Below are 50,136 nucleotides of genomic sequence, written 5' to 3' on the forward strand. Positions count from 1 at the left end.
GGCAGCAGGACGTGGGCGTGCACGTCGACGGTCGGGGCGGCGGGCGAGGTCACGGCAGCTCCCGGAGCATGGTCATGGTGCGGCCCATCAGCCCGGGCACGTCCGCGTCGCGCACCATGGGCCCGCTGACGGTCAGGGCGGCGGGGCCGTTGCGCCGGGCGTCCAGTTCCCGGGCCTCGGCGTGACCGGGCAGGCCCGTGACGAGCGCGTCGACCTCGGGCAGCAGGACGTGGGCGTGCACGTCGACGGTCGGGGCGGCGGGCGAGGTCACGGCAGCTCCCGGAGCATGGTCATGGTGCGGCCCATCAGCCCGAGCACGTCCGCGTCGCGCACCCCGTCGAGCTGCCACCGGCCGATCTGCACGGACGCCTCGACCACGGGCCGGACACGGGCGACGCGCCGCTCGTAGTACGCCTGGAACAGCGCGTCGTCCCAGGTCTCGGCGGCGGTCAGCATCTCGGCGAGGACGAGCGCGTCCTCCAGCGACAGGGCGGCGCCCTGGGCGAGGGTGGGCGGGCAGCAGTGCGCGGCGTCGCCGACGAGCACGACCCGGCCGCGGTGCCAGGAGCCCTCGACCAGCAGCCGGTCGAACCAGGTGTAGTTGACCTTCGCCGGGTCGGTGATGTGCTCGGTGATCTCCGGCCAGTGGCCCCCGTAGGCGGAGGCGAGGCGGCGCATCTCGTCGGCGTACGTCTCCGGCGGGATGGAGGCGCGGTCGCGGTTGGCCTCGACGACGTACGCGTAGAGCGTGGTGTCGCTGGTGGGACAGTACCCGGCGATGTAGGCCGGACCGCCGTAGGCGAGGTCGGTGCGGACGACTCCCGCCGGGCGCGGGGCGGCGACGCGCCAGATCGCCATGCCGGTCGGCTCCGGCTCGTCCGCGATGCCGATCGCGGCGCGGGTGCGGGAACCGAGCCCGTCGGCGGCGACGACCAGGTCGTAGCGGCGCTCGGAGCCGTCGGAGAGACGGACGGAGACACCCTCGGCGTCCTGGTCCAGGATCTCGGCGGTGGTGCCGAGGCGCACGGTCGCGCCGCCGGCCCGGACGGCCTCGATCAGGATCTGCTGGAGCCTGGGGCGCTGCATGCCGACGGTGGCGGGCAGGTCGTCGCCGCCGGTGCGCAGGTCGTCCTGGACGTGCAGGACGGTGCCGTCGGGGGTGGTGATGCCGACCGAGCCGAAACCGAAGCCGGACGCCTCCACCCGCTCCTGGACACCGAGTTCGCGCAGCACGCGCAGGGCGTTGCCCTGGAGGGTGATGCCGGAGCCGGCGGTGGCGTTCCAGTCGTCCCTGGCCTCGATCAGGTCCACGGAGAGACCGGCGCGGCGCAGCAGGATCGTCACGGCGTTGCCGGCCGCGCCGCCCCCGACGACGAGAACCGTGCGGGGCTGGGTCATGAAGAACTCCTTCGCTCCTCGGTCTACTTGACCGCGATCGGGTTGACGGGCGAGCCGACCGCGCCGGTGACGGGCAGCGGCGCCGCGGTGAGCCAGAAGGCGTACTCCCCGTCGGCCGCGCAGTCCTCGGCGAGGGCCTCCAGGTCCCACATCTCGCCGATCAGCAGGCCGATGTGGGGGATGGCGACCTGGTGCAGCGGCTGGAAGGCGTGCTCGAACTCGTTCGGGCGGACCTCGAAGCCCCAGGTGTCGGTGGCGATCGCGGCGATCTCGGTGCCGTGCAGCCAGCCCGCCGTGGTGAACGACAGCCCGGGCGCGGGCCCGCCGGCGTAGTCGCCCCAGCCGTCGCGGCGGGCCCGGGCCAGCTGCCCGGTGCGCACCAGCACGATGTCGCCGCGCCCCACGGTCACGCCCTGGGCCTCGGCGGTCGCCGTCAGGTGCTCCTCGGTGATCGCGAAACCGTCCGGCAGCTCGCCGTCCTCGCCGACCGCGCGGCCGGCGTCCAGCAGGACCCCGCGTCCGGCGACGTGCGGGGCCATGTGCTCGATGCCGGTGACCAGGTCGCCGTCGGAGGTGACGACCTTCTCCGCCGGGCGTCCGTTCCACGCCGTGCCGTGGTCGAAGATGTGGCCGAGCCCGTCCCACTGGGTGGAGCACTGCAGCGGCATCGTGATGACGTCGTCGGCGCCGCCGATGCCGTGCGGGAAGCCCTGGTTGCCGAGGGCGGCGTCGGTGCCGGTGTCCAGCATGGTGTGCACCGGGTTGGTGCGCCGGCGCCAGCCCTTCTGCGGGCCGTTCATGTCGAACCGCTGCGAGAGGGAGAAGCTGACGCCCCGCCGGATCAGCGCGGCGGCCTCGCGACGCCCCGCCTCGTCCAGGAAGTTGAGGGTGCCGAGGACGTCGTCCTCGCCCCAGCGGCCCCAGTTGGAGCACGCCTTCGCGGCCCGGGCTATCGAGCCCTCGGGGTCGGTGCGGTCCAGGGTCACCGGGACACCTCCGCCACGCAGCGGGTGCGCTGGGCGCCGAGCCCGGTGATCGAGGCGTCCATGACGTCGCCGTCGCGCAGCAGCCGTCCCCAGTGCATGCCGTTGCCGGCCGGGGAGCCGGTGAGCACCAGGTCGCCGGGGAGCAGCCGGGCGGTCTGCGAGGCGTAGGACACCATCCGCGCCACGTCGAAGATCATGTCCTTGGTGGACTCGTCCTGCACGGTCTCGCCGTTCAGCTTCAGCGTCAGACGCAGGTCGCCAGGGTCGGCGATCGACTCGGCGGGCACGATCCACGGGCCGAGTGGTGTGAAACCGGGCGCGTTCTTGCTGCGCAGCCAGTCGGTGCCGATCTGCGGCATGTCCCGGCGGAAGACCGTGGCGCGGTCGGTCAGGTCGTTGGCGATCGTGTAGCCGGCGACGTGGCCGAGGGCCTCCTCGACGGACACCCGGTGGGCGGGCCGGCCGATGACGGCCGCCAACTCCAGTTCCCAGTCGGGCTTCTCGGCCCAGGCGGGCAGCACGACGTCGTCGTGGGGACCGGTGATCGCGCTCGGCAGGCCGACGAAGACGTACGGCAGGTCCTCGGCCGCCCGCCGGTCCATGATCTCCGCCGCCTCGGCGCGCCGCTCCTCCTCCGGCCGGTCGTCCCCCGGGGCCCGGTGCGCGACGTGCAGGTCGATCACGTGCTGCCGGTAGTTGGCCCCCGACTGGAACACCTGCCGAGGTTCCACCGGCGCGTGCACGCGGAACCCCGTCAGCGGCTCACGGGGGAGTCCGTCGTCGGCGGCGAGCGTCCGCAGCCGCGGCAGGACCGTCTCCCAGTCCTCCAGCAGGTCCCGGACGGCGAGTCGTGCGTCGCCGGAGGCGGTGCGCAGGTCGAGCACCGCGGAGTCGGGGGTGACGAGGGCGGGGAAGGCCGGCCCGTCCGGGGCCGAGAGCGTGGCGAGGGCGAACGGCCCGGCGAAGAGCACGGACGCGGGTTCGGGTTTCACGGACATGTCCTCCTGGTTGCGGTGGGACTAATCTGGACCCGCCCCCGGTGATCAGGGAAATCGATTCTGTGGATGATGTGCATCCATGGTGTCGATGAGCGCTGGTCGGAGCCTTACCGCATGAGGAAGCCCCGTGAATCTGAGCCGCCTGGACCTCAACCTCGTCGTCGCCCTGCGGGCCCTGCTGGAGGAACGCAACGTCACCCGCGCCGGTCAGCGCGTCGGCCTCAGCCAGCCCGCGATGAGCGCGGCCCTGGCCCGGCTGCGCCGCCACTTCGACGACGACCTGCTCGCCCGTGTCGGCGGGCACTACGAACTCACCGCCCTCGGCCAGGTCCTGCTCGACCGCACCTCCACCGCGTACGCCGTGCTCGAACGCCTCTTCGCGAGCCAGGCGGACTTCGATCCGGCCAGGGAGAGCCGCGAGTTCAAGCTGGTCGCCTCCGACTACGCCGTAGCCGTCTTCGGCACCGAACTCGCCCGGGCCGTGCACGACGAGGCCCCCGGCATCCGGCTGCGCTTCGCGCAGACCCCGCCCACCGTGGTCGATGACACCGCCACGCTGCTGAGCGCGACCGACGGGCTGCTCATGCCGCACGGCGTCATCAGCGACTTCCCCGCCACCGACCTCTACCAGGACCGCTGGGTGTTCCTCGTCGCCGACGACCACCCGAGCGTCGAGGAGCGCCTCACCCGCCAGGACCTGGCCCGGCTGCCCTGGGTCACCTACCAGCGCACCTACGACGCCCCGGCCGTACGCCAGCTCGGCATGCTGGGCGTCGAGCCCCGGGTGGAGGTCTCCGTGGACAGCTTCCAGCTGCTGCCCCTGCTGGTGGCCGGCACCCGGCGCATCGCCCTGGTGCAGGCGCGCCTGGCCCGTCTTCTCGCGCCGATCGCCGCCGTCCGGGTGCTGGAACCGCCGTACGAGGCGGTGCCGCTGCGGGAGGCGATGTGGTGGCACCCGGTGCACACGCACGACGCGGCCCACATCTGGCTGCGGGAGACCGCCGCGCGCGTCGGCAGGCGCATGGCCGGCGTGCCGGAGCGGAACGGCGGGTCATGAACGGGACGCGTCCCTACGGCGGACCGGCCGGGCGGCCGGAGGCGGGGGCGCCTGCCGCGGCGGGGACGGCCCCGGGGTCCGGTCAGCCACCGGGGCGTATGAGGAGCAGGGCGATGTCGTCGCCCGGCGTGGGCGCGTGCCGGATGAGGGTGTCGGCCATGGCGTCGAGATCGGCCGGATCCGCGTGCTCGAGCAGTCCGGCGAGGGCGGCGGTCGCGTCGTCGGGGTCCACCCCCGGGGCCTCGACGAGCCCGTCCGTGTAGAGGACGAGCACGGACCCGTGCGGCAGCGGGATCTCCAGGGCCGGGTAGGCGGTGTCCGGCTCGATGCCCAGCAGCAGGCCGGGAGGGACCCGGAGGAGTTCGGTGCGCCCGTCGGCGTGGCGCAGCAGCGGTGGCGGGTGGCCGGCGGTGGCCACGCACGCGCGGCGCCCGGCGAGGTCGAGGTGGACGTAGACGCAGCTGGTGAACAGGCCGGGGTCGAGGTCGGTGAGCAGCCGGTTGGTGCGGGCCAGGACGTCGGCGGGGGACGCGCCCACGGTGGCGTGGGCGTGCACGGCGGTGCGGACCTGCCCCATGAGGGCCGCGGCGTCCACGTTGTGTCCCTGCACGTCGCCGATGGCGGCGCCGGCTGTGTGCGCGTCGAGGCGGATGAGGTCGTAGAAGTCGCCGCCGATGCCCAGGCCCCGGGCGGCCGGCAGGTAGCGGGCGGCGACCCTCAGCCCGGGGATCCGGGGCAGCGTGTGCGGCAGGAGAGCGGACTGCAGGCGGTGGGCGAGGTGATCCTTGGCGTCGTAGAGGCGGGCGCGGTCCAGGGCCTGTCCGACCAGACCGGCCATGGAGGTGAGCACGGCGCGCTCGCCGGGCGGGAAGACCCGGTGGCGGTCGTAGGCGAGCAGGAGCGAGCCGATGGGGCGGCCGGACGCGATCAGCGGCAGAACGGCCCATGACGCCATGCCGTCCTCGTGGACGGTGGCCGGGTAGGCGCGCCGGAAGTCGGCGAAGGTCGGGAAGAAGTCCGGGACGCCGGTGGTCAGGACCTCGCTGCCGGGAACGTCCGAGTTCAGGGGGATCCCGTCGTAACGGCTCATCAGCTCGGCGGAGTAGCCCCGGTGGCCGAGGACCCTCAGGCAGCCGTCCTGGGACGACATCACCGCCATGGCCTGTGCGCCGAGGGCGGGCAGCAGCTGGTCCGCGGTCTGCTCGACCACGTCCTGGACACCGACGGCCTCGGTGAGGGTGGCGGCCAGGTGCATCAGGTGGTAGAGCAGGGTGGCGCGGCTGGGACCGGCGGCCGGGACGGACGGGGCCGCGGGTGCCTCCTCGGCGGGGTCGCTCCGCCGGATGCGGACGCTGATGCCGGACGGGTCCGGATACAGCTCGAAGGACAGCCACACGTCCGGGGGGCGCAGCACGGTGAAGGCCTGCGGCCGCCGGCTGACCAGCGCGGCCCGGTAGCGGTCCTCGACCTGGGGGACGTCCATCCACGGCAGCGACTCCCAGGGCAGCGTGCCCAGCAGGTCGGCCGCGTCACGGCCGAGGAGGCCGGCGGCGGCCGGGGTGACGAAGGCGATGCGGCCGTTCGTGTCCAGCGCGCAGGACCCTCCGGGCAGCCGGTCGACGAACGCCGAGACCACCGTCGCCTCGTCGGGGGAGAGGAGGCGGCCGGCCGGCGGCGGCAGCATCCGCGGCCGGTCGGCGTCCGCCACCGGGTCGCCGCGGTCCGCCGCTCGTTGCAGGAGGCCGCCCAGCCGGCGGCAGCCGCTCTCGATCACCTCGCGCTCGCCCCGGTCCAGCCGGTCCGGACGGCCCCCGGGCCACAGCAGCACCAGCCCGCCCCGCAGCGCGGTGTCCGAAGCGACCGGGGCGGCCGCCAGCGCGAACTCGTACGGCAGGACGAGCGCCGGCCGCGGGTACTGGCGCGCCATCTCCTCCTGGCCGCCGACCCAGACCGTGCGCCGCTCGCGCACGGCGTCCGCCACCGGCATGGGATCGGTCAGCGCGACCCGCCGCCACGGGGCCGCGATCTCCTCCGGCACCCCCGCGACCAGGACCAGCCGCAGCGCGTCACCACCGGGCGGCATCACGTACAGCAGCCCGCCGAACGCCCCGCTCTCCCGCACCACGGCGGCCATGGCGGCGTCCATCAGCCGCCCGCCCCGGCCCGCGGCCGGGCAGGACCCGCCGCACCGCTCGGAGGCCTTCGTCTCCCGGCCCCCGGCCCGCTCACCCCGGCCCGCCGGCCGGACCGGACATCACCCATACGCGGACACTACGCCCCGCCCGCCGCCCTGGCATCCGGTCACCGGGGGCGGGTCCGTCCCGCGGTTCCGGTGCCACACCGCCGGCACACCGTGCCGTCGGGGCGGGGCCCGGCCGCCCGGTCCGCCGCGGCCGGCGAAGGCGGACCCGGTGCGGCGCGGCGGCACCGGGGCCTGCCCGCCGGTGGCACCGGGTTCATGATCGGGTGGTACGGCGTCGCCGCCCCCCGACGCCCCGAGCCCAGGAGGAACCATGTCCGTCAGCGCAGTCCCCGACGTGATGCGGGCCGCCTGCATCGACGCCGTCGGCCCGGCCGACGCCATCCGGTACGGGACGCTCCCCGTGCCGCCCGTCGGGCCCACGGACGTGCTCGTCCGCGTCGGGGCCGTCGCAGTCGACCCCGTGGACACCTTCGTACGGTCCGGGGCCTACGCCACCCCGCTCCCGTTCCCCTTCGTCGTCGGGCGTGACCTGGTGGGCGAGGTCGCCGGGACCGGGAGCGGAGCGGTGGGCTTCACGCCCGGACAGCGGGTGTGGTGCAACAGCCTGGGACACGCGGGCCGGCAGGGGGCCTGCGCCGAGTACGCGACGGTCGCCGCCGAGCGGCTCTACGCGGCACCGGACGGCATCGCCGGGGAGCACCTCGTCGCGGCCGCCCACCCGGCGGCGTCGGCCTGGCTCGCGCTGTTCCGGCACGGGAGGCTGAGGCCGGGCGAGACCGTGTACGTCGGCGGCGGGGCCGGCAACGTGGGCGGCGCCGCCGTCGCGCTGGCCGCCCGGGCCGGCGCACGCGTGATCGCGACCGCGCGTGCCGGGGACGCCCCGGCGGTCCGCGCCCTGGGCGCCGCGGAGGTCGTCGACTACCGGGCGCCCGGTCTGGGCGAGCGACTGCGCCGGGCCGCGCCCCGCGGATACGACCTGCACCTCGACACCTCCGGGCACGGCGTGCTGGCCGACTCCGTCGACCTGCTGGCGCACGGCGGGCGCCTGGTCGCCATGGTCGGACTGGGCGGCGGCCCCTCCACGCTGCCGTTGGGCCGCCTGTACACCAAGGACGCGAGCATCGTGGGCTTCGCCATCAGCAACGCCACGACCGCCGACCTCGCCGAGGCGGCCGAAGGAGTCGTGAGCGTCCTGCGCGACACCCCGTGGCGCCCGCGCATCGCCGACCGCCTGCCGTTGTCGATGACCGCGGAGGCGCACCGGAGGCTGGAGGCGGGCACGGTGAGCGGCCGGCTGGTCCTCGTACCGGACGGCCGGGTGAGCGCGTGAGTCCGGCGGCCCGTCCTGCGCGGCCGGGCGACACCGCCCGACCGCACGGCGACCGCCGGACGCCGTCGAACCGGCCCCGGCCGAAGGCCCGTCACGCGGAGGCGGCGACGGAGTCGTCCGCCGGGCGGGCGCCGGGCAGCCGGCGGCGGGCGGCCGCCAGGGCGGAATCGACGTCCCGCGTCCCGGTGGCGACGCACAGGGTGTACGACACGTCCTCCAGCCGCTGACGGACCTCGGGCGTGCCGTGCTCGGCCTGCAGGGCCTGCAGGGACGCGTACTGCTCGAGCAGGTCGGTCAGAACGGCGGGGTGGGCCATGAGCATGGGACTTCTCCCTTGTGCGAGGGTCGGGCGGGGCCGGTCGGGGTCGGTCGGCACCGGGCGGGGAGGAGGCCGTCCGACGACGCGGCGGTGCCGTGTGCGGTCGCTCCGGCTGCTCATCGCGTGTGCTTCCTCCCGCCTCACCTGGTCGAACAGTCGCGGGAGGACCTTTGGGGGTGCTCGGGGAGCGAACGACGGCCGCCGCGACGGGCCTGTGGTCCCAAGCACCTGGCACGCCGAATGCCCCCCGGTGAGGGGCCCAAACCATTACCGCCGGAACCGGCCCGCGGGGCTCGCTCCCCGAGGGTCCGGGTGAAGCGCGGCAGGCAGCCGGTGGGGTCGCGGAACGCGCGGGCGCGGACGCCGCCGAGCCGTTCCGTGCCGGCGGTGCGCGACGAGCGGACATACTGCTCGCAGACCGAGCCCCTGGACGCCGACGACGGGCCGCGCAGCCGGCCCCGCCCGACAGATGGAGACACCATGAGCAAGGCCACGCGGACCGACACCCGCCCGCCTGCGCCGCACCCCGCCGACGGCCACGACCTGATCCGCGTGCACGGCGCGCGGGAGAACAACCTCAAGGACGTCAGCATCGAGATCCCCAAGCGCCGGCTGACGGTGTTCACCGGGGTCTCCGGGTCCGGCAAGAGCTCCCTGGTGTTCGACACGATCGCCGCCGAGTCGCAGCGGCTGATCAACGAGACCTACAGCGCCTTCGTGCAGGGCTTCATGCCGGCCCTGGCCCGGCCCGAGGTCGACGTCCTCGACGGCCTGACGACCGTGATCAGCGTCGACCAGCAGCGGATGGGCGGCGACCCCCGCTCCACCGTCGGCACCGCCACCGACGCCAACGCGATGCTGCGCATCCTGTTCAGCCGGCTCGGCGAACCCCGCATCGGCCCGCCCAGCGCGTACTCCTTCAACACCGCCTCGGTCCGGGCCAGCGGCGCCATCACCGTCGAGCGCGGCGACAAGAAGGCGGTGAAGGCCACCTACGAGCGCACCGGCGGCATGTGCACCCGCTGCGAGGGCCGGGGCACGGTCTCCGACATCGACCTCACCCAGCTCTACGACGACTCCAGGTCGCTGAACGAGGGCGCGTTCACCATCCCCGGCTGGAAGTCGGACAGCCAGTGGACCGTGCAGGTCTACGCCCAGTCCGGCTTCGTCGACCCGGACAAGCCGATCCGCGACTACACCGAGGAGGAACTGCGCGCCTTCCTCCACGGCGAGCCGGTCAAGGTGAAGGTCAACGGCGTCAACCTCACGTACGAGGGCCTGATCCCCAAGATCCAGAAAACGTTCCTGTCCAAGGACAAGGAGGCGATGCAGCCGCACGTGCGGGCCTTCGTGGAGCGGGCCGTCACCTTCACCACGTGTCCCGGGTGCGACGGCACCCGGCTCAGCGAGGGCGCCCGGTCGTCGAGGATCGGGAAGGTCAGCATCGCCGACGCCTGCGCGATGGAGATCCGCGACCTGGCCGAGTGGGTCCGCACCCTCGACGAGCCGTCGGTGGCCCCGCTGCTCACCGCGTTGCGGGGCACGCTGGACTCGTTCGTGGAGATAGGCCTCGGCTACCTCTCCCTCGACCGGCCCGCCGGCACGCTGTCGGGCGGCGAGGCGCAGCGCGTCAAGATGGTCCGCCACCTCGGCTCCTCGCTCACCGACGTCACCTACGTCTTCGACGAGCCCACGATCGGCCTGCACCCCCACGACATCCAGCGGATGAACGACCTGCTGCTGAGGCTGCGGGACAAGGGCAACACGGTGCTCGTCGTGGAGCACAAACCGGAGACCATCGCCATCGCCGACCACGTCGTCGACCTCGGTCCCGGCGCCGGCACGGCCGGCGGCACCGTCTGCTTCGAGGGCACCGTCGAGGGACTGCGGGCCGGCCACACGATCACCGGCCGCCACCTCGACGACCGGGCCGCCCTCAAGAAAAGCGTGCGCGAGCCGACCGGCGCGCTGGAGATCCGCGGCGCCACCACGCACAACCTGCGGGGCGTCGACGTCGACATCCCGCTCGGCGTCCTCTGCGTGGTCACCGGCGTGGCGGGCTCCGGCAAGAGCTCGCTGATCCACGGATCGCTTCCCGCCACAGCGGACGTCGTCTCGGTCGACCAGAGTCCCGTCAAGGGCTCGCGGCGGAGCAACCCGGCGACCTACACCGGACTGCTCGACCCCGTCCGCAAGGCGTTCGCCAAGGCCAACGGCGTCAAGCCCGCCCTGTTCAGCGCCAACTCCGAGGGCGCCTGCCCCACGTGCAACGGCGCCGGCGTCGTCTACACCGACCTGGCGATGATGGCCGGCGTCGCCTCCCCCTGCGAGGACTGCGAGGGCAAGCGGTTCCAGCCCTCGGTGCTGGAGTACCGCCTCGGCGGCCGGGACATCAGCGAGGTGCTCGCCATGCCGGTGACCGAGGCCGCGGAGTTCTTCGGCGCCGGCGAGGCACGCACGCCCGCCGCGCACCGCGTCCTCGAGCGGCTCGCCGACGTCGGCCTCGGCTACCTGACCCTCGGTCAGCCGCTCACCACGCTGTCCGGCGGCGAGCGGCAGCGGCTCAAGCTGGCCACCCACATGGCCGACAAGGGCGGCGTCTACGTACTCGACGAACCGACCACCGGTCTCCACCTCGCCGACGTCGAGCACCTGCTCGGCCTGCTGGACCGGCTCGTCGACTCCGGCAAGTCCGTCGTCGTCGTCGAGCACCACCAGGCGGTCATGGCCCACGCCGACTGGATCATCGACCTGGGCCCGGGGGCCGGCCACGACGGGGGCCGGATCGTCTTCGAGGGCACCCCCGCCGATCTCGTCGCCGCCCGCTCCACCCTCACCGGCGAACACCTCGCGGCCTACGTCGGCGCCTGACGCGGTCGTGCCCGGACGCCTTCCCGTCCGGGCACCCCCGAGTGGTGGCGCGGCGGTCCGCGGCCCACGCTGGTCGGGGACCGTGAGGAGCGCACATGGGCAACGGCCGGCACCACCGGACACCGCGCGTCGTCGTCGCCGGCGGCGGGCTCGCGGGCCTGGCCTGCGCGTTCGACCTCAGCCGCGCCGGTGTGGACGTGGAGCTGCACGAGGCCTCGGACGCGGTCGGCGGCCGCGTCCGCACCGACCACCGCGACGGCTTCCTCCTGGACCGGGGCTTCCAGGTCTTCAACACCGCGTACCCGCAGGTCCGCCGCCTGCTGCCGCTGCGCGACCTGCGACTGCGGCCGTTCACCCCCGGGGTGCTGGCCCACACGCCGTCCGGCACCCTCCGGCTCACCGACCCCACGAGGCGCCCCCGCGAGGCCGGCTCCCTCCTGCCGGGCCGCGCCCTCGGGGCCCGGGACCTGGCGGCGCTGGCCGGTCTCACCGCCCGGGACGCACTGGCCCCCGCCGCTCTGCTCAGACGCGGCCGGGACAGGACGACCGAGGCGGCACTGGCCCGCAGCGGCCTGTCCCGGGACGCGGTGGACCACGTACTGCGGCCCTTCCTGGCCGGGGTGTTCCTGGAGCCGGACCTGGAGACGTCCGCCCGCTTCTTCCACCTCGTGTGGCGCAGCATGGCCCGGGGCACGCTCTGCCTCCCGGCCGGCGGGATCGGCAGCGTGCCGCGCCTGCTCGCCGCCCGCCTGCCCGAGGGCACCGTCCGGACCGGCTCGCCCGTCCGGTCCCTCACCGGCTCCGGGATCCTGTTGCGGGACGGCACCGAACGCCCGGCGGAGGCGGTGGTGGTGGCCACCGACGCCGTCACGGCGTCCCGCCTGCTGCCGGGCACGCCCGTACCGCCCGGCCGGACCGTCACCACCTACTACCACGCGGCCGGGACGTCACCGCTGCCCGAACCGACCCTCGTGGTCGACGGCACCCTCACGGTCCTCAACACGTGCGTGCTCTCCGAGGTCAGCGGCACCTACGCACCGCCGGGCACCTCGCTGGTGTCCACGTCCGTGCTGGGCGGCGGACCGCCGGGCGGAGAGGCCGCCGTCCGCCGACGGGCGGCGGAACTCTACGGGGCGGACACCGCCGACTGGCAGCACGTCGCCACGTACACGGTCGAGAACGCGCTCCCGGCGATGCGGCCTCCCTGGCCGCTGTCGCGCCGCACCCGCGTCACGCCGGGCCGCTACGTCTGCGGGGACCACCGGGCCACCGGGTCGGTCCAGGGGGCCCTGGCCTCCGGCAGCCGGGCCGCCCGGGAGGTCCTCGCGGACCTGCGGGACGGCCCGCGCGCCCGGCAGGCCCCACCGGGCCCGACGAGTTGAACCGAGAAGACGGAAGACACAGAAGACAGGGAGTACCGAAATGGCGAAGAACCGCGGCGGGAACAGCCGGCCGGAGAAGGGCGACGAGGTCGCCTGGAGCAGTCACGGCAGCGAGACGGAGGGAACGGTCGAGAAGGAGATCACCGAACGGACCGAGGCCGCCGGCCGCACGGTGGACGCCTCGCCCGACGACCCGCAGTACCAGGTCCGCAGCGACAAGTCCGGCAGGTCCGCCGTCCACAAGCCGTCCGCGCTCAGGAAGAAGTGACCGGCAGATGGACGACAAGGAGCGGAAGGACACCTGGGACGATTTCCGCGAGCTGGTGAACATGACCCCGGCCGGACTGGAGAAGTGGCTCGCCACCGACGCCTCCCGCGACGCCGGACAGCACAAGGACGGCGGGGAGTCCGCGGGGCACGCCTCCGGCCGCCGCATCGTGGAGATCCTGCGGGCCAAGAAGGGCGACCTCTCGGACGACGACTACCGGCACATGCGCAAGGTCGTCGGCTACGTCCGCCGGCACCTGGCCCAGCGCCCCTCGGGCGACGTCCGCGACACCCGCTGGCGGCACTCGCTCATGAACTGGGGCCACGACCCGTTGGCCTGACGCCCCGTGGCACCGCACCGGAGGGACACCCCATGACTGACATGCACCGGCGCCCCGAGGGCGTCGGGGACGAGACGGTGGAGGCCCTCGGGTCCCTGTCCAAGGCGCTGGAGACGGTCGAGCGCGCCCGAGGGCACCTGTACTCCTTCCACCAGCTCACCGGCACCGCCGATCTGGAACTGGACCGCGCGGTGGAACTGCTGCGCGAGGCCGGCCACCCGGAGTGGGCGCGGCGCGTCGAGACGGAGGTCCTCGGGCGCAACGTCATCCCCGGCCACTGGACCTTCCAGATCGTCGAGGCGTACGACCAGACGTACTACCGGGCGTTCAAGGACCTGGAGGGCCAGGTGGTGGCGCAACTGGCCGAGGGCCGGCCCCATCTGTACGAGGCGGAGATGAAGGAAGCCCGCCGCACCCGGAACCACGCCGATCACACGGCCCGGCCCGACAGCCCCGGCACCCGCTCGCCGGACGCCCCTTTCACCTGACGACCGGCCCCCGGCCCGGTCGCGGCCGCGCGCCCGCCGGAAGCGGGCCAGGCCCTCGGCCAGGTCCACGACGGGGCCGGGGTGCGCGTCGCAGGCGGCGGCGCGGGGCCGCGCGGCCTCCGGTGTTCGTGCACGGCCGCCCCGGCCGGTCCGGGCACCCCGACGGCGCACGTACGCGCCGTCGGGGCCGAACCGCCTGGCCCGGGCGACGGGACCGGGGACGCGGTGGGGGCGGGTGCCGGTGCCCGCCGTCCACTGCCGGTCGAGCCGGTTGCCGGCCACGTCGCCGTCCACCGGCAGATCCGGGAAGTGCCGGGCGCCCACGCGCCGGTCCACGTGGAGCGTCCTGGCCGGGAAGGAGGCGGCCGGCAGCCGGCCGCGGTCGTGCATCCGGCCCTCGTGGCGCAGCCGGCGCACGGCCGCGTCGACGATCGGACAGCCGGGTCCGGGCAGGGGCGTGCGGGCGGCGGCCCGGGCGATGCGGCGGGCCACGCCGCCGGACACCACGGCGTGGAAGGGCCGCACGCTCCACCGGTGGGCGTGGCCCGCCGGCCCGTGCGGAGGCGCCCCGTGGCGCCGGTGCCGGGCGACGGCTCCCCGCCGCGCCGTCACCGTCCGTGCCGTCGCGTCCTTCGTGTCCCTCGTCCACGGGTTCCGTCTCTCGTGGGACATCCGCCGTGCCGGCCTCCTCCCCGGACGGACCGCCATGGGCGCGCCGTGGGCGGATGCGGCCTTTCTATACGCTGATCGCGTGGCGACAGCGAACCAGCGCGGACGGCGCGCGCACGAACGGGAGAGCACGGCCGGGGCCGAGGCGGGCGACCTCCACGTCCTCGCCGCCGGCCTGCGGCGGATGAACGGTGAGATCAACCGTCTCGTGCACGGCTTCGCCGCCGCCCACGGGCTGCACACCACCGACGTCCAGGCGCTCGCGGCGATCCTGGACGCCGAGGAGCCGATGACACCGGGACGGCTGCGCGAACACCTGGGACTGACCTCGGGCGCGGTCACGGCGTGCGTGGACCGCCTGGAACGCGCCGGGCACGTGCGCCGGGTCAGGGAGAGCGCCGACCGCCGGGTCGTCCATCTGCACTACGTGCCCGGCGCCCGCGCGGCGGCCCGGACGTACTTCCGGCCGCTGGCCCAGGCCGCGGCCGCGACCCGGGACCGCTTCGACGCGGAGGAACTGGCGGTCGTGGCGCGGTTCGTGGCGGCCATGAACGAGGAACTGCGGCTCGTGCGGACCGCCGGCGACCGCTGACCTCCGCCGTTCGCGCGCAGGGGTGACGGCCGTCCGCATCAAGGAGCGGGTCGCGGGCACCAGTCGGTGTATCGGCACGACGGCGGTGATATAACTCGATCATTGAGATTGTTTACGATCGAGTCACTTCGCCGGCGTCCCGCACGGCCGGCATTCCGCACACCACGGAAGACCAGGAGACCCGCAGACCGATGCCCCGCACCTCACGAGCCCGGTGGCTCGTCCCCGTCGTCCTCCTCCTGGTCTGGCTCGGCATCGGCGGTGCGCTCGGCCCGTACGCCGGGAAACTGGGCGAGGTCGCCACCAACGACCAGGCCGCCTTCCTGCCCCGCAGCGCCGAGTCCACCCGGGTCATCGACGCCCAGAAGGCCTTCCAGCAGGACGAGACCCTGCCGGTGATCGTCGTGTGGACCGCGGACGACGGCGGTGACGTCGCCGACCGCCGGGCGGACGCCACCCGTTCGGTCGCGGGCCTCGAAGGCGAGCCCGGGACCGTCGGTCCCGCGACGCCCGCGCTGCCCTCCGGCGACGGCGAGGCCCTCCAGGCCGTCGTCCAGGTCGAACCCGGTCTCGGCGAACGCCTGCCCGACGTCCTCGGGCACATCCGCGAGGCCGCGGAGCAGGTCCCGGGCACCCGGGCGCAGCTGGCCGGCCCGGCGGCCACCCAGGCCGACCTCTCCGACGCCTTCTCGGGCATCGACGGACTGCTCCTCGGCGTCGCCCTGATCACGGTGCTCGTCATCCTGCTGCTCGTCTACCGCAGCGTCCTGCTGCCCCTGGTGATCATCCTCGGCGCCGTCTTCGCGCTGGGACTGGCCTGCGCGATCGTCTACGCGCTCGCCGAACGCGACGTCGTGCGCGTCGACGGGCAGGTCCAGGGCATCCTCTCCATCCTCGTCATCGGCGCCGCGACCGACTACGCACTGCTGCTCACCGCCCGCTTCCGCGAGGAACTGCCCCGGCACCCGGACCGCTTCGCCGCCGCGCGTGCCGCGCTGCGCGCGTCATGGGGAGCCGTCGTCGCCAGCGCGGCGACCGTCGCCCTGGGCCTGCTGGCCCTGCTGCTCAGCGACCTGACCAACAACCGCGCGCTCGGACCGGTCGGCGCCATCGGCATCGCCTGCGCCGTCCTGAGCACCCTCACCTTCCTGCCCGCCGTCCTGGTCCTGCTCGGCCGTGCCGCCTACTGGCCCGCCAAGCCCGTCCGGGCCGACGACCCGGAGGCCGGACACCGCCTGTGGCACCGCGTCGCCGGGCTGGTGGACCGCGCGCCGCGCCGCATCTGGGCGGTCTGCCTCGCCGGACTGCTCGCCTGCGCCGCCTTCTGGCCGACCCTGGAGTCGAAGGGCGTGCCGCTGGACGAGATCTTCGTCGACGACGCCCCGTCCGTCGCCGCCCAGGAGACCCTGGCCCGGCACTTCCCGGGAGGCTCCGGCAACCCCGCCGTGATCATCGCGGACGCGGACCGGACCGCCCCCGTCCTCGCGGCGGCCCGGGGCACGCGCGGCGTCGCCTCCGCCGCCGCGGTGACCGCGTCGGGCCGGCCCGGCGGCGGCGTCCCGAAGGTGGTCGACGGACGGGTGCGCATCGACGCGACCCTGCGGGCGCCGGCGGACAGCGACGCGGCCAAGGAGACGGTGGCCCGCCTGCGGAACGCGGTGCACGCCGTGCCGGGCGCGGACGCCCTCGTCGGCGGCTACACCGCCCAGCAGTACGACACCCAGCGCACCGCCGAGCACGACCGGACGCTCATCGTGCCCGTGGTGCTCGCCATCATCCTGGTCATCCTGATCGGCCTGCTGCGCTCGCTGCTGATGCCGGTGCTGCTGGTGGCGACCGTGGCGCTGAACTTCCTGGCCACCCTGGGCGTCTCCGCCCTGGTCTTCCGCCACGTGTTCGGCTTCAGCGGCACGGACGCCTCCGTCCCGCTGTACGGGTTCGTGTTCCTGGTCGCCCTCGGCGTGGACTACAACATCTTCCTCATGTCCCGGGTGCGGCAGGAGGCGCTGCGTCACGGGGTGCGCCAGGGCATCCTGCGCGGCCTGACCGCCACGGGCGGCGTGATCACCTCGGCCGGTGTCGTGCTCGCCGCCACCTTCGCCGCGCTCGGCGTGATCCCGCTGGCCTTCCTGGTGCAGATCGCCTTCATCGTCGCCTTCGGCGTCCTGCTGGACACCCTGGTGGTGCGCTCGCTGCTCGTCCCGGCCCTCGCCCGGGACATCGGCGCCGTCGCGTGGTGGCCGGGGCGGCTCGGCCGCCGGGCCCCCGCCGACGCCGAGGGGTGATCCGAGGGCGGCCCGCGAGGCCGGAGCGGGGCCACGGAGACGTGGCCCCGCTCCGGCTCACCGCTCCGGTGCCTCCGGGCGGGGCCGCACCGTGCCCAGGAAGCGCCGCACGTCGATCTCGATGACGACCCGGGCCGGGTTCGCCCGGGGCTGCCGGTAGCGGGCCGCGTACCGGGTCTCCGCGTCCCGGACCGCGTCGGCGTCGTCCCGTACGGTCGCCACGCCCTCCAGCGTGGACCAGCGCCGGCCGTCCACCTGGCCCACGGCGACGGTGGCCCGGCCGGCCCGCTCCACGTTGCGCACCTTGGCGGTGTCCCGGCTCGTGATGACGCGCGCGGTGCGGGTCGCGTGGTCGTACGTCACGCCGACCGGGACCAGGTGCGGGCCGCCGTCGGCGCGGGGCGTGGACAGGAAGCACACCCGGCGCTCCTGCCAGAAGGTGATGAACTCCGCGTCCGCGTCGTCCTGCTGCCCGGTGTCCATGCGTCTCCTCGGTCCCGCGGGCCGTCCCGGCCCGCCGGTGATCACTCGTCCGTCCTCACCCTACGACGCGGGCGCGGACGTGAGGGCCCGTCACCCGGGTGACGGAAAACGGCGGCGGTATCCCGCCAGGCGGTGACATGGACCGGCCGGGCGGGGAAACCGTACAGGTCCGAACGCACAGCCGACGGGACGGAGAACCGGCATGGCCGGTACGACAGGTGAGGCCCGAGCGGCCACGACGACGCCGCACAGCATCCGGGCGCCCGGCATCCTCCTCGGGGTCGGGCTCGGCGGCTTCGTCGACGGCATCCTGCTCCACCAGATCCTCCAGTGGCACCACATGCTCACCAGCACCGACCACGACCGCATCGGAGTGAGGTACTACGACCCGCACACCGTCTCCGGCCTGGAGATGAACACCGTGTGGGACGGCGTCTTCCACGCCGTGTGCTGGCTCTCCGTGCTGCTGGGCCTGGCCCTGCTGTACTCCCGGGTCACGCACGACCGGCGGGCGGTGTGGGCCTCACGGGTGCTGTGGGGCTGGATCCTGGCGGGCTGGGGCCTGTTCAACCTGGTCGAGGGGCTCCTGGACCATCAGATCCTGGGCATCCACCACGTCCACGGCGGCCCCCACCAGGCATGGTGGGACGCGGGCTTCCTCGTCCTCGGCGCCGCGCTCCTGACCGCCGGCCACCTGATCCAGCGCGGCGGCCGGTCCTTCGGCCCCGAAGCGCCCCGGGGCGCGGACCGGACCGGGGGAAGGGTCTGATGGGCCCGACGGGCGACGCGCACTCCCCGCACCACCACGCCCCGGCCGGTGACGCCGGGCCGGGCGCCCCCACGGCCCTGCTCGTCCTGCTGCCGCTGCTGGCCGTGACCGCGGCCTACCTGCTCGCCGCACACCGGGCCCGGCGCCGCAACCCCGCACGGGGCTGGAGCGGCCGGCGGTCGGCGTCGTTCCTCGGCGGGGCCGCGCTGCTAGCCGTCGCCCTGCTGCCGCCGCTGGGACCGGCCGCGCACACCGACTTCCGGGGGCACATGGCCCAGCACATGCTCATCGGCATGTACGCGCCCCTGCTCCTGGTCCTCGCCGCGCCGGTCACCCTGATGCTGCGCACGCTGCCGCCGGCGCACGCCCGCCGGGCGAGCGCGCTGCTGCACGGCCGCCCCGCCCGCTTCGTCATCCATCCCGCCGTCGCGCTCCTGCTGAGCACCGGCACCCTGGGCGTGCTGTACTTCACCCCGCTCTACGACGCGGCCATGGCCCACCCGGCCGGACACTGGCTGATGAACGCCCACTTCCTGGCGTCCGGCTGCCTCTTCGCCCACGTCATGGCGGGCCCCGACCCCGCACCCGCGCGGCCCGGCGTACCGGCCCGGCTCGTGTACCTCGGCATCGCGATCGCCGTCCACGCCCTGGTCGCCCAGGCGATGTACGGCGGGTTCCTCATCGACGTCCACGCGCCCGCCGACCAGGTCCGGCGCGGGGCGGAGATCATGTACTACGGCGGTGACATCGCCGAACTGCTGCTCGCCGCCGCCCTGGTGTCCACCTGGCGGCCCGAGCGGCGCGCGGCGCGCCCGCGCGCCCTGCCGGCGGTCCCGGGGTCAGGCGGCGTCCCGGTCCGCTGAGGCCGGGCGCCGCCCGGCCGGTACCCGGCCCCGGCTCGCTCCCGCGCCGGCCCCGCCGCCGGGAACGAGCCGCAGGTGCCGTCGGCGCCGGGCGTGCCGGGCGGGTTCCGTGTCACGGAAGATCCTGTCCTCCAGCCACGTCATGGTGAACAGCAGCAGCCCGAGTCCGGGCAGCAGCAGAACGGCAACGGTAACCACGCCGCAGGTCCCCCTCCGCTGTGAGCGATTCCCTCCCGGGTGCCCGGGGCGGCGCCGGTGATGGGCCCGCACTCCGTGAAGATGGCGCGACCGTCGGGCATGTGGCGCAAAGGGGGCAAATCCCTCACGCGGGCCGGGACGTGCCCCCGTGCCATGTTCGAGCCGCCCGTGGGTAGGCGGGGCCGACGGCAGGGACGCAGCGCCGAGGAACGGAGCACTTGAGGCGATGACGCACGCAACCGCACCCACCGGCACGGCCACGGAACCGCACCTGGCGGCCTCCTGGTCGGGCTGGGTGGGCGACCACACCACCGCGCTGGTCGGAGTACCGCTGCGGATCGCGCTCATCGTCGTGGTCCTGCTGGTGGTGCGCGTGGTGGCCAAGCGAGCCATCACACGGGTCGTGCAGCGCGTGCTGGAGCCGTCGACGGGCGAGCACGAACGGAGCCGTTCGCGCTGGTCGGGCCGGGGCCCGGCGGTACTGCACCGCGACCGCTCGCGGGTGCGGCAGCGACGCGAGCAGCGGGCCCGCACCATCGGCTCGGTGCTCAGCAGCGCCGTGACCATCGTGCTGTTCATGGTCGGCGTCGCCATGGTGCTCGACCAGGTGGGCATCGCGCTCGGCCCGTTGCTGGCCAGCGCCGGCGTCGTCGGCCTGGCGATCGGCTTCGGCGCGCAGAGCCTGGTCGCCGACTACCTGTCCGGCCTGCTGATCATGATCGAGGACCAGTACGGCGTCGGCGACTCGGTCGACCTCGGCGAGGCCGTCGGAGAGGTGGAGCACGTCGGCCTGCGCCTGACGCACGTGCGCGACCTCAACGGCGGTCTGTGGCACATCCGCAACGGCGAGATCCTGCGGGTCCGCAACGACAGCCAGGAATGGGCCCGCGCCGTCCTGGACGTCGCCGTGACCTACGACGCGGACCTCGACACGGTCTACCGCGTCCTCGAGGACGCCGGCCGCACGCTGCGCGAGGACCCGGACTTCGCGGACCTGCTGCTGGAGGACGTCTCGGTGTGGGGCGTGCAGTCCCTCGACCCCGACGGGGTCGTGGTGCGCGTCGCGGCCAGGACCGCGCCGCTCCAGCAGTGGGGCGTCACCCGCGAACTGCGCCGCCGGGTCAAGGACGCCCTGGACGAGGCGGGCATCGACATCCCCTTCGCGCGGAACGTGTGGGTGCGCGGCGGCGACTCCTCGGAGACCGGGTCCGCCGCCCTGCACTGACGCGCGCGGCCGAAGGAGGACGGCGCACTTGCCGTTCCGGCAAAGCCGTTCGCCGTCGAGGTGCAACCGGGTGCAACCTGGCGAGGACGGGCCGCGCACCTCACGGGCCGGCCGAGCAGACGACCGTGTCCGTTCCTCAGGAGGCACGCATGACCGACATGCCCGCACCCGCCCCGGCCGCCGATTTCTGGGAGGCCCGCTACCGCGACGCCGACCGCGTCTGGAGCGGCCGCCCGAACGCGCTCCTGGTCCGGGAGGCGGGCGACCTCGCCCCCGGCACCGCGCTCGACCTGGGATGCGGCGAGGGCGCGGACGCCGTGTGGCTGGCCGGACGCGGCTGGCGCGTCACCGGCGTGGACATCTCCGCCACGGCACTCGAACGCGCCGCCGTCCACGCCGCCGACGCCGGGGTCGGCGACCGCGTCCTTTGGGAGCGCCACGAACTGGGGCGTTCCTTTCCCGAGGGCTCCTTCGACCTGGTGAGCGCCCACTACCTCCAGTCGCCGGTGGCCCTCGACCAGCGGGCGGTCCTCGGCAGTGCGGCGAACGCCGTCGCGGACGGTGGCACTCTGCTGGTCGTCATGCACGCCGACTGGCCCTCGTGGCAGACCGAACCGCCCTTCGACGCCGTCTTCCCCACCCTGGACGGATTCCTCGACGAGCTCGCGCTGCCGGCCGGCGAGTGGACCGTGCGGACCAGGGAGACCGTCCGCCGGCCGAGCACCTCGCCCGAGGGCACCGAGGGCCACCGCGACGACCACGTGTGGCGGCTGCGGCGCGCGTGAGGGGCGCAAGCGGCCGGTGAGCACTGCCGGCGGCCCGACCGGGTACCCGTTCGGCGGTACCGGGCAGCGAGGGAGCACCATGGGCGGGAAACGGCCGACGGGCACGGAAGCGGACGAAGAGGGCGCCGAGCGGCTGCGCCGCTGTGCCGCCGAGGTGTTCGGCTGGGACAGCCTCCTGCCCGAGCAGCTGCACGCCATGCGGGCGGTCCTGGCCGGCCGGGACACCCTCGTCGTCATGCCCACCGGCTCCGGCAAGTCCGCCGTCTACCAGGTCCCCGGCGCGCTGCTGTCCGGCCCGGTCGTGATCGTCTCGCCGCTGCTCGCCCTCCAGCGGGACCAGATCGTCGGCCTGCCCGACGGCGCCCGCGCCCCGGGCGCGGTGGCGGTCAACTCCGACCTCACCGCCGGCCGGGCCGAGGCCGCCTGGGACGCGGTGCGGCGGGGCGAGGCCCGGTTCCTGTACCTGTCGCCGGAACAGCTCGCCAAGGACGAGGTCGTGGAGCGGCTGGCCGGGGTGGGCCCGGCGCTCTTCGTGGTCGACGAGGCCCAGTGCGTCGCCTCCTGGGGCCACGACTTCCGGCCCGACTACCTCCGCCTGGAGCAGGCGGTGCGGCGGGTGGGCCGGCCCCCGGTGCTCGCCCTCACCGCGACGGCGGCCCCGCCCGTGCGCCGGGAGATCGTCGAACGGCTCGGCATGGACCGGCCGCGGGTGACGGTGACGAGCTTCGACCGGCCCAACATCCGGCTGGAGGTCCGCCGGTTCCTCGACGAGGACGAACGGCGCCGGGCGGTCGTCGAACGGGCCGCCGCCGAGCCGAAGCCGGGCATCGTCTACGCGGCGACCCGCAAGGACACCGAGTACTACGCCGGCGAACTGGCCCGGCTCGGACTGGCCGCCGAGGCCTACCACGCCGGACTGCGCAAGAGCGAACGCGCCCGGATCCACGACGCCTTCCTCTCCGGTGACGCCGACGTCGTGGTGGCGACCTCGGCCTTCGGCATGGGCATCGACAAGGAGGACGTGCGGTTCGTGCTGCACGCCTCGCTGCCCGGCTCGCCGGACGCCTACTACCAGGAGATCGGCCGCTGCGGCCGGGACGGCGAGCCCGCCCTCGCCGTGCTCCACTACCGGCCCGAGGACACCGGCATGCGCACCTACTTCGCCGCCCGCGCCCCCGGCCACGAAGCCCTGTCCGACGTCGCCGACGCCGTCCACGACCACCGGGACGACCCCGCCGGACTGGACCGGCTGCGCCGGGACACCGGGCTGTCGCGCAACCGCGTCACCGTGGCGGTCAACCTGCTGGAGGAGGCCGGAGCCGTCGCGACCGGCGAGGACGGCGAGGTGCGCCCCGACCCCGGCACCCCGCCGGACGCGGCGGCCGGCCTCGCCGAGGACGCGGCCGAGGCGCACCGGCGGACCGACCGCACGCGCGTCGACATGGCCCGCGCCTACGCCGAGACCACGAGCTGCAGGCGGCGGTTCCTGCTCGGCTACTTCGGCGAGGAGTACGAGCCCCCGTGCGGCGCCTGCGACGTGTGCGACGCGCAGGAGACCGGGGCGCCGGAGACGGAAGCGCGGCCGGCGCCCGCCGCCCACCCCGGGGTCTCCGCCTATCCGGTCGGCGCCCAGGTACGGCACGGCGAGTGGGGCGAGGGCACGGTGCTGAGCGAGGACGGCGACCGCATCACCGTCCTGTTCGACCGGGCCGGCTACCGCACGCTGTCCCTGGAGGCCCTGGCCGGCCGCGACGACCTGCTCACCGTGCTCCCGGGGGAGGACGACGAGGCGTGACCTCCCGTCCGTCCTCGGGGGAACCGTCGTTTTCCCTCGCGCCGTGAGGGAACCCGCACCACCCGAACGCCGACCGGAGGTGCGGAGATGACCGGCGACAAGAACCACGAGGACCGCCGAGACGACCGGTACTCCCGGGCACGCGGTGACGAACCGGGAGCGCACTCGGGCGCCGAGAGCCGCCCCCGCGAACGCACGGTGCCGGGCACGGCCACCGCCGACGAGGGCTACCGCACGAAGCACGGCACGACCGCCGGCGAGCCGCTGGAGGGTGTCGGGACGAAGGACGCGGACCGTGCCGATGGCTCCCGCGAGGAGGGCTCCGAAGGAGCCTGAGCGAACGCGTCGGGAGCCTGAGCGAACGCGTCCGGCCGGGCGGAGGATCAGCCCTCCGCCGCCTGCGCCGCGCGGTGCCGCGCCCAGGCCGCCTCCCGCAGGTCCGGACGCAGCAGCACGTCGGCGGCCGTGCACGCCAGCGCCCCCGCCGCGGCGACCAGGACCTCGCGGGCCCGGCCGGACGCGCCGGCCGCGGCGAACTCGGGGGTGTGGTCGGAACCGTCCTCGCCCATGATCGCGACGAAGGGGTGCACGGCGGGCACGCGCGTGCTCACGTTGCCGATGTCCGACGAGCCCAGGTACACGCCCGGCACCGGGGGCGTCAGCGTGATCCCCGCCGCGGACAGGTGCCCGGCGAACCGGTCGGACAGCACCTCGCTGTCCCGGAAGTGGTCGTAGCGGACCGTGGCGCGCTCCACCTCGGCGCGCGTACCGGTCGCCCGGGCGACACCCTCCGCGCACTCGCGCAGCTGCCCGATCAGCTCGTCCAGCGCCCGTGAGGTGGCCGCCCGCAGCCCGAACAGTCCCTCGGCGAACTCGGGGACGATGTTCGTGGCGGTGCCTCCGTGCGTCACGATGCCCTGCACGTGGGAGGCCTCCGGCAGCCGCCGGCCCACCACGGCCAGGACGTTGAACAGCTCCACGAGGGCCGCGAGCGCGTCGACGCCCTCGGTGGGGTTGCCCGTCGGGTGGGCGGCCCGTCCGTGGAAGGCCACCCGGTACTGCACCTGCGCGGTCAGCGGCGCCCGCCGCCAGTCGTACACCCCCGGGTGGAACATCAGGGCCGCGTCCACCCCGTCGAACACCCCGGCGTCCACCTCGACGGCCTTCCCGCCCCCGCCCTCCTCGGCGGGCGTGCCCACGGCCATCACACAGCCGGCCGAGCCGCCCAGGACGGCGCGCAGCGCGAGCGCCGCGCCCAGCCCCGCCGCCGCGATGAGGTGGTGGCCGCAGGCGTGGCCGAGGCCGGGCAGGGCGTCGTACTCCAGCAGCAGCGCCACGGCGGGGCGGCCCTCGCCCGAGCGGGCGACGAACGCGGTCGGCATCCCCGCGGTGCCGCGCTCGACCGCGAACCCGGCGCCCTCCAGTTCGCCCGTGAGCAGGGCCGCCGCCCGGTGTTCGGCGAAGGCGTACTCGGGGTCGGCGTGCAGCCGCAGCGCGACGTCCCACAGCGCCCCGGCCCGGCCGGCCACCTCCTGGCGGACGTCCTCGTGGACGTCGTCGAGTGTGCGGGCCACGCGGCCTCCTCGTGTCGAGTGCTCCGGACCGTCCGTGCTGTGCGGGTGCCACCGTCCGGGTGCCGTGACACGCACCGGGTTTCGGCCGCCGGGCGGGTGCAATACGTTCCCATGCGCCGCGAGGCCGTGGGCCACGGACGGGCGGCGCCCCCGAACCGACGTGGGAGGAACGATGGATCACTCGCGGGTGCCCGTACTGGAGGCGCTGCAGGACTTCCGGCGCCGGGGCGATATCGCCTACGGTCCGCCAGGACACAAGCAGGGACGCGGGGCCGATCCGCGGGTCGCCGAGATCGTCGGCATGGACGTGTTCCGCTCCGACGTCCTCTCCCTCAACGGGCTCGACGACCGCCGCCAGTCCCAGGGGGTGCTCAGCCAGGCGCAGGAGCTGATGGCGGACGCCGTCGGCGCCGACCGGGCCTTCTTCTCCACCTGCGGCAGCTCCCTGTCGGTCAGGACCGCCATGCTGGCCGTGGCCGGTCCCGGCGAGAAGCTGCTGCTGTCGCGCAACGCGCACAAGGCGGTGGTCGCCGCGGTCGTCGTCAACGGCGTCCAACCGGTCTGGGTGCACCCGAAGTTCGACGCCGAACGGCACCTCGCCCACCCGCCCGAGCCGGACGACGTGCGCCGCAAGCTCGAGGAGCACCCGGACGCCAAGGGCATGTTGCTGATCACGCCCACCGACTGGGGCACCTGCGCGGACATCGCCGGCGTGGCCCGGGTGTGCCACGAGTACGACGTCCCCCTCATCGTGGACGAGGCGTGGGGCGCCCATCTGCCGTTCCATCCCGACCTGCCCGCCTGGGGGATGGACGCCGAGGCCGACCTGGTGGTGACCAGCGTCCACAAGATGGGCGGCGCGATCGAGCAGAGCTCCGTCTTCCACCTCCAGTACGACCGGGTGTCGCCCGAGGTGCTGGCGCAGCGAGAGGACCTGCTGGGCACGACGAGCGCCTCGTCGCTGGTGTACGCCACGCTCGACGGCTGGCGCCGGCAGATGGTCGAACAGGGCCACGGCCTGCTGGACGCCGCCCTGCGCCGCGCGGAGCGGATCCGGGCCGCGGCCGCAGACCTGCCCGGTCTGCGTCCCATGGGGCAGGAGGTCGTCGACGCGGGGCTCGCCGCCGCCTACGACCCCCTGAAGATCGTGATCGACGTGCGGGAGCTGGGCATCAGCGGGATGCAGGCGACCGAATGGGTGCGCGACCACTGCCACGTGGACCTCGGCGGTTCCGACACCTGCCGGATCAGCGCCTCGGTCACCCACGCCGACGACGACCACACGGAGGAGGTCCTGCTGGACGCCCTGCGCGCCCTCGTCGAAGGGGCGGGCACCATCGGGCGCCGGCCGCCCGTCCGCCTGCCCGAGCCGCCGGCCCTGGAACTGGAACAGGCCATGTCGCCGCGTGCCGCGTTCTTCGCCGAGGCGGAGCACGTTCCGGCCGAGCGGGCCGCCGGGCGCGTCTGCGCGGAGACGATCAGCCCGTATCCGCCGGGCGTGCCCGTGATCGCCCCCGGTGAGGTCATCACCGACGAGGTCCTCGACTACCTGCGCAGCGGCGCCGAGCACGGCGTCCTGATCCCGGACGCCGCCGATCCGTCGGTCCGGACGCTGCGCGTGGTCCGCGACGCGTCCTGAGCGTCCGGCCCGAGCGTCTGCTAGGTCCGTATTGTTGAAAGTAATACCTTCTGGTGATTTTTACGCAGGGGGTATGGTCCGTGACTTTCTGGTCACCTGGGGTGCGAAGGCCATCGGCTACCAGAGGAGATGGTGAGACGCCTTCCAAGGACAAGGTGCTCGAGGAAGTCGGCGAGACCATCGGCATCGGAGCGGCGCTCGACCCCGCCGAGCCCGACGGCGTCCTCCGGGGCAGCCGCGAATGCGCCGGTCCGGCCCTGCACTCCGGCGGCGGGCACCTGCTGCTGCCCCCCCCGACCCCGCGCCCGAAGAAGGGCCGACGGACCGACGGGGATGTACTTCCACGGCGGGGCCGCCCTCGGCCGGCAGGCGTTCATCGGCTTCCGGCGCGACACCGGCACGGCCCTGGCCGCGGTGCGCACCCGCCGCTTCCGCGCCCGCGACCCGTTCGTCGCCGCCGCCTGCGCCCTCCTCGCCGGGGGCAGCGGACACGCCCCCGGCACGGAGCGACCCGCGCCGGGGCGTGTCCGTCGGGCGCGCCCCGGTCCGTCACACACGCTGCCACAGGGCCGGCGTGCCCTCCGGCGACCAGACACCCTGTGCCTGGTGGTTCTGCAGGCACCGGTACCGCACACCCGCGTAGGACACCGTGGCCCCGGCCCGGTAGACCCGGCCGGCGGCCCACGCGTCCGCCGCCGCGCCGTCCTGCGGCGCGGGTGTCTGGGCCGTGGCGGCCGTGGTCCTCAGGGTGAGGCCGAAGTCGCCGAGCAGCGGGTTGACCGGCTGGTAGAACGTGGTGCCGCCGTTGGTGCAGTCGCCGGAGCCGCCCGACGTGGTGCCCTGCGCCTGGGCACCCGCGACGAAGGGGCCGCCGGAGTCGCCGGGCTCGGCGCACACCGTGGTCTCGGTCACGCCGTCGACGGTGCCCTCGGCGTAGCTGACGCTCGTGTCGTGCTGGCGGATCGTGCCGCAGTGCCAGCCGGTGGTGGAGCCGGAGCGGCACACCGAGGCCCCGACGAGCGCCTCCACCGAACCGGCGATCTGCACCTTCTGCCCGTCCTGGGCCTTGACGTCGGGCGTGGCGGTCCAGTCGGCGTTGACGGCCACCCAGGCCATGTCCTTGCCGGGGAAGACGGAGCTCTGGAAGGTGCCCTGGGCGCTCTGGTCGGACCCGGTGGTCCTCGCGCCGGGCCCGCCGCAGTGACCGGCCGTGGCGAAGCCCTGCTGCCGGCCCTTGGTGACGGAGAAGCCGATGGAGCAGCGGGCCCGGGCGTCGATGTAGTAGGCGTCGCCGCCGACGAGGTCCTTCAGTACCCGCGGCCGGTTCGCGGACACCCGGACGCCCACGTTCTCGGCCCCGACGCCGGCGGCCTCGACGAAGGCCGCCGCGGCCGCCTCGCCGGTCGCCTGGACCACGACCCGGTTGGTCTTCACGTCGACGTACCAGACCGGCGTCTCGGCGGTGCCGGTCCGGACGGCGGCGGCGTCCAGCTTCTCCTTGACCGCGGAGAGTTCGGCCAGCGGCTTCTCGACGACCGCGGCCTTGGCGCCCTGCGCCTCGATCGCGCCGGTGTCGGCGGCGTCGGTGGTGGCGACGGTCAGTTCGGCGGAGGTCGCCCCGCTCACCCAGGCCCCGGCGAAGCGGTCGCCCAGCGTGTTGCGCAGCCGGCCCGCACGGGTGCCGGCCTCCGCCTCGTTGACCAGCCGGGCCGTCGCCTGATCCGGCGTCAGCCGAAGGTCGCGCTCCATCGCGCGCAGCACCGGCGCCGGCGGTCGGTCGGCGCCGAGCGTCTGGGCGGCGGTGGGCGGCGGCCCGGGCGCGGGCGGCGGCGCGGCCGAAGCGGCCGAGGGGAGTGCGGTCAGGGCGAGCGCGCCGAACGCGGTCAGGGCGGCGCGGCGGGTGCGCGCGGCATGTCTGCCGACCATGCGATGTGCCTCCTTCGAGGGCTGTGCGAGACAGCGGGGAACGGCGGGTGACGGTGAGTGGCGGGGTGAGGTGACGAAGTCACAGGATGTGCCGGGAAGCTCCGCGGCGGTGCCGGACACGCGCGCCCTTCGCGCGATGGGGGGCGTGGTGGGTGCCAAGTGCAGTACGCGCGCGTGCACGCCACGCCCGGCTCAGGCCGGGTGCAGCCCCGGGGCGCCCGCCTCGGTGACGAAGGACGCGGCCGTGGTGACGGGCGCGCCGGGCGTGCTGACGGCGGGGACCGTCCTGAAGTCCAGGCGGGCCGCCCGGCGGCCGAGTTCGGCCCGGACGTAGCCGCGCCTGCCGTTGTAGAACTTCAGGTGCGGGTTGGCCCGCATGTAGGTGTCCCAGTTGGCGGGCTGCTCCACGCCGTCCCGGCCGCTGGCGACGGAGGAGCAGGTGACCTCCGTGCCGAGGGTCCTGGAGGCGGGGTCGTCGAAGTCGTCCTTGACGTCGAAGGCGTACGCCACGTGCACGTCACCGGTGAGGATCAGCCAGTTGTCGATCCCGGCCGCCTTCGCCCCGGCGACGACCCGGTCGCGGGAGGCCCGGTAGCCGTCCCAGGCGTCCATGGAGAGCGCGGCGTCGGCGGTCACGTCGAACCTGCGCTGGGAGAAGCAGACCTGCTGCGGCATGACGTTCCACAGTGCCGTCGAGTCCCGCCAGCCGTCGATCAGCCACCTCTCCTGCGCGGCACCGGTGATGGTGCGCGCCGGGTCGTCGGACTCGGGCCCGGGGGCGTGCGGACGGTCGTCGTAGGCCTGGTCGGAGCGGTACTGGCGGGTGTCCAGGAGGTCGAACTGGGCGAGCGCGCCCCAGTGCAGCCGGCGGTACAGCCGCGCGTCCGGGCCCTGGGGCAGCTGTGCGGCGCGCAGCGGCTGGTTCTCCCAGTACGCGCGGTAGGCGGCGGCCCGGCGCAGCAGGAACTCGGCCTGCGGCACGTCGTTCTCCGGGATGCCGCCGGCGTAGTTGTTCTCCGTCTCGTGGTCGTCCCAGGTGACGACGAAGGGATGGGCGTGGTGCGCGGCCTGGAGGTCCTCGTCGCTCTTGTAGAGCGAGTAGCGCAGCCGGTAGTCGGCGAGGGTCATGGTCTCGCGGTTGAACACGTCGGGCAGGGTGACGTCCGTGTAGCGGCGCTCCCCGCCCACCGGGTTCACCGCGTACTCGTAGAGGTAGTCGCCGAGGTGGAGGACGACGTCGACGTCGTCCTCGGCGAGGTGCCGGTGCACGGTGTAGTAGCCGTCCTGGTAGGCCTGGCAGGCGACTGCGGCCAGTCTCAGGGCGCCCGCGTCGCTGCCCGGCGCGGGCGCGGTGCGGGTGCGGCCCGTCGGGCTGATCCAGGACCCGGTCCGGAAGCGGTAGTGGTACTCGGTGCCCGGCGCCAGGCCCGTGACGTCGACGTGCACGCTGTGGGCGTACTCGGCGTGGGCGTCGGCGGTGCCCCGGAACAGCACGCCCGTGAAGCGGTCGTCGAGGGCCACCTCCCACTCGACGGTGACCCGCTCCGCGCCCATTCCGCCGTCCTCCAGGAACGGCTCGGGCGCCAGCCGGGTCCACAGCAGCACCGAATCCGGCAGCGGGTCGCCGGAGGCGACGCCGAGGGTGAAGGGGTCCTTGGTGATCCGGGCGGTGCGCTCGCGGGCGGCGACCGCGCCCCGGGCCGGCAGGTTGGTGGAGAAGGCGAGCGCGGCGGCCGCCGCGGTGACGGTGAGGAAGCGCCGGCGGCCGAGGCGCCGGGCCGCGGCGCCCATCACGGCGTCGTGCGGGGAGAAGGCGTGCCCGGCCGGTGCGCCGTGACGGCCCGTGGGCGCCATCTGGTGTCCTCTCGTACGGGGCGGGCGGTCCGTGGGCGAGCGGCAGGGGGAACCGGGTGGGTCCCGGGCGGCCGCCCCACGCACGCCGGCACGCGTCCTCGCGTCAAGGAGAGCCGGTGTGCGCGGTCCGCGCCCGGGCCCCGTCGCGCGGTGGCGCCGGCCCGCGATGCGCGGACCCCGCATGTTATGCAGACAAAATGGCCGAAACGGGCAGGACGTGCGGAGTGATCACACAGGAGGCGGTACGCGCGTGTGGCCGCCCACGGCCCGGGGCACCCGGACCGGGCGGGACAGCGCGCGGTGGAGGAAAGGCGGCGGGCCGGGACGATGGCCAGGACACGACGCTACGAGGTGGCGGCATCCGGCCGCTGGTGGGACGCGGAGGACAACCGCTGGCTGCCGGCCGGTGAGGTGCACGCGTGGGAACAGGGAATGAACCAGACGGTGTGCGGGCTCTCCCTGCACCGGTCGCAGCTGTCCCGATTCCCGTCCGTCGGCTGGGCCGACGTGCTGCCCGAGTCCGGTGGCGCGGCCGACGAGGTGCGCCGGGTCTGCCCCCGCTGCGCCGCCGCGGCCGGCCGGCGCGGCGCGGACGCACGTCCCGGGTGGCGTCGCACCAACCCGCGGCCGTAGGAACCGGACCGCGGCCGTGGGAACCGGACCGCGGCCGTGGGAACCGGACACGTCGTCCGGCCCCACGGCCGCGGAGCGGGCTACGCCGGCAGGGACGAGCGGCTGACGCGGATCTTCGACTGGCCGTGCGGGCGCTTCTCCCAGTCCTCCATGAACCGCGCGTGCAGACCGTGCCCGCGGGCCAGGGCGAGCAGGGTCTCGGTGCGGTAGTAGAAGTCCTCGCGCAGCACCTGGTGCTCGGTGCCCTCCGTGCGGTCGAAGGTGAAGTCGAAGAACCCGGTGTCCGTCAGGACGCGGCCGACGTGCGCGAGGCACTCGTCGATGACGTTCAGCGGCGAGTGGGAGAAGACGCTGTGCGCGTGGATGACGTCGAAGTGGCCGTCGGGCAGGAAGTCCAGGGTGAGGTCGCCGGTGATGGTCAGGTGGGGCAGCTTGTCCTGGAGCCCGCGCTCGGTGAGCGTCCTCTTGGCGGCGATCAGTATGTCCGGCGAGATGTCGATGCCGTAGTAGTGGCCGGTGTCGAGGTGGTCGATGAAGCGCCAGCCGCCGCGCAGGTTGCCGCAGCCGATGTCGAGCATGCGGTGTCCGGGGCGCAGCCCGTGCTCGATCAGGTAGTCGAACTGCATCCGTCCGAGCGCCAGCCAGCGGTCGTGGGTCCGGCTGCCGACCGCGGCCTCCGGGCTGCGGCGGGTGTCGGAGGCCATGACCGCCCGGTAGTAGCCGACGTGGTCGGGGTGCTTGAGCCGCAGCCAGGCGTCGCGGCCGGCCCGGCGGACGTAGGGCGCGAGGCGTTCGGGGTGGCGTAGCGCGTAGCCGACCTTGTGGGTGAGCGCGGCGCGGTTGCTGCGCAGTTTCCTCGGGGACTTGGCGTCCTTGGGCATGACGGATCGACCTCCGTGCGGGATGGGGGAGTGAGGGGGGGGAAGTGCTCAGACCCGGCGGCGCAGCAACAGGACCACGGCGACGGTGAGCGCGAGGGCGAGGCCGCCGAGGAGGGCCGTGTCGACCCACTGGAACGTCCAGTAGTCGCCGGCCGGGTTGGCCTCGTAGTAACGGGCCGCGTAGCCGTGCTCGGTCATGCACCGGCGCAGCTCGCTCCCGGAGGGGAAGGGGCAGTTCAGCACGTCCTCGCGGCCGCCGGAGGCGGTGACGAGGCCGTAGTGACCGGTGGACCACTTGTCGCCCATGGGCGGCTTGGGCTGCCACCCGGGGCTGACGTACCGCTCGGGCGGCACCAGCAGCCGGGCCCGGTGCGTCCACTGCACCAGGACCGCCACCACGGCCGTGACGAGCAGCGTCCAGGCCGTCGCGGACAGCACCCGGCGGGCCAGCAGCCCGGCGAGCGTGCCGGCGGCCAGGCCGAACAGCGCGGCGGCGACCGTGCTGGGGCCGGAGCCGGTCAGCGCGGTGGCCTCGTACCAGAAGACGCCGTAGCTGCGGTCGGCGGCCGGCTGCCACCACCACCGGAACAGCAGGGCCAGGGCGCCGGACAGGGCCACGGTGCACCCCACGGCCAGCGCGAACCGGGCGGCGAACCACTGGGTCCGGCTCACCCCCTGCGACAGGACCAGCCGGTGGGTGCCCAGTTCCCGGTCCCGCCCCAGCAGCGGAGCTCCCCAGAACATGCCGATCAGCACGGGCAGGGCGATGTTGAGCGCCCCGAGGAGCTTGAGCGGTTCGACGTCCAGGAACCGGGGCAGTCCGTCGTCCGGCCCGGTGCAGTACAGCGGCCCGGGGCCGCAGTGGTCGAACACTCCGCTGTGCAGGTCGTCCAGCATGCCCGAGCGGAAGTACGCGGCGAACGCGGCGGCGGCCACCAGGACGACGGCACCGCAGACGGCCGGCACCCGCTGCTGACGCCACGCCAGCCACAACGAGCCCTTCACGCCGCCTCCTTCGTGTCCTCGGCCGCGCTCCCGGCGCCGGACCGCAGATGGCCGAGGAGGATCTCCTCCAGGCCGGGCCGTTCCACGCACCAGTCGCCGCCGAGCGGACCCTGCCGCCGGACCAGGGCGGTCAGCTGCCGCCCGTGCGCCCGTCGGTGCACCACGGCGTGCCCGGCCAGCGCGGGCTCCTCGTCGATGTGCCCGGTCACCAGGGCGTGGCCCTCGCGGAGCACGTCGGCGTCCTCGCTCAGCGCGACCCGTCCGGCCCGCAGCAGCACCACCCAGTCGCAGGTCTGCTCCAGGTCGGGCAGGACGTGCGAGGACAGCACGATGCTCACCTCGCGCTCGGCCGCCTCGGCCATCAGCGTCGCCATGATCTCGCCGCGCACCACCGGGTCGAGGTCGGCGAGCGGCTCGTCCAGCAGCAGCAGTTCGGGCCGCTTGCCGAGGGCCAGGGCGAGCGCCACCCGGGTGCGCTGCCCCGGCGACAGCTCACCCACCCGCGCCGTCCGGGCGATGCCGCCCTCGCGGACGACCCGTTCGGCGACCGAGGGGTCCCACCCGGAGTTGAGCCTGCCGCCCATGCGCAGCGTGTCGGCCACGGTGAAGCGGGGGTAGAGCGGCTTGTCCTGGGTGACCAGGGCGACCCGGGCGCGCGCCCCGGCCGTGTCCGGGACGGTGTCCAGGGCCCGGATCGCGCCCCGGGTGGGGCGCAGCAGCCCGCCGGCCAGGTGCAGCAGCGTGCTCTTGCCCGCGCCGTTGCGTCCGACCAGGGCGGTGATACGGCCGCGGGGCACCGTGAAACCACAGTCCCGCAGGGCCCAGTCGCCGCGCGCCCGGTAGCGGAACCCGAGGTCCGTGGCGCTCAGCGCGGCGGGCTCGTCAGGCCCGGTCATGCGTCCTCCTGTTTCTGTCCCCGGTCGCCCGGGTCGTGCTCGTGGTGCTGTTCGTGCTCGTGTTCGTGTTCGTCGAGGGCCGCCGTGACCAGCGCCAGCACGTCGTCGCGTTCCAGCCCGGCCGACCGGGCCCGTGCGACCCACTCGGTGAGCTCGGCGCGCAGCGGCGAGTCGTCCTCCGCGCCGGGCCGCGCCAGCGACCGCGTCACGAAGGTCCCGAGTCCGCGCCGCGACCGCACCAGGCCGGCCTGCTCCAGGTCCCGGTAGGCCCGGAACACGGTGTTGGGGTTGATGGCGGTGGCAGCGACGACCTCCCTGGCCGTCGGGAGCTTGTCCCCGACCCGCAGGACACCCATCCGGAGTGCCTGCTCGGTCTGCCGCACGATCTGCACGTAGGCCGGGATGCCGCTCTGTCGATCGATCCGGTACTCGACCACGTCACCTTCCATGCTTTCATTAATTCATTAGTAGAAGCATGATCAGAGGGTGGGAAGATGTCAAACACCGTGCGCCGGACACTTCTCCCGGGGCCGTCCGTACCGAGGCCGGCCCCGGCCACCGACCCCGCTGGAGGACACGCGTGACGACCACCACCCCACCGGTCACCCTCGACGACGTCCGCTCCGCCGCCGCCCGCCTGGACGGCGTCGCACACCGCACACCCGTGCTGCGCTCGCGCACCCTGGACGCCCTCGTCGGCGCCGAGGTCTTCCTCAAGTGCGAGAACTTCCAGCGCGTGGGCGCCTTCAAGTTCCGCGGCGCCTACAACGCGGCCTCCCGTCTGACGGCCGAGGAGCTGACCCGCGGCATCGCCGCCTACTCGTCCGGCAACCACGCCCAGGCCGTCGCCCTCGCCGCCCGTGAACTCGGCGCCACCGCCGTGATCGTCATGCCCGAGGACGCGCCGCCGTCCAAGCGGGAGGCCACGGCGGGCTACGGCGCCGAGATCGTCACCTACGACCGCTACACCGGCGACCGGGTCGCGATCGCCGAGGCCCTCGCCGCCGAACGGGGCCTCACCCTGATCCCGCCCTACGAGCACCCGCACGTCATCGCGGGGCAGGGCACCGCCGCCCTCGAACTGGTGGAGGAGACGGGTGAGCTGGACGCGCTGATCGCCCCGGTCGGCGGCGGCGGACTGATCGCCGGCAGCGCGACCGCGGTCAAGGGCCTGCACGCCGGCACCCGGGTGCTCGGCGTCGAACCGGAGGCCGGCGACGACACCAAGCGCTCCCTGGAAGCGGGCCGGCGCGTCAGCGTCCCCGTGCCGCGCACCATCGCCGACGGTCAGGCCCTGCACACCCCGGGCGAGCTGACGTTCTCCCTCAACCGGCGACTGGTCGACGGGATCGCGCTGGTCTCCGACAACGAGATCCGCGACGCCATGCGGTTCGCGTTCGAGCGGCTGAAGATCGTCCTGGAGCCGAGCGGCGCCACCCCGCTGGCCGCCCTGCTCACCGGCCGCGCCGGGCCCCTGCCCCGCCGGGTCGGCGCGATCCTCTCCGGTGGCAACGTCGACGCCGGCCGCTTCGCCCGCCTGTGCGCCACCACCCGCTGACGGGGGCGCGCCGCCCGGATGGCGGCGCCGGGCCGACAGGGGGACGATGGAGTGTTGGGGGCAGGGAAAGGAGGAGCGTCATGTTCGAGGCCAAGACGCTCGACAAGCCGGACGAGCGGCGCGATTTCCCCCGGGGACACCTCGAGGCCGTGCACATGGAAGGGCTCGACTTCGCCGTGGCCACCTTCGAGCCGGGCTGGCGCTGGTCGGAGTCCGTGGGGCCCATCGCGGGCACCGACAGCTGCATGATCCACCACAACTGCTACGTGGTCCAGGGACGCATGTGCGTCCGCATGGACGACGACGGCACCGAGAGCGAGGTGGGTCCCGGCGACGTCTTCGTCTGCTCGCCCGGGCACGAGGCCTGGGTCGTGGGCGACGAACAGTGCGTGGTGTACGACTTCGCCGGAGCCATGGCGAAGGAGTACGCCAAGGCCGACTAGAGGGAGCCCGGCGCGTCGCACCGGCGGCAGCCGGCGCACCCGGCACAGCGTGGTCGCCGCCGCCCGCCCGCCGGTGTCCCGTACGGCGGCGAGGGCGGGGCCGCCCGTGTCCGTCCGGGCGGCCCCCCACCACGAAGTGCCGCCGGGGGGCCTTGAGCATCCGTTCGGACCGTCGCCGCTCCGCCGGGAGACCGTCGGGGAGACGCTGCCGGCGGTCGTCCTCGGGACCGGGTGACCGGCCGGACGGCCGGCGCCCTCACCCGGTCACCAGCACCACCTCCAGGGTGCGCGGACCGTGCACCCCCTCGACCCGGTCGAGTTCGATGTCGCTGGTCGCCGACGGGCCGGAGATCCACGTCGACGGGCGCGCCGGGTCCAGACGTCCGAGGGCCTGCGGGACGGAGGCGACCACCTGGTCGGGGACCCGGACGACGCAGACGTGGTGGTCCGGCACGAGCGTGATCCGGCGGCGTCCCTGGTCGGGGGAGCCGTCCAGGACGATCGTGCCGGTCTCGGCGATCGCGACGGCGCAGCCCGTGACCACGCTGTCGACGCGGTCCAGTTCGTGCGGCGTGCTCTCCGGCCGGTCCGGCACCCGCTCCGGTCCGGCCCCCGTGAGCCAGTCCGGATCCAGGCCCGGCGGCACGAGCACCGTCCTCGCTCCGCGGGCGGCGAGCAGCCCGGCGACCGTCGCCGCCACCTCACCGGCCGCGCAACGGTGCACGATCGCCCGGTAGTCCGCCAGGTTCTCGGCGAGCAGCTCAACCGTCTGCGCGGCCGTACGCTCTCCGTGTTCCCGCCGGTAGTCCCGGACCACCGCCTCCTCGTACGGCGTGTCGTCGCGCGGCACGTCCGCGAGGGCGCGCCGGATCCGGCCCAGAACGCGTTCCCTGCTGCTCACTTCGCCCCGTCCTTTCCACCACGCGTGCGCTGCCACCAGTCCCGGAACGGTTCCGCGGGCACCGCCGGCAGGTCCCGGCTGCCGCTCCACGCCCGGCCCGGGCCCGGAAGCGTGCGCGGATGCAGGCGGCGGGTGCGCGACGCCAGCCGCTGCCCGGTCCGCAGCGCGCCCGGGTGCGTGAACGCCCACTGTGCCGCGCGCATCGCCGCCCGCTCGGCGGCGTGTCCCTTCGCCGGCTTCAGGACGACCCGGTTGCCCCGCCGGACGGCCGGGCCGCCCTGGACGACCTTCTCCCGTAGGTGTACGAGGACTTCGGGGATGTCGATGGCGACCGGGCAGACCTCGTAGCAGGCGCCGCACAGGGAGGAGGCGTAGGGCAGGGAGGCGTCGAGTTCGGTGGTGGTGCCGCGCAGCTGGGGGGTGAGGATGGCGCCGATGGGGCCGGGGTAGACCGAGCCGTAGGCGTGGCCGCCGGCGCGTTCGTAGACCGGGCAGACGTTGAGGCAGGCCGAGCAGCGGATGCAGCGCAGTGCCTGGCGGCCGACCTCGTCGGCGAGGGTGTCGGTGCGGCCGTTGTCCAGCAGGACCAGGTGGAAGGTGCGGGGGCCGTCGCCGTCGGTGGTGCCGGTCCACATCGAGGTGTACGGGTTCATGCGCTCGGCGGTGGAGGAGCGGGGCAGGAGCTGGAGGAAGACCTCGAGGTCGCGCCAGGTGGGGATCACCTTCTCGATGCCGGCCACGGAGATCAGTGTCTCGGGCAGGGTCAGGCACATGCGGCCGTTGCCCTCGGACTCCACGACGACCAGTGTGCCGGTCTCGGCGATCATGAAGTTGGCGCCGGAGACGGCGACCTTGGCGCGCAGGAACTTCTCCCGTAGGTGCAGCCGGGCGGCTTCGGCGAGTTCGGCGGGGGTGTCGGTGAGGTTCTCGGGTGCGGGGCGGCCCCAGGCGCCCATCTCGGAGCGGAAGATGTCGCGGATCTCGCCGCGGTTGCGGTGGATGGCGGGGACGAGGATGTGCGAGGGCAGGTCCTGGCCCAGCTGCACGATGAGTTCGGCGAGGTCGGTCTCGTAGGCGCGGATGCCGCGGGCCTCCAGGGCTTCGTTGAGGCCGGTCTCCTGGGTGGCCATGGACTTGACCTTGACGACCTCGCTCTCGCCGGTGGCCTCCACCAGGTCGGCCACGATGTCGTTGGCCTCGTCCGCGTCGGCGGCCCAGTGCACGGTGCCGCCCGCCGCCGTGACCGCATCCTCGAGCTGTTCCAGGTAGCGGTCGAGGTGGCGCAGCGTGTGGTCCTTGATCCGCCTGCCGGCCTCGCGCAGCTGCGCCCAGTCCTCCAGCTCCGCCACCGCCCGCGCCCGCTTGTCCCGGATCGTGTGCGTCGCGTGCCGCAGATTCCCGCGCAACGTCGCATCGCCCACCGCCGCCCGCGCCGCCTCGGGAAAGGCCGGCATCCCCACGAACGTCCCGCTCATACCGTCGTGTCCTCCTCCGTGCTCGCCAGGATCTCCGCGATGTGCACCGGCCGCATGCCCGTCCGCAGCCGCGCCATGGTCCCGCCGAGGTGCATCAGACAGGAGTTGTCCGCCGCGCACAGCACCTCCGCGCCCGTCGACTCGGCGTTGCGCACCTTGTCCGCGCCCATCGCCGCGGACACGTCCGCGTTCTTCACGGCGAAGGTGCCGCCGAAGCCGCAGCACTCCTCCGCCCCCGGCAGCTCCACCAGCTCCAGCCCCTTCACGGCCCGCAACAGCCTGAGCGGCCGGTCCCCGAGGCCGAGGCCGCGCAGCCCGTGGCAGGTCGGGTGGTAGGTGACCGTGTGCGGGTAGTACGCGCCCACGTCCGTCACCCCCAGCACGTCCACCAGGAACTCCGTCAGCTCGTACGTCTTCGGCACCACCGGCGCCAGCGTGGTGGCCAGGGTGTCCCCGCGGCCCTCGGCCCGGGCGCGCTCGCCCATGCGCGGATACAGCTCCCGCACCATCGCGCCGCACGAACCGGAGGGCGTCACGATCGCGTCGTAGTCCCGGAAGACCCCGGCGAACCGCCGGGCCAGCGGCTCCGCCTCGTACCGGTACCCCGTGTTGTAGTGGGCCTGCCCGCAACAGGTCTGGCCCGCCGGGAAGTCGACCTCGACGCCCAGCCGGGTCAGCAGTCTCACCACGGCACGGCCGGTGTCCGGATACAGCGTGTCGTTGACGCAGGTCAGGAACAGGGCGACACGCATCGCGGCTCCTCGGGGCGAACGTGGTGATCATCGGACGAATGGCAGGGTAGTCGCCCGCCCGGTCCCGCGGCAGAACGCGTTCGACGCCGTGCGCGCGGCGTCGGCCTCCGGCCCCGGCCGGGCGGAGCCCGTCCCGCGGCGGCGCGGGTAATGTGAGGCCCTCCCGCCGCCCCTCCCCAGACCGACCCTGGAGGTCCCTGCCCGATGGCCCATTCGGTGGGTATCAAGGACGTCGCCCGCGCCGCCGGAGTATCCGTGGGCACGGTCTCCAACGTCATCAACCGCCCGGACACCGTCGCGGCCGAGACCCGCGCACGGGTGCGGTCGGCGATCGACCGGCTCGGCTACGTCCGCAGCGAGTCCGCGCGTCAGCTGCGCGCGGGTCGCAGCCGGATCATGGGACTGCTCGTCCTGGACATGGGCAACCCCTTCTTCGTGGACGTCGCGCGCGGCGCCGAGCGGGCCGCGCGCGAGGCGGGGCTCGGCGTGATGGTCTGCAACAGCGCCCAGAGCCCGGGCGAGGAGGCCGAGTACCTCTCGCTCTTCGCCGAACAGCGGGTGCGGGGCGTGCTGCTGACCCCGGCCGACGCCACCGGCCGCAACATCGAGGGCTTCCGGCGCCACAACATCCCCTTCGTGCTGGTCGACCGGGTCGCCGAGGGCACCACCGAGTGCTCGGTCTCCGTCGACGACGTCGCGGGCGGCGCGCTGGCGGTGCGCCACCTCGTCGGCGCCGGACACCGCTCCCTCGCCTACGTCAGCGGTCCGCCCGGCCTCAACCAGGTCCGCGACCGCCGCACCGGCGCCCTGGACGCGCTCGCCGAGGCCGGCCTTCCTCCCGACGCCCTGCGCGAACTGCCCACCGAACGCCTCGACGTCGCCGCGGGCCGTGACGCCGGCGCCCGTCTGCTCGGCCTCGCCGACCGGCCCACCGCCGTCTTCTGCGCCAACGACCTGCTCGCCCTGGGCGTCCTGCAGGCCATGTACGCCGCCGGGGTCGGCGTCCCGGACGACCTCGCCATCGTCGGCTACGACGACATCGAGTTCGCCGCCGCGGCGGCGGTTCCCCTCACCTCGGTGCGCCAGCCCGCCGTCACCATGGGCGCCATGGCCGCCGAACTGCTCCTGGAGGAGACCGAACTGGTCGGAACCGACCGGACCCACGACCACCGGCGGGTCGTGCTCCAGCCCGAACTGGTGGTGCGCCGCTCCAGCCTGGCCGTCCGCTGACCCGCCGTTCAGCACGATGTTCCGGTCCCGGGGGCCGGTGACCGGAGGACCATGTGCTGAACTGGGACACGGCCGAAAGATCCGGCCGTACGACCCAGCCGTCCCGGGAGCCCCGTTGAGCGCCAGTTACCGCCAGCCCGGCGTCGTCCTCACCGACCGCCGATTCACCGTCCCCCTCGACCACGCCGATCCCTCGGGGGAGACGATCGAGCTGTACGCCCGCGAGGCCGTCGCGAGCGACAAGGCGGACCGGGACGACCTGCCGTGGCTGGTGTACCTCCAGGGCGGTCCCGGCTTCGGCGCGAACCGCTTCATCGGCCGCCCCGCCTGGTTCGGCCGTGCCCTGGAGGAGTACCGTGTCCTCCTCCTCGACCAGCGCGGCACCGGCGCCTCCACGCCCGCCAACCGCCAGACGCTCCCGCTGCGCGGCGGCCCCGCCGAGCAGGCCGACTACCTCACCCGCTTCCGCGCCGACTCCATCGTCCGCGACTGCGAGGCCATCCGCCCCCAGGTCACCGGCGGCGCCCCCTGGACCGTCCTCGGCCAGAGCTTCGGCGGCTTCTGCACCGTCGCCTACCTCTCCCTGGCCCCCGAGGGCCTGCGCACCGCCCTGATCACCGGCGGCCTGCCCTCCCTCGACGCCCACGCCGACGACGTCTACCGGGCCGCCTACCCCCGCATCGAGCGCAAGGTCGCCGCGCACTACGACCGCTACCCGCAGGACGTCGAACGCGCCCGCCGCATCGCCGACCACCTGCTCACCCACGACGTGGTCCTGCCGAACGGCTACCGGCTCACCGTCGAGGCGTTCCAGTCCCTCGGCATCCTCCTCGGCGGCGGCGAGGGCAGCCACCGGCTGCACTTCCTGCTGGAGGACGCCTTCGTGCGCACCCCGCACGGAGCGGAGCTGTCCGACGCCTTCCAGGAGGAGGTCCAGGGCCTGCTGTCGTACGCGGGTCACCCGCTGTACGCCCTCGTCCACGAGGCGATCTACGGGCAGGACGCGCGCCCGACGAACTGGTCCGCCGAGCGGGTCCGCGCCGAGTTCCCGCGCTTCGACGCCGCCAAGACCCTCGCGGGCGACGAACCGCTGCTGTTCACCGGGGAGTCGATCCACCCCTGGATGTTCGACTGCGACCCGGCGCTGCGCCCGCTGCGCGAGACCGCCGAACTGCTCGCCGCCCGCACCGACTGGACGCCCCTGTACGACCCGGCGCGCCTGGCGGCCAACGAGGTGCCGGCCGCCGCGGCCGTCTACCACGACGACATGTACGTCGACACCGCCCACGCGCTGACCACCGCACGCTCCGTCCGCGGCCTGCGCACCTGGGTCACCGACGAGTTCGAGCACGACGGCGTGCGGGCCGGCGGCCCCCGCGTCCTGGACCGGCTGCTGGCGCTGGCCCGCGACGAGGCCTGACCGGCCGGTCCGCACCGCGCGTCCGCGACGGGCGCGCGCAGCGGCGTGCGGTGCCGGTGCCACGGGCTAGTGTGCGGGCATGACGGAGCCGACGATCACGCAACTGGAGCCCATGCCCGGCGACTGGCGGCGCGCCCTCGCCGTCGTCGCCCACCCGGACGACCTGGAGTACGGCTGCTCGGCGGCGATCGCCGCCTGGACCGACGAGGGCCGCGAGGTCGCCTACGTCCTGGCGACCCGGGGCGAGGCGGGCATCGACACCGTGGCGCCCGCCGGGTGCGGTCCGCTGCGCGAGCGCGAGCAGCGGGCGAGCGCGGCCGTGGTCGGGGTGAGCGAGGTGGAGTTCCTCGACCACCGGGACGGCGTCGTCGAGTACGGCCTCGCCCTGCGCCGGGACATCGCCGCCGCGATCCGCCGGCACCGGCCCGAACTGGTCGTCACGCTCAACCACCGGGACACCTGGGGCGGCGTCACCTGGAACACCCCGGACCACGTCGCCGTCGGCCGGGCCACGCTCGACGCGGCGGGCGACGCCGGCAACCGGTGGATCTTCCCGGAGCTGACCGAGCAGGGCCTCGAACCGTGGGACGGGGTCCGCTGGGTGGCCGTCGCGGGCTCCGCCACGCCCACGCACGCCGTGGACGCGACGGCCGGGCTGGAGCGCGCGGTCCGCTCGCTGCTCGAACACCGCACCTACATCGAGGCGCTGACCGACGAGGAACCGGAGGCGTACGCGCGCGGGTTCCTCACCCGCACCGCGGAGCAGACGGGCCGGCGCTTCGGGAACCGGCCCGCGGTCGCCTTCGAGCTGTTCGCGCGGTGACGCCGATGGCCGACGACACCGAGCTGGCGGAGCGCTTCGAGGAGCACCGCGGACAGCTCGAGGCGGTCGCCTACCGCATGCTCGGTTCGCTGACCGAGGCCGAGGACGCCGTCCAGGAGGCCTGGCTGCGACTGGGCCGCACCGACGCGGACGCCATCGACAACCTCGGCGGCTGGCTGACCACCGTGACCGGCCGGATCTGTCTGGACCTGCTGCGCTCGCGCGTCGCGCGCCGCGAGCAGCCCATGGACGAGGCATTCGTCCCCGACCTGGTGATCGGGCCCCTGACGGCGGGCGACCCGGAGCAGGAGGCGCTGCACAACGACTCGGTGGGCGTGGCCCTGCTCGTGGTGCTGGAACGGCTCGAGCCCGACGAGCGGCTCGCGTTCGTCCTGCACGACATGTTCGCCGTGCCCTTCGACGACATCGCCCCGGTCGTGGAGCGCAGCTCGGCCGCCACCCGGCAGCTGGCGTCCCGTGCCCGCCGCCGCGTCCGGGACGCCGGCCCGCCCGCCGAGCCCGACCTCGGGCGGCAGCGGGAGGCGCTGGAGGCCTTCCAGGACGCCTCGCGCGGCGGCGACTTCGAGGCGCTGGTCGCCGTTCTCCACCCGCAGGTGGTCCTCCGGGCCGACGCGGGCACCCTGGTCCGCGGCATCGGCGGGACCAGGTCGCTCCGGGGCGCGGAGGCCGTGGCCAGGTCGGCCCTCATGTTCTCGCGGTACAACGCCGAGGCGCGGATGGTCCGGGTCAACGACTCGCTCGGCCTCGTGAGCATGGCCGGCGGCCGCCCCCGGTCGGTCCTGACCGCCACCGTCGCCGACGGCCGCATCACCGGCCTGTACATCCTGGCCGATCCCGACCGGCTGGCCCGCCTGGAGGTGCCGGACGAGAAGGGATGACCAGGTGGGGGCGGGGCCGCCCCGGCGGGGCACCGGCCCTCGTTCCGTATGCTGAACGCCATGCGAGAACGAGAGACTGGCCGGGCGGAACTGCGCGGGGACTGCGAACGGTGCTTCGGACTGTGCTGCGTGGCGCTGCCGTTCGCGCGGTCGGCCGACTTCCCGGTGGACAAGGACGCCGGCACCCCCTGCGGCAACCTGCGCGAGGACAGCCGGTGCGGGATCCACGCGCGGCTGCGGCCGGAGGGCTTCACCGGCTGCACGGTCTACGACTGCTTCGGCGCCGGGCAGAAGGTCTCGCAGGTCACCTTCGGCGGACAGGACTGGCGTACCGGCCCGCCCGGGCACGCCCGCCGCATGTTCGAGGTGTTCCCGGTGGTCCGCCACCTGCACGAGCTGCTCTGGTACCTGACCGAGGCGCTGGCCCTGCCCGCCGCGCGGCCCGTCCACGCCGACGTGCGCCGGATGCTGGCCGAGACGGAACGGCTCACCACCGCGGCTCCCGGGGAACTGGCCGCGCTGGACGTGGCGGCGCACCGGCAGCGGGTCAACGTGCTCCTGCTGCGCACCAGCGAACTGATGCGGGCGGGCGCGCCCGGCAAGAAGAAGAACCGCCGCAACGCCGATCTGATGGGCGCCCGCCTGAGGGGCGCCGACCTGCGCGGGGCCGACCTGCGCGGCGCCTACCTCATCGCCGCCGACCTCACCGGCGCCGACCTGCGCGGCGCGGACCTGATCGGCGCCGACCTGCGCGACGCCGACCTGACGGACGCGGACCTCACCGGCGCCTTCTTCCTCACCCAGCCGCAGCTCACCGCGGCCCGGGGCAGCGCCGGCACGAAGCTGCCGGGGTCACTGAGCCGCCCGGCGCACTGGACGGCGGGCCCCTGACGCCGCCCCCGCATCCGCGCCGGGCATCTCCACGCCGGTCTCCTCCGGCCCGGGCTCCTCGGCGCCGGCCCCGTCCCGGACGGGCTCCCGGACAGCGGTCCGCCGGTCCAGCCGCAGCCGCAGGCCCTCCGGCATCAGCGTCAGCCGCTCGGTCACCCGCAGCCGGTAGCCCGGCTCGGGCCGCAGCTCGTAGCGGCGCAGCAGCAGCCCGAGCACCAGCGTCGCCTCGTGCAGCGCGAACTGCCGTCCGATGCACGCCCGCGCGCCCGTCCCGAACGGCTTGAACGTGTGCGGGGCACGTGCCCGTACCGCCTTCGCGTCGAAGCGGTCCGGGTCGAAACGCTCCGCGTCCGGCCCCCACACCTCGGGATCGCGGTGCAGCATCCCGGTGAGCACCAGTGCCCAGGCGCCCCGCCGCATGGGGTGCGTGCCGTCCAGCACCGTGTCCCGGCGCGCCTCCCGTGCGAAGGCGGGCGCGGTCGGCCACAGCCGCAGCGACTCGTCCAGCACCCGGCGCACGTACCGCAGTCTGGCCACCTGCTCGTAACCGGGCGCCTCGGTGCCGCCCCAGACGCGGTCCACCTCGGCGCGGGCCCGGGCCGCGACCTCGGGGCGTTGGGCGAGGTGGTGCAGGGCGAAGGAGAGCGCGCCCGAGGTGGTCTCGTGGCCGGCCACCAGGAAGGTGATGACCTGCCGGCGGACGTTCTCCGCCGACAGGCGCTCACCGGTGTCCGGATGGGACGTTTCCAGCATCCGGTCGAGCAGGTCGCCGTCGCCGCCGTCCGAGGCGCGCCGGGCCCGGACCAGGTCGTCGACCGTGCGGTTCAGGTAGGCGATGTCGGCGGCGTTGCGGCGGCTCGCGCCGCGCAGCAGCCACGGCGCGAGCGGCGCGGGCACGGTGTTGAGGCGTTGCGCGTAGGTGAGCGTGCCGACCATCGCCGTCACGAAGGGGTGGGGCCGGGGGCGTTCGAACGACCCGAAGTCGTGCCCGAACCCGGTGCGCGCGATCGTCTCCAGGGTCAGCTTCGTCATGTCGCCGGGCACGTCCACCGTGCGCCCGGCGGCCTCGGCACGGTCCCAGTGGTCCGTCAGCCGCCCGGCCACGTCCAGCATCATGAGGTGGTACCCGGCCATGGCCTCCCGGCTGAAGCCGGGCGCCAGGACGTCGTGCGCGAGCTGCCAGTTGGGCTCGTGGTTGTACGCCGTGAACAGCCCGTCCCCGGCGACCGGCCGCAGGTTGGCCACGCCGAGTCCCACGTGCTTGGCGAAGCGCGACTCGTCCGCCAGGTCGGCGGCGAGCCGGGCTCCCCACACGAACACGAACTCCTTGCCGAAGGCCCGCCGCCGGAAGATCGGCCCCAACCGCCGCGCGTAGCGCAGCGAGTCCTGCATCGGCGTGCTCCGGCTCGCTCCGATCACGTCCCCGAGCAGCGGGAGCCGGTGCGGCGGGTGCGGGATGCGGTGCAGCTCGGGCCAGCCCAGCTCGGCGCTGCGGAATCCCTTCGGCAGCCCGTCCGCGGCCGCTCCCGTCCTCGTCTGAGTCATGACGCGATCTCCCTTGACGCGGCGCCGTGTTCGAGCGTGTTGTACGCGGATTCAACAGCGGCTCCAGTCTCGTCCCGTTGTTGAACCGGCGTCAAGTAAAGTGCGGGCATGGCCGCGAACCAGGGCGGGCGCACGCGCCGCCGGCTCAGCACCGAGGAGCGTCGGGAGCAACTGCTGTCGGTGGGGGCGCGGTTGTTCTCCGAGAGCCCCTACGACGACGTGTGGATCGAGCGGGTCGCCGAGATCGCCGGGGTCTCGCGGGGGCTGCTGTACCACTACTTCCCGGCCAAGAGGGACTTCTTCGCCGCGGTCGTCGAGCGTGAGAGCGAACGCATGCTGCGCATGACGGCGGCCGTGCCCGGCGTCCCGGTGCGCGAGCAGCTCTCCGCGGGCCTCGACGCGTACCTGGAGTACGTCCGGGAGCACGCGCACGGCTACCGGGCCTTCCACCGTGCCGACGCGACGGGAGACCAGGCCGTGCGCCGGGTGTACCAGAAGGCGCTGGCCGCGCAGGAGCGGCAGATCCTCGCGGCCCTGGCCGCCGACCCGGAGTTCGGCCCGGCCTTCGGGGAGCGGGCCGACGTGCGGCTGGCGGTGCGCGGCTGGATGGCGTTCACCACCGCGGTCTGCCTGGAGTGGCTGCGGGACCCGCGGCCCGCCCGGGAGCAGGTGCGCGACCTGTGCGCGAGGGCCCTGCTGGGCGCGATCGAGCCGTAGGGCGCGCGTCCCGCCGCGTCACGGGCGCCGGTTCGCCCGTGTCTACCAGTCGCCGTCCTGCACCGGTGCCCCCGGCGCGTCCCCGAGGGGCTGGATCTGCTGCGGGGCGGGCTGCCGCCAGGGCTCGTGGTCGTCGCCGATCCAGTCCCCGACCGGCTTGACGTCCTGGAGCGGCTCGGCCGGCGCCAGATCGTGGGCGTCCTGGTCGTAGTAGTCGTACCAGGGCAGACCCGCCTCGGTGTACGCGGCCCGGTCCACGGGGGACGGCGGCGGTGCCTCGCCGGTGATGCGCCGCCACTGCGGGGGCGTCACCAGGTGCACGAAGACCCGGCCCGCCGGCCGCTCGGCCCAGTCCGCCAGGGGCCGCTCGTCCCGGTAGACCTCCTGCCGCATGGATCCGCCGACGCCCAGCCCCATGGCGGGGGCGGACCGCTCCCGGGCCCCGCCGGCGGGCGCCGGGGCCGCGCCCGGGGCGGCCGGCGCCGCCATCGGCATCGCGGTCCCGAAGGCGCTGCGCGGCCAGGCCCCCCGGGCGCGCAGCGCCTCGGCCCGGCGCCGCTCCTTCTCGCGCCAGCGGGCCAGCTCCCGGTCGTTCAGGGAGAAGGCCTGCAACTGCACGCCGCCCCACACCTCCTCGCCGGTCACCTGACCCTCGACGGTCGCGCCCGTGCCGAGCGGCACCGCCACGAACTGGCGGACCGTGCCCGTCCCCGAGTTGATGCCGTCCAGCCAGGGCTGCCGGGGGAGCACCACGTAGTTCTGCGGGTCGCGGGACAGCCGGTCGCTCCACGGCCTGCCCGACACCGCACACACCTTGCCCACCCCGACCTGGAGCGCCGCGGGCTCCGTGGTGCCGGCGAAACTCAGCCACATGGCCTCGCGCAGGTACACGGGCAGCATCACGCCGCCCCGTGCCCGCCATGCCTCGGGCACCGTGTCCGCGTGGTCGGCGACCCGGCGGACCGGGAACTCGCCGAGCCCCGGCGGCAGCGGGTGCGTGCCCGTCTCGGGCAGCCGCAGGGTGCGGATGAACCGCACCGCCGCGCCGCCCGGCAGTCGCAGCGTGTTCCCGTCGATCCGCACGCCGTCTCCCGTCATCCGTACGCCCCCTCTTCCCGCCGCCGGGCCTTCGCCCGGCCGGCCGTGCCCGCCGGTGCCCGACGGTGTCCTCAGTGAGAACGACGCCCGGCGGCGCCCCGGTTCCGGCGCAGCCGCGTCATCCTGCGCAACCGGTCCCACGCCCTGGTCAGCCGCGGGCGGCGTTCGCGCTGCTCGCGCGTGTGGCGGTCCAGTTCCTCCAGCAGCCTGCGCGAGCGGTGCTCGGTGTCCATCTCGTCGATGATGCGGTTGACCTCGGTCAGCACCGCCCCCTGCAACTGCCACTGCCGGGCGTCGTGCTGGATCTCCTCCAGCAGCAACTGGGCGAGCTTGTCCCGGGTGACCGCGGCCTGCCGCAGCTCGGCGGTCAGCCGCTCCTCCGCCGACTCGGCGTTCTCGCTGACGCTGGTGGTGACCAGGACCGAGAAGCTGACCACGGCGTCGGCGATCTCGGACAGCAACTGCTGGATGGTCGCACCCGTCTCCGGGGGGAACAGGGGGTCCGGCTCACGTTCCTTCGCGAGGTCGGTGAGGGTGCGCGCCAGGACCCGCAGCACCACCGTGCAGATCTCCAGGGTGTCCAGACCCGTGCGCAGCACCACACGGTGCAGCAGTCCCTCCCGGACCCGCGGATTGAGCCGCAGGCTGTCCTCGGCCTGCCTCAGGTCCTCGTCCACCTCGGCGATGTCGTGGTCGAGGCGGCGGGCCTCGTGCAGCCGGGCGGCCGCCTCGTGGAACGGCGTGCTGCCCGCGGCCTCCTCGCCCATGCGCAGCATCAGCTGCCGCACCCGCCGGGCCAGCCCCTCGATCGACTCACCGGCCTGCTCCACCCACACCGGAGGGGCGAAGAGCAGGTTGAAGACCAGTCCGACGACCGCCCCGATCAGCGTCTCCACCACCCGGGCCCAGGCCAGGGTCCCGTGCGAGGTCACCCCGAGCACCAGCATCGCGCTGATCGCCACCTCGGCCACGAACTCGTGCGCCCGCACCAGGTGCCCGACGCCCAGCGCCGCCACGATCACCAGGGCGAGGCTCCACCAGCTCAGCCCCACCACCGCGCTGAAGACGATGGCGACCAGGACACCGGCCACCACCGCGTTCACCCGTCGGACGCTCATCTTCAGCGTGGCGTACAGGGTGACCTGGACGACCAGCAGCGCGGTGAGGGGTGCGGTGAGCGGCGCCGCCGACTTGTCGGGGCTCAGCCGCACCGCGATGACATAGGCGATCGACGCCGCGGCGGCCGAGCGCAGCGCCTGCACGACCATCGGATCCCGGTGCCATTTGGCCAGGCGCTTCGCCTCGCGCGCGGCGGACGCCACGGTCTCACGTACATCCAGCATCCTCGGGCTGTTCCCCTTCCCCCGGCGCATCGAACGTATCCGGACAGACGGTAACCGGACGTAGGCGGCCAAAACGCTTCTCACGCGCCTGATCCGCCCGATGGGCCGAGAGCGGGCGGATCAGGCGGTGATCTTGGCGAGGAAGGCCGACAGATTGCCCGTGGTGCGGGCGATCTGTTCCTCCAGGGTGAGGCTCTCCTCGAAGCGGGCGCCGGTCTCCGGCACCTTCTTGCCGCGCAGATACAGGGAACAGGCGAGGTCGGTGCACATGTACAGGCCGACCGAGTTGCCCTCGCGGCCGGCCGGACCCGCCTTCCGCGCGGTCATCAGCGACACACCGCCCCGGGGGTGGGTGGTCAGGCACAGCGAGCACATGCTGCGGTGGAAGAAGCCGCGCTGGGCCGGCTGGAAGCGCAGTGCGACACCGACGAGGCGCCCGCCCTCCTCGGTGACCAGATAGCTTCGGTCGGGCGCTCCGGGGTCCCGCCAGCCCAGGAAGTCGAGATCGTCCCACGGGCGCTCTTCGAGGTCGCGGGGGACGGCCAGGCGTTTCGCCTCGCCCTTCGAGCAGTTGACGAAGGAGCCGCGGATGTCCCGCTCGGTGAGTGTTCTCATGGAAAGTCTCCGGATGTGACGGCGGTCGGTCGTGGGACCCGTGAACCTAGGGCCCCTAGGGTTCTGCCTAGGGTAAATAGCCGCATGCCGAAAGGACCAATGGATTTCGCGGCCGGCGCCCGGAGCGCCGTCGGCCGGTGCCCGGGAACCTCCTCCCGGTGCCCGGTGCCCGGTGCCCGGTGCCCGGTCCTCGGCGCACGAGCGCCGCGCCGAGGTTTCGCCGGTCACCGCGGAGGTACCCGACGTCGCTCGTACGACCCGACGGAACCACCGGGAGGGAGAGCGCCGTGACCGACCACCGCCTCGAAGGACCGGGAGAGAACGGTGTCCCCGTGCCGCGGGACCTGCCCGACCAGCAGGCCGGCACCGGAGAGGACCCCTGGGAGGCCGCGCCCTCCCGTACGGAGCCGGAATCCCCCGAGGACGCCGACGACGCCGACGGCACCGAGGAGGAGGCCGGCCGCGGCGAACCGGCGGACCGGGGAGACGCCGACCTCCCCGACACGGACGAAGCCGGGACCGGACGCCGGGGCGCGCCGCACTCCGGCGCCGTGCACCCCGAGCACCCCGTGCCCGACGAGTCCTCCGGCTGACGGCACGGGGCGCCGCGCACACCCCGGCGCGGGGGGGGGGGGGGGGGGGGGGGGGGGGGGGGGCGGGGGGGGGGGGGGGGGGGGGGGGGGGGGGGGTGGGGGGGGGGGGGGGGGGGGGGTA

General features: G+C 74.5%; 47 protein-coding genes and 3 pseudogenes. 27 read left to right on the forward strand and 23 right to left on the reverse strand.

Going from position 1 to position 50,136, the window contains the following annotated elements:
* Positions 1-106: 106 nt before the first annotated feature.
* The 4 genes and pseudogenes from ACZ4V6_RS24750 to ACZ4V6_RS24765 all read right to left on the reverse strand — a co-directional run.
* Positions 107-271: pseudogene (locus ACZ4V6_RS24750) on the reverse strand (amidohydrolase family protein); the annotation flags it as partial.
* Entirely contained in the window at positions 268-1,398 is a 1,131-nt protein-coding gene (locus tag ACZ4V6_RS24755; RefSeq protein ID WP_467831182.1) for an FAD-dependent oxidoreductase, read from the reverse strand. The gene ACZ4V6_RS24755 and the pseudogene ACZ4V6_RS24750, both read right to left, overlap by 4 nt.
* Positions 1,399-1,421: 23 nt before the next feature.
* Positions 1,422-2,384 carry a cyclase family protein gene (locus tag ACZ4V6_RS24760; protein WP_467831185.1) on the reverse strand — a complete coding sequence of 321 codons (963 nt, stop codon included), beginning with the start codon at positions 2,382-2,384 and terminating at the stop codon, positions 1,422-1,424.
* Positions 2,381-3,382 (reverse strand): fumarylacetoacetate hydrolase family protein, encoded by a 1,002-nt coding sequence (locus ACZ4V6_RS24765; RefSeq protein WP_467831187.1) that lies wholly within the window; start codon positions 3,380-3,382, stop codon positions 2,381-2,383. The genes ACZ4V6_RS24760 and ACZ4V6_RS24765 overlap by 4 nt, the downstream gene beginning before the upstream one ends.
* A 127-nt stretch (positions 3,383-3,509) precedes the next feature.
* On the opposite strand from ACZ4V6_RS24765, the gene ACZ4V6_RS24770 reads away from it, so the two are divergent.
* On the forward strand, positions 3,510-4,439 hold the full coding sequence (locus ACZ4V6_RS24770; RefSeq protein ID WP_467831190.1) for a LysR family transcriptional regulator: 930 nt from the start codon (positions 3,510-3,512) through the stop codon (positions 4,437-4,439).
* An 82-nt stretch (positions 4,440-4,521) separates the two neighbouring features.
* On the opposite strand, the gene ACZ4V6_RS24775 is transcribed toward ACZ4V6_RS24770, so the two are convergent.
* Entirely contained in the window at positions 4,522-6,585 is a 2,064-nt protein-coding gene (locus ACZ4V6_RS24775; protein ID WP_467831192.1) for a SpoIIE family protein phosphatase, read from the reverse strand.
* Between the two features lie 394 nt (positions 6,586-6,979).
* On the opposite strand from ACZ4V6_RS24775, the gene ACZ4V6_RS24780 reads away from it, so the two are divergent.
* Positions 6,980-7,972, forward strand: coding sequence for an NADPH:quinone reductase (locus ACZ4V6_RS24780; protein ID WP_467831587.1), 993 nt, complete (start codon positions 6,980-6,982; stop codon positions 7,970-7,972).
* Between the two features lie 91 nt (positions 7,973-8,063).
* On the opposite strand, the gene ACZ4V6_RS24785 is transcribed toward ACZ4V6_RS24780, so the two are convergent.
* Positions 8,064-8,294, reverse strand: coding sequence for a DUF5133 domain-containing protein (locus ACZ4V6_RS24785; protein ID WP_467831195.1), 231 nt, complete (start codon positions 8,292-8,294; stop codon positions 8,064-8,066).
* Between the two features lie 477 nt (positions 8,295-8,771).
* Between ACZ4V6_RS24785 and ACZ4V6_RS24790 the strand changes: the two genes are divergently transcribed.
* The 5 genes from ACZ4V6_RS24790 (at position 8,772) to ACZ4V6_RS24810 (ending at position 13,640) form a co-directional block, all read left to right on the forward strand.
* Complete coding sequence (locus ACZ4V6_RS24790) at positions 8,772-11,162, forward strand: ATP-binding cassette domain-containing protein (RefSeq protein WP_467831198.1); 2,391 nt, start codon at positions 8,772-8,774, stop codon at positions 11,160-11,162.
* A gap of 95 nt (positions 11,163-11,257) precedes the next feature.
* A complete protein-coding gene (locus ACZ4V6_RS24795; RefSeq protein WP_467831201.1) occupies positions 11,258-12,544 on the forward strand; it encodes an NAD(P)/FAD-dependent oxidoreductase in 1,287 nt (428 codons plus the stop codon).
* A gap of 40 nt (positions 12,545-12,584) precedes the next feature.
* Positions 12,585-12,812 (forward strand): hypervirulence associated TUDOR domain-containing protein, encoded by a 228-nt coding sequence (locus tag ACZ4V6_RS24800; protein WP_467831203.1) that lies wholly within the window; start codon positions 12,585-12,587, stop codon positions 12,810-12,812.
* Positions 12,813-12,819: 7 nt separating this feature from the next.
* Positions 12,820-13,152: a DUF3140 domain-containing protein gene (locus ACZ4V6_RS24805; protein WP_467831205.1), complete on the forward strand. Its 333-nt coding sequence runs from the start codon at positions 12,820-12,822 to the stop codon at positions 13,150-13,152.
* A gap of 32 nt (positions 13,153-13,184) precedes the next feature.
* Entirely contained in the window at positions 13,185-13,640 is a 456-nt protein-coding gene (locus tag ACZ4V6_RS24810) for a hypothetical protein (RefSeq protein WP_467831208.1), read from the forward strand.
* Between the two features lie 222 nt (positions 13,641-13,862).
* On the opposite strand, the pseudogene ACZ4V6_RS24815 reads toward ACZ4V6_RS24810, so the two are convergent.
* Positions 13,863-14,348: pseudogene (locus tag ACZ4V6_RS24815) on the reverse strand (FAD-binding domain-containing protein); the annotation flags it as partial.
* Between the two features lie 43 nt (positions 14,349-14,391).
* Here ACZ4V6_RS24815 and ACZ4V6_RS24820 point away from each other — a divergent pair.
* Entirely contained in the window at positions 14,392-14,901 is a 510-nt protein-coding gene (locus ACZ4V6_RS24820) for a MarR family winged helix-turn-helix transcriptional regulator (RefSeq protein ID WP_467831210.1), read from the forward strand.
* Between the two features lie 191 nt (positions 14,902-15,092).
* Entirely contained in the window at positions 15,093-17,186 is a 2,094-nt protein-coding gene (locus ACZ4V6_RS24825; protein ID WP_467831212.1) for an MMPL family transporter, read from the forward strand.
* Between the two features lie 57 nt (positions 17,187-17,243).
* Here ACZ4V6_RS24825 and ACZ4V6_RS24830 read toward each other — a convergent pair whose 3' ends face one another.
* On the reverse strand, positions 17,244-17,669 hold the full coding sequence (locus ACZ4V6_RS24830) for a PPOX class F420-dependent oxidoreductase (protein WP_467831214.1): 426 nt from the start codon (positions 17,667-17,669) through the stop codon (positions 17,244-17,246).
* A 202-nt stretch (positions 17,670-17,871) separates the two neighbouring features.
* Between ACZ4V6_RS24830 and ACZ4V6_RS24835 the strand changes: the two genes are divergently transcribed.
* Positions 17,872-18,438, forward strand: a complete 567-nt coding sequence (locus tag ACZ4V6_RS24835) for a DUF2243 domain-containing protein (RefSeq protein WP_467831216.1) — start codon at positions 17,872-17,874, stop codon at positions 18,436-18,438.
* Positions 18,438-19,301 (forward strand): cytochrome c oxidase assembly protein, encoded by an 864-nt coding sequence (locus ACZ4V6_RS24840; protein WP_467831219.1) that lies wholly within the window; start codon positions 18,438-18,440, stop codon positions 19,299-19,301. The genes ACZ4V6_RS24835 and ACZ4V6_RS24840 overlap by 1 nt, the downstream gene beginning before the upstream one ends.
* Here the strand turns inward: ACZ4V6_RS24840 and ACZ4V6_RS24845 are convergent.
* Entirely contained in the window at positions 19,278-19,499 is a 222-nt protein-coding gene (locus tag ACZ4V6_RS24845; RefSeq protein ID WP_467831222.1) for a hypothetical protein, read from the reverse strand. The two genes, ACZ4V6_RS24840 and ACZ4V6_RS24845, sit on opposite strands and share 24 nt — an antisense overlap.
* A 226-nt stretch (positions 19,500-19,725) precedes the next feature.
* On the opposite strand from ACZ4V6_RS24845, the gene ACZ4V6_RS24850 reads away from it, so the two are divergent.
* The 4 genes from ACZ4V6_RS24850 (at position 19,726) to ACZ4V6_RS24865 (ending at position 23,640) form a co-directional block, all read left to right on the forward strand.
* A complete protein-coding gene (locus ACZ4V6_RS24850) occupies positions 19,726-20,724 on the forward strand; it encodes a mechanosensitive ion channel family protein (protein ID WP_467831225.1) in 999 nt (332 codons plus the stop codon).
* A 149-nt stretch (positions 20,725-20,873) separates the two neighbouring features.
* Positions 20,874-21,509 carry a class I SAM-dependent methyltransferase gene (locus ACZ4V6_RS24855; RefSeq protein ID WP_467831227.1) on the forward strand — a complete coding sequence of 212 codons (636 nt, stop codon included), beginning with the start codon at positions 20,874-20,876 and terminating at the stop codon, positions 21,507-21,509.
* 79 nt (positions 21,510-21,588) lie between these two features.
* Positions 21,589-23,304, forward strand: a complete 1,716-nt coding sequence (locus ACZ4V6_RS24860; RefSeq protein WP_467831230.1) for a RecQ family ATP-dependent DNA helicase — start codon at positions 21,589-21,591, stop codon at positions 23,302-23,304.
* An 87-nt stretch (positions 23,305-23,391) separates the two neighbouring features.
* Positions 23,392-23,640: a hypothetical protein gene (locus ACZ4V6_RS24865; protein ID WP_467831233.1), complete on the forward strand. Its 249-nt coding sequence runs from the start codon at positions 23,392-23,394 to the stop codon at positions 23,638-23,640.
* A gap of 47 nt (positions 23,641-23,687) precedes the next feature.
* Here ACZ4V6_RS24865 and ACZ4V6_RS24870 read toward each other — a convergent pair whose 3' ends face one another.
* Positions 23,688-24,878 carry an amidohydrolase gene (locus ACZ4V6_RS24870; protein WP_467831236.1) on the reverse strand — a complete coding sequence of 397 codons (1,191 nt, stop codon included), beginning with the start codon at positions 24,876-24,878 and terminating at the stop codon, positions 23,688-23,690.
* Between the two features lie 172 nt (positions 24,879-25,050).
* Between ACZ4V6_RS24870 and ACZ4V6_RS24875 the strand changes: the two genes are divergently transcribed.
* Together ACZ4V6_RS24875 and ACZ4V6_RS24880 are read left to right on the forward strand one after the other, a co-directional pair.
* Positions 25,051-26,517, forward strand: a complete 1,467-nt coding sequence (locus ACZ4V6_RS24875) for an aminotransferase class I/II-fold pyridoxal phosphate-dependent enzyme (RefSeq protein WP_467831238.1) — start codon at positions 25,051-25,053, stop codon at positions 26,515-26,517.
* 333 nt (positions 26,518-26,850) lie between these two features.
* A pseudogene (locus ACZ4V6_RS24880) lies at positions 26,851-26,994 on the forward strand (penicillin-binding protein); the annotation flags it as partial.
* A 72-nt stretch (positions 26,995-27,066) separates the two neighbouring features.
* On the opposite strand, the gene ACZ4V6_RS24885 reads toward ACZ4V6_RS24880, so the two are convergent.
* The gene (locus ACZ4V6_RS24885; RefSeq protein WP_467831241.1) at positions 27,067-28,443 is read right to left on the reverse strand and encodes an alpha-lytic protease prodomain-containing protein; all 1,377 of its coding nucleotides are present in this window, start codon (positions 28,441-28,443) and stop codon (positions 27,067-27,069) included.
* Between the two features lie 192 nt (positions 28,444-28,635).
* On the reverse strand, positions 28,636-30,297 hold the full coding sequence (locus ACZ4V6_RS24890) for an alkaline phosphatase D family protein (protein WP_467831244.1): 1,662 nt from the start codon (positions 30,295-30,297) through the stop codon (positions 28,636-28,638).
* Between the two features lie 327 nt (positions 30,298-30,624).
* Between ACZ4V6_RS24890 and ACZ4V6_RS24895 the strand changes: the two genes are divergently transcribed.
* On the forward strand, positions 30,625-30,930 hold the full coding sequence (locus ACZ4V6_RS24895) for a hypothetical protein (protein WP_161163525.1): 306 nt from the start codon (positions 30,625-30,627) through the stop codon (positions 30,928-30,930).
* An 80-nt stretch (positions 30,931-31,010) separates the two neighbouring features.
* Here ACZ4V6_RS24895 and ACZ4V6_RS24900 read toward each other — a convergent pair whose 3' ends face one another.
* From ACZ4V6_RS24900 to ACZ4V6_RS24915, 4 genes are read right to left on the reverse strand one after another with little or no spacing between them, the layout of a single operon-like run.
* Positions 31,011-31,811: a class I SAM-dependent DNA methyltransferase gene (locus ACZ4V6_RS24900; RefSeq protein WP_467831247.1), complete on the reverse strand. Its 801-nt coding sequence runs from the start codon at positions 31,809-31,811 to the stop codon at positions 31,011-31,013.
* A gap of 48 nt (positions 31,812-31,859) precedes the next feature.
* A complete protein-coding gene (locus ACZ4V6_RS24905) occupies positions 31,860-32,816 on the reverse strand; it encodes a transporter (protein WP_467831249.1) in 957 nt (318 codons plus the stop codon).
* On the reverse strand, positions 32,813-33,712 hold the full coding sequence (locus ACZ4V6_RS24910; protein WP_467831252.1) for an ATP-binding cassette domain-containing protein: 900 nt from the start codon (positions 33,710-33,712) through the stop codon (positions 32,813-32,815). Before ACZ4V6_RS24910 ends, ACZ4V6_RS24905 begins: the two co-directional genes overlap by 4 nt.
* Positions 33,709-34,161, reverse strand: a complete 453-nt coding sequence (locus ACZ4V6_RS24915; RefSeq protein ID WP_467831255.1) for a GntR family transcriptional regulator — start codon at positions 34,159-34,161, stop codon at positions 33,709-33,711. The genes ACZ4V6_RS24910 and ACZ4V6_RS24915 overlap by 4 nt, the downstream gene beginning before the upstream one ends.
* Before the next feature lie 131 nt (positions 34,162-34,292).
* On the opposite strand from ACZ4V6_RS24915, the gene ACZ4V6_RS24920 reads away from it, so the two are divergent.
* On the forward strand, positions 34,293-35,270 hold the full coding sequence (locus ACZ4V6_RS24920; protein WP_467831257.1) for a pyridoxal-phosphate dependent enzyme: 978 nt from the start codon (positions 34,293-34,295) through the stop codon (positions 35,268-35,270).
* Between the two features lie 80 nt (positions 35,271-35,350).
* Entirely contained in the window at positions 35,351-35,713 is a 363-nt protein-coding gene (locus ACZ4V6_RS24925; RefSeq protein WP_225632802.1) for a cupin domain-containing protein, read from the forward strand.
* A gap of 256 nt (positions 35,714-35,969) precedes the next feature.
* Here ACZ4V6_RS24925 and ACZ4V6_RS24930 read toward each other — a convergent pair whose 3' ends face one another.
* The 3 genes from ACZ4V6_RS24930 to ACZ4V6_RS24940 are packed head-to-tail and all read right to left on the reverse strand — an operon-like array spanning position 35,970 to position 38,841.
* Complete coding sequence (locus tag ACZ4V6_RS24930) at positions 35,970-36,614, reverse strand: LutC/YkgG family protein (RefSeq protein ID WP_467831260.1); 645 nt, start codon at positions 36,612-36,614, stop codon at positions 35,970-35,972.
* Positions 36,611-38,089: a lactate utilization protein B gene (locus ACZ4V6_RS24935; protein WP_467831263.1), complete on the reverse strand. Its 1,479-nt coding sequence runs from the start codon at positions 38,087-38,089 to the stop codon at positions 36,611-36,613. Before ACZ4V6_RS24935 ends, ACZ4V6_RS24930 begins: the two co-directional genes overlap by 4 nt.
* Positions 38,086-38,841, reverse strand: a complete 756-nt coding sequence (locus ACZ4V6_RS24940; protein WP_467831266.1) for a (Fe-S)-binding protein — start codon at positions 38,839-38,841, stop codon at positions 38,086-38,088. Before ACZ4V6_RS24940 ends, ACZ4V6_RS24935 begins: the two co-directional genes overlap by 4 nt.
* 204 nt (positions 38,842-39,045) lie before the next feature.
* Here ACZ4V6_RS24940 and ACZ4V6_RS24945 point away from each other — a divergent pair, with 204 nt between their 5' ends.
* From ACZ4V6_RS24945 to ACZ4V6_RS24965, 5 genes are all read left to right on the forward strand, one after another.
* Positions 39,046-40,071 carry a LacI family DNA-binding transcriptional regulator gene (locus tag ACZ4V6_RS24945; protein ID WP_467831269.1) on the forward strand — a complete coding sequence of 342 codons (1,026 nt, stop codon included), beginning with the start codon at positions 39,046-39,048 and terminating at the stop codon, positions 40,069-40,071.
* A 115-nt stretch (positions 40,072-40,186) separates the two neighbouring features.
* The gene (locus ACZ4V6_RS24950) at positions 40,187-41,491 is read left to right on the forward strand and encodes an alpha/beta fold hydrolase (RefSeq protein WP_467831272.1); all 1,305 of its coding nucleotides are present in this window, start codon (positions 40,187-40,189) and stop codon (positions 41,489-41,491) included.
* A gap of 79 nt (positions 41,492-41,570) precedes the next feature.
* On the forward strand, positions 41,571-42,314 hold the full coding sequence (locus ACZ4V6_RS24955) for a PIG-L deacetylase family protein (RefSeq protein ID WP_467831275.1): 744 nt from the start codon (positions 41,571-41,573) through the stop codon (positions 42,312-42,314).
* Positions 42,315-42,319: 5 nt separating this feature from the next.
* Positions 42,320-43,213: a sigma-70 family RNA polymerase sigma factor gene (locus ACZ4V6_RS24960; protein WP_467831277.1), complete on the forward strand. Its 894-nt coding sequence runs from the start codon at positions 42,320-42,322 to the stop codon at positions 43,211-43,213.
* Between the two features lie 48 nt (positions 43,214-43,261).
* Positions 43,262-44,104, forward strand: coding sequence for a pentapeptide repeat-containing protein (locus ACZ4V6_RS24965; protein WP_467831279.1), 843 nt, complete (start codon positions 43,262-43,264; stop codon positions 44,102-44,104).
* On the opposite strand, the gene ACZ4V6_RS24970 is transcribed toward ACZ4V6_RS24965, so the two are convergent.
* The gene (locus ACZ4V6_RS24970) at positions 44,066-45,649 is read right to left on the reverse strand and encodes a cytochrome P450 (protein WP_467831282.1); all 1,584 of its coding nucleotides are present in this window, start codon (positions 45,647-45,649) and stop codon (positions 44,066-44,068) included. The two genes, ACZ4V6_RS24965 and ACZ4V6_RS24970, sit on opposite strands and share 39 nt — an antisense overlap.
* Positions 45,650-45,757: 108 nt before the next feature.
* On the opposite strand from ACZ4V6_RS24970, the gene ACZ4V6_RS24975 reads away from it, so the two are divergent.
* Entirely contained in the window at positions 45,758-46,366 is a 609-nt protein-coding gene (locus ACZ4V6_RS24975; RefSeq protein ID WP_467831285.1) for a TetR/AcrR family transcriptional regulator, read from the forward strand.
* A gap of 42 nt (positions 46,367-46,408) precedes the next feature.
* On the opposite strand, the gene ACZ4V6_RS24980 is transcribed toward ACZ4V6_RS24975, so the two are convergent.
* The 3 genes from ACZ4V6_RS24980 to ACZ4V6_RS24990 form a co-directional block, all read right to left on the reverse strand.
* Positions 46,409-47,464: a hypothetical protein gene (locus ACZ4V6_RS24980; protein WP_467831288.1), complete on the reverse strand. Its 1,056-nt coding sequence runs from the start codon at positions 47,462-47,464 to the stop codon at positions 46,409-46,411.
* Between the two features lie 71 nt (positions 47,465-47,535).
* Positions 47,536-48,807 (reverse strand): FUSC family protein, encoded by a 1,272-nt coding sequence (locus tag ACZ4V6_RS24985; protein ID WP_467831291.1) that lies wholly within the window; start codon positions 48,805-48,807, stop codon positions 47,536-47,538.
* Positions 48,808-48,927: 120 nt separating this feature from the next.
* Entirely contained in the window at positions 48,928-49,422 is a 495-nt protein-coding gene (locus tag ACZ4V6_RS24990) for an FBP domain-containing protein (protein ID WP_467831293.1), read from the reverse strand.
* A gap of 287 nt (positions 49,423-49,709) precedes the next feature.
* Here ACZ4V6_RS24990 and ACZ4V6_RS24995 point away from each other — a divergent pair, with 287 nt between their 5' ends.
* Complete coding sequence (locus ACZ4V6_RS24995) at positions 49,710-50,015, forward strand: hypothetical protein (RefSeq protein ID WP_467831296.1); 306 nt, start codon at positions 49,710-49,712, stop codon at positions 50,013-50,015.
* Positions 50,016-50,136: the final 121 nt, after the last annotated feature.

Source organism: Streptomyces sp. NPDC029152 (genome assembly GCF_055564355.1).

What these genes read in the sequence shown, in the direction of transcription:
- ACZ4V6_RS24755 (WP_467831182.1), bottom strand. Translation starts at nt 1,398, where the DNA reads ATGACCCAGCCCCGCACGGTTCTCGTCGTCGGGGGCGGCGCGGCCGGC.
- ACZ4V6_RS24765 (WP_467831187.1), bottom strand. Translation starts at nt 3,382, where the DNA reads ATGTCCGTGAAACCCGAACCCGCGTCCGTGCTCTTCGCCGGGCCGTTC.
- ACZ4V6_RS24775 (WP_467831192.1), bottom strand. Translation starts at nt 6,585, where the DNA reads ATGGACGCCGCCATGGCCGCCGTGGTGCGGGAGAGCGGGGCGTTCGGC.
- ACZ4V6_RS24780 (WP_467831587.1), top strand. Translation starts at nt 6,980, where the DNA reads ATGCGGGCCGCCTGCATCGACGCCGTCGGCCCGGCCGACGCCATCCGG.
- ACZ4V6_RS24785 (WP_467831195.1), bottom strand. Translation starts at nt 8,294, where the DNA reads ATGCTCATGGCCCACCCCGCCGTTCTGACCGACCTGCTCGAGCAGTAC.
- ACZ4V6_RS24790 (WP_467831198.1), top strand. Translation starts at nt 8,772, where the DNA reads ATGAGCAAGGCCACGCGGACCGACACCCGCCCGCCTGCGCCGCACCCC.
- ACZ4V6_RS24795 (WP_467831201.1), top strand. Translation starts at nt 11,258, where the DNA reads ATGGGCAACGGCCGGCACCACCGGACACCGCGCGTCGTCGTCGCCGGC.
- ACZ4V6_RS24800 (WP_467831203.1), top strand. Translation starts at nt 12,585, where the DNA reads ATGGCGAAGAACCGCGGCGGGAACAGCCGGCCGGAGAAGGGCGACGAG.
- ACZ4V6_RS24805 (WP_467831205.1), top strand. Translation starts at nt 12,820, where the DNA reads ATGGACGACAAGGAGCGGAAGGACACCTGGGACGATTTCCGCGAGCTG.
- ACZ4V6_RS24810 (WP_467831208.1), top strand. Translation starts at nt 13,185, where the DNA reads ATGACTGACATGCACCGGCGCCCCGAGGGCGTCGGGGACGAGACGGTG.
- ACZ4V6_RS24825 (WP_467831212.1), top strand. Translation starts at nt 15,093, where the DNA reads ATGCCCCGCACCTCACGAGCCCGGTGGCTCGTCCCCGTCGTCCTCCTC.
- ACZ4V6_RS24830 (WP_467831214.1), bottom strand. Translation starts at nt 17,669, where the DNA reads ATGGACACCGGGCAGCAGGACGACGCGGACGCGGAGTTCATCACCTTC.
- ACZ4V6_RS24835 (WP_467831216.1), top strand. Translation starts at nt 17,872, where the DNA reads ATGGCCGGTACGACAGGTGAGGCCCGAGCGGCCACGACGACGCCGCAC.
- ACZ4V6_RS24840 (WP_467831219.1), top strand. Translation starts at nt 18,438, where the DNA reads ATGGGCCCGACGGGCGACGCGCACTCCCCGCACCACCACGCCCCGGCC.
- ACZ4V6_RS24850 (WP_467831225.1), top strand. Translation starts at nt 19,726, where the DNA reads ATGACGCACGCAACCGCACCCACCGGCACGGCCACGGAACCGCACCTG.
- ACZ4V6_RS24855 (WP_467831227.1), top strand. Translation starts at nt 20,874, where the DNA reads ATGACCGACATGCCCGCACCCGCCCCGGCCGCCGATTTCTGGGAGGCC.
- ACZ4V6_RS24860 (WP_467831230.1), top strand. Translation starts at nt 21,589, where the DNA reads ATGGGCGGGAAACGGCCGACGGGCACGGAAGCGGACGAAGAGGGCGCC.
- ACZ4V6_RS24865 (WP_467831233.1), top strand. Translation starts at nt 23,392, where the DNA reads ATGACCGGCGACAAGAACCACGAGGACCGCCGAGACGACCGGTACTCC.
- ACZ4V6_RS24875 (WP_467831238.1), top strand. Translation starts at nt 25,051, where the DNA reads ATGGATCACTCGCGGGTGCCCGTACTGGAGGCGCTGCAGGACTTCCGG.
- ACZ4V6_RS24885 (WP_467831241.1), bottom strand. Translation starts at nt 28,443, where the DNA reads ATGGTCGGCAGACATGCCGCGCGCACCCGCCGCGCCGCCCTGACCGCG.
- ACZ4V6_RS24890 (WP_467831244.1), bottom strand. Translation starts at nt 30,297, where the DNA reads ATGGCGCCCACGGGCCGTCACGGCGCACCGGCCGGGCACGCCTTCTCC.
- ACZ4V6_RS24895 (WP_161163525.1), top strand. Translation starts at nt 30,625, where the DNA reads ATGGCCAGGACACGACGCTACGAGGTGGCGGCATCCGGCCGCTGGTGG.
- ACZ4V6_RS24900 (WP_467831247.1), bottom strand. Translation starts at nt 31,811, where the DNA reads ATGCCCAAGGACGCCAAGTCCCCGAGGAAACTGCGCAGCAACCGCGCC.
- ACZ4V6_RS24910 (WP_467831252.1), bottom strand. Translation starts at nt 33,712, where the DNA reads ATGACCGGGCCTGACGAGCCCGCCGCGCTGAGCGCCACGGACCTCGGG.
- ACZ4V6_RS24915 (WP_467831255.1), bottom strand. Translation starts at nt 34,161, where the DNA reads ATGGAAGGTGACGTGGTCGAGTACCGGATCGATCGACAGAGCGGCATC.
- ACZ4V6_RS24925 (WP_225632802.1), top strand. Translation starts at nt 35,351, where the DNA reads ATGTTCGAGGCCAAGACGCTCGACAAGCCGGACGAGCGGCGCGATTTC.
- ACZ4V6_RS24935 (WP_467831263.1), bottom strand. Translation starts at nt 38,089, where the DNA reads ATGAGCGGGACGTTCGTGGGGATGCCGGCCTTTCCCGAGGCGGCGCGG.
- ACZ4V6_RS24940 (WP_467831266.1), bottom strand. Translation starts at nt 38,841, where the DNA reads ATGCGTGTCGCCCTGTTCCTGACCTGCGTCAACGACACGCTGTATCCG.
- ACZ4V6_RS24945 (WP_467831269.1), top strand. Translation starts at nt 39,046, where the DNA reads ATGGCCCATTCGGTGGGTATCAAGGACGTCGCCCGCGCCGCCGGAGTA.
- ACZ4V6_RS24955 (WP_467831275.1), top strand. Translation starts at nt 41,571, where the DNA reads ATGACGGAGCCGACGATCACGCAACTGGAGCCCATGCCCGGCGACTGG.
- ACZ4V6_RS24960 (WP_467831277.1), top strand. Translation starts at nt 42,320, where the DNA reads ATGGCCGACGACACCGAGCTGGCGGAGCGCTTCGAGGAGCACCGCGGA.
- ACZ4V6_RS24965 (WP_467831279.1), top strand. Translation starts at nt 43,262, where the DNA reads ATGCTGAACGCCATGCGAGAACGAGAGACTGGCCGGGCGGAACTGCGC.
- ACZ4V6_RS24970 (WP_467831282.1), bottom strand. Translation starts at nt 45,649, where the DNA reads ATGACTCAGACGAGGACGGGAGCGGCCGCGGACGGGCTGCCGAAGGGA.
- ACZ4V6_RS24975 (WP_467831285.1), top strand. Translation starts at nt 45,758, where the DNA reads ATGGCCGCGAACCAGGGCGGGCGCACGCGCCGCCGGCTCAGCACCGAG.
- ACZ4V6_RS24980 (WP_467831288.1), bottom strand. Translation starts at nt 47,464, where the DNA reads ATGACGGGAGACGGCGTGCGGATCGACGGGAACACGCTGCGACTGCCG.
- ACZ4V6_RS24985 (WP_467831291.1), bottom strand. Translation starts at nt 48,807, where the DNA reads ATGCTGGATGTACGTGAGACCGTGGCGTCCGCCGCGCGCGAGGCGAAG.
- ACZ4V6_RS24990 (WP_467831293.1), bottom strand. Translation starts at nt 49,422, where the DNA reads ATGAGAACACTCACCGAGCGGGACATCCGCGGCTCCTTCGTCAACTGC.